The sequence below is a fragment of the Rhizocola hellebori genome (genome assembly GCF_016862955.1).
GTDB classification, from domain to species: Bacteria; Actinomycetota; Actinomycetes; order Mycobacteriales; family Micromonosporaceae; genus Rhizocola; species Rhizocola hellebori.
Map to the genome: position 1 here is coordinate 55,201 of NZ_BONY01000007.1, position 57,671 is coordinate 112,871.

The 57,671-nt window shown below is 65.2% G+C and carries 47 protein-coding genes, 1 tRNA gene and 1 pseudogene (2 of these 49 only partly in view); 22 read left to right on the forward strand and 27 right to left on the reverse strand.

The features are described from left to right. Together Rhe02_RS07175 and Rhe02_RS49685 are read left to right on the forward strand one after the other, a co-directional pair. A protein-coding gene (locus Rhe02_RS07175; RefSeq protein WP_203907292.1) for a S1C family serine protease crosses the window boundary here: on the forward strand, nt 1-100 show its end. 830 nt of this gene lie to the left of the window's left edge; only the last 100 of its 930 coding nucleotides appear in the window; its start codon lies off the left edge, out of view; the stop codon is at nt 98-100. A 106-nt stretch (nt 101-206) separates the two neighbouring features. After that, nucleotides 207-509, forward strand: a pseudogene (locus Rhe02_RS49685) (DUF6328 family protein); the annotation flags it as partial. Between the two features lie 32 nt (nt 510-541). Here Rhe02_RS49685 and Rhe02_RS07180 read toward each other — a convergent pair. From Rhe02_RS07180 to Rhe02_RS07190, 3 genes are read right to left on the reverse strand one after another with little or no spacing between them, the layout of a single operon-like run. After that, nucleotides 542-1,381 carry a hypothetical protein gene (locus Rhe02_RS07180; RefSeq protein ID WP_203907293.1) on the reverse strand — a complete coding sequence of 280 codons (840 nt, stop codon included), beginning with the start codon at nt 1,379-1,381 and terminating at the stop codon, nt 542-544. Beyond that, complete coding sequence (locus tag Rhe02_RS07185) at nt 1,378-1,884, reverse strand: DUF456 domain-containing protein (RefSeq protein WP_203907294.1); 507 nt, start codon at nt 1,882-1,884, stop codon at nt 1,378-1,380. Before Rhe02_RS07185 ends, Rhe02_RS07180 begins: the two co-directional genes overlap by 4 nt. A gap of 5 nt (nt 1,885-1,889) precedes the next feature. Continuing rightward, nucleotides 1,890-2,393: a GNAT family N-acetyltransferase gene (locus Rhe02_RS07190; RefSeq protein ID WP_203907295.1), complete on the reverse strand. Its 504-nt coding sequence runs from the start codon at nt 2,391-2,393 to the stop codon at nt 1,890-1,892. Nucleotides 2,394-2,532: 139 nt separating this feature from the next. Here Rhe02_RS07190 and Rhe02_RS07195 point away from each other — a divergent pair. After that, a tRNA-Pro gene (locus tag Rhe02_RS07195) sits at nt 2,533-2,606 on the forward strand. Nucleotides 2,607-2,700: 94 nt separating this feature from the next. Here Rhe02_RS07195 and Rhe02_RS07200 read toward each other — a convergent pair. From Rhe02_RS07200 to Rhe02_RS07260, 13 genes are all read right to left on the reverse strand, one after another. Further along, on the reverse strand, nt 2,701-4,215 hold the full coding sequence (locus Rhe02_RS07200; protein ID WP_203907296.1) for a LacI family DNA-binding transcriptional regulator: 1,515 nt from the start codon (nt 4,213-4,215) through the stop codon (nt 2,701-2,703). A gap of 24 nt (nt 4,216-4,239) precedes the next feature. Beyond that, nucleotides 4,240-4,551 (reverse strand): helix-turn-helix domain-containing protein, encoded by a 312-nt coding sequence (locus Rhe02_RS07205; protein ID WP_203907297.1) that lies wholly within the window; start codon nt 4,549-4,551, stop codon nt 4,240-4,242. A 56-nt stretch (nt 4,552-4,607) separates the two neighbouring features. After that, nucleotides 4,608-6,434: a replication initiator gene (locus Rhe02_RS07210; protein WP_203907298.1), complete on the reverse strand. Its 1,827-nt coding sequence runs from the start codon at nt 6,432-6,434 to the stop codon at nt 4,608-4,610. Beyond that, nucleotides 6,434-7,543 (reverse strand): hypothetical protein, encoded by a 1,110-nt coding sequence (locus tag Rhe02_RS07215; protein ID WP_203907299.1) that lies wholly within the window; start codon nt 7,541-7,543, stop codon nt 6,434-6,436. The genes Rhe02_RS07210 and Rhe02_RS07215 overlap by 1 nt, the downstream gene beginning before the upstream one ends. Then, complete coding sequence (locus Rhe02_RS07220; RefSeq protein WP_203907300.1) at nt 7,543-7,992, reverse strand: hypothetical protein; 450 nt, start codon at nt 7,990-7,992, stop codon at nt 7,543-7,545. Before Rhe02_RS07220 ends, Rhe02_RS07215 begins: the two co-directional genes overlap by 1 nt. 5 nt (nt 7,993-7,997) lie before the next feature. Beyond that, nucleotides 7,998-8,684: a hypothetical protein gene (locus Rhe02_RS49690; protein ID WP_239123501.1), complete on the reverse strand. Its 687-nt coding sequence runs from the start codon at nt 8,682-8,684 to the stop codon at nt 7,998-8,000. Continuing rightward, the gene (locus Rhe02_RS07230; protein ID WP_203907301.1) at nt 8,681-9,310 is read right to left on the reverse strand and encodes a SprT family zinc-dependent metalloprotease; all 630 of its coding nucleotides are present in this window, start codon (nt 9,308-9,310) and stop codon (nt 8,681-8,683) included. Before Rhe02_RS07230 ends, Rhe02_RS49690 begins: the two co-directional genes overlap by 4 nt. A gap of 68 nt (nt 9,311-9,378) precedes the next feature. Next, nucleotides 9,379-9,837, reverse strand: a complete 459-nt coding sequence (locus tag Rhe02_RS07235; RefSeq protein ID WP_203907302.1) for a DUF6197 family protein — start codon at nt 9,835-9,837, stop codon at nt 9,379-9,381. A gap of 135 nt (nt 9,838-9,972) precedes the next feature. Further along, the gene (locus Rhe02_RS07240) at nt 9,973-10,404 is read right to left on the reverse strand and encodes a hypothetical protein (RefSeq protein ID WP_203907303.1); all 432 of its coding nucleotides are present in this window, start codon (nt 10,402-10,404) and stop codon (nt 9,973-9,975) included. Then, nucleotides 10,401-11,255: an FtsK/SpoIIIE domain-containing protein gene (locus tag Rhe02_RS07245; protein ID WP_203907304.1), complete on the reverse strand. Its 855-nt coding sequence runs from the start codon at nt 11,253-11,255 to the stop codon at nt 10,401-10,403. Before Rhe02_RS07245 ends, Rhe02_RS07240 begins: the two co-directional genes overlap by 4 nt. A gap of 11 nt (nt 11,256-11,266) precedes the next feature. Then, nucleotides 11,267-11,719 (reverse strand): single-stranded DNA-binding protein, encoded by a 453-nt coding sequence (locus Rhe02_RS07250; protein ID WP_203907305.1) that lies wholly within the window; start codon nt 11,717-11,719, stop codon nt 11,267-11,269. 104 nt (nt 11,720-11,823) lie between these two features. Beyond that, complete coding sequence (locus Rhe02_RS07255; RefSeq protein ID WP_203907306.1) at nt 11,824-12,402, reverse strand: hypothetical protein; 579 nt, start codon at nt 12,400-12,402, stop codon at nt 11,824-11,826. Nucleotides 12,403-12,432: 30 nt separating this feature from the next. Beyond that, on the reverse strand, nt 12,433-13,308 hold the full coding sequence (locus Rhe02_RS07260; RefSeq protein ID WP_203907307.1) for a hypothetical protein: 876 nt from the start codon (nt 13,306-13,308) through the stop codon (nt 12,433-12,435). Between the two features lie 168 nt (nt 13,309-13,476). Between Rhe02_RS07260 and Rhe02_RS07265 the strand changes: the two genes are divergently transcribed. From Rhe02_RS07265 to Rhe02_RS07275, 3 genes are read left to right on the forward strand one after another with little or no spacing between them, the layout of a single operon-like run. Then, on the forward strand, nt 13,477-13,938 hold the full coding sequence (locus tag Rhe02_RS07265) for a GntR family transcriptional regulator (RefSeq protein ID WP_203907308.1): 462 nt from the start codon (nt 13,477-13,479) through the stop codon (nt 13,936-13,938). 28 nt (nt 13,939-13,966) lie between these two features. Next, on the forward strand, nt 13,967-14,848 hold the full coding sequence (locus tag Rhe02_RS07270) for a DUF5919 domain-containing protein (RefSeq protein ID WP_203907309.1): 882 nt from the start codon (nt 13,967-13,969) through the stop codon (nt 14,846-14,848). Between the two features lie 17 nt (nt 14,849-14,865). Beyond that, entirely contained in the window at nt 14,866-15,426 is a 561-nt protein-coding gene (locus Rhe02_RS07275; protein WP_203907310.1) for an NUDIX domain-containing protein, read from the forward strand. A 329-nt stretch (nt 15,427-15,755) separates the two neighbouring features. On the opposite strand, the gene Rhe02_RS07280 is transcribed toward Rhe02_RS07275, so the two are convergent. After that, nucleotides 15,756-16,958 (reverse strand): pentapeptide repeat-containing protein, encoded by a 1,203-nt coding sequence (locus Rhe02_RS07280; protein ID WP_203907311.1) that lies wholly within the window; start codon nt 16,956-16,958, stop codon nt 15,756-15,758. 903 nt (nt 16,959-17,861) lie between these two features. Between Rhe02_RS07280 and Rhe02_RS07285 the strand changes: the two genes are divergently transcribed. After that, nucleotides 17,862-18,821 carry a tyrosine-type recombinase/integrase gene (locus tag Rhe02_RS07285; protein ID WP_203907312.1) on the forward strand — a complete coding sequence of 320 codons (960 nt, stop codon included), beginning with the start codon at nt 17,862-17,864 and terminating at the stop codon, nt 18,819-18,821. A 45-nt stretch (nt 18,822-18,866) separates the two neighbouring features. Here the strand turns inward: Rhe02_RS07285 and Rhe02_RS07290 are convergent, their stop codons facing one another. The 6 genes from Rhe02_RS07290 to Rhe02_RS07315 all read right to left on the reverse strand — a co-directional run bounded on the left by Rhe02_RS07290 (nt 18,867) and on the right by Rhe02_RS07315 (nt 24,438). Next, nucleotides 18,867-19,136: a hypothetical protein gene (locus Rhe02_RS07290; protein ID WP_203907313.1), complete on the reverse strand. Its 270-nt coding sequence runs from the start codon at nt 19,134-19,136 to the stop codon at nt 18,867-18,869. Then, nucleotides 19,129-20,049, reverse strand: coding sequence for a tyrosine-type recombinase/integrase (locus Rhe02_RS07295; RefSeq protein ID WP_203907314.1), 921 nt, complete (start codon nt 20,047-20,049; stop codon nt 19,129-19,131). Before Rhe02_RS07295 ends, Rhe02_RS07290 begins: the two co-directional genes overlap by 8 nt. A 217-nt stretch (nt 20,050-20,266) precedes the next feature. Continuing rightward, nucleotides 20,267-20,878, reverse strand: a complete 612-nt coding sequence (locus tag Rhe02_RS07300) for a hypothetical protein (protein WP_203907315.1) — start codon at nt 20,876-20,878, stop codon at nt 20,267-20,269. A 125-nt stretch (nt 20,879-21,003) separates the two neighbouring features. Beyond that, entirely contained in the window at nt 21,004-22,197 is a 1,194-nt protein-coding gene (locus Rhe02_RS07305; protein ID WP_203907316.1) for a pyridoxal-dependent decarboxylase, read from the reverse strand. Continuing rightward, a complete protein-coding gene (locus Rhe02_RS07310; protein ID WP_203907317.1) occupies nt 22,194-23,000 on the reverse strand; it encodes a hypothetical protein in 807 nt (268 codons plus the stop codon). Before Rhe02_RS07310 ends, Rhe02_RS07305 begins: the two co-directional genes overlap by 4 nt. Nucleotide 23,001: 1 nt before the next feature. Further along, complete coding sequence (locus Rhe02_RS07315) at nt 23,002-24,438, reverse strand: APC family permease (RefSeq protein WP_203907318.1); 1,437 nt, start codon at nt 24,436-24,438, stop codon at nt 23,002-23,004. 374 nt (nt 24,439-24,812) lie between these two features. On the opposite strand from Rhe02_RS07315, the gene Rhe02_RS07320 reads away from it, so the two are divergent. The 4 genes from Rhe02_RS07320 to Rhe02_RS07335 all read left to right on the forward strand — a co-directional run bounded on the left by Rhe02_RS07320 (nt 24,813) and on the right by Rhe02_RS07335 (nt 32,578). Beyond that, the gene (locus Rhe02_RS07320) at nt 24,813-26,231 is read left to right on the forward strand and encodes a helix-turn-helix domain-containing protein (RefSeq protein ID WP_203907319.1); all 1,419 of its coding nucleotides are present in this window, start codon (nt 24,813-24,815) and stop codon (nt 26,229-26,231) included. 10 nt (nt 26,232-26,241) lie between these two features. After that, nucleotides 26,242-27,168: a phosphotransferase family protein gene (locus tag Rhe02_RS07325; protein ID WP_203907320.1), complete on the forward strand. Its 927-nt coding sequence runs from the start codon at nt 26,242-26,244 to the stop codon at nt 27,166-27,168. Nucleotides 27,169-28,586: 1,418 nt separating this feature from the next. Further along, entirely contained in the window at nt 28,587-31,610 is a 3,024-nt protein-coding gene (locus Rhe02_RS07330) for an ELWxxDGT repeat protein (RefSeq protein ID WP_203907321.1), read from the forward strand. 83 nt (nt 31,611-31,693) lie between these two features. Further along, entirely contained in the window at nt 31,694-32,578 is an 885-nt protein-coding gene (locus tag Rhe02_RS07335; RefSeq protein ID WP_203907322.1) for an aminoglycoside phosphotransferase family protein, read from the forward strand. An 8-nt stretch (nt 32,579-32,586) separates the two neighbouring features. On the opposite strand, the gene Rhe02_RS07340 is transcribed toward Rhe02_RS07335, so the two are convergent. Beyond that, the gene (locus tag Rhe02_RS07340) at nt 32,587-33,285 is read right to left on the reverse strand and encodes a hypothetical protein (RefSeq protein WP_203907323.1); all 699 of its coding nucleotides are present in this window, start codon (nt 33,283-33,285) and stop codon (nt 32,587-32,589) included. A 1,568-nt stretch (nt 33,286-34,853) separates the two neighbouring features. On the opposite strand from Rhe02_RS07340, the gene Rhe02_RS07345 reads away from it, so the two are divergent. After that, nucleotides 34,854-35,135 carry an ArsR/SmtB family transcription factor gene (locus tag Rhe02_RS07345; protein ID WP_239123504.1) on the forward strand — a complete coding sequence of 94 codons (282 nt, stop codon included), beginning with the start codon at nt 34,854-34,856 and terminating at the stop codon, nt 35,133-35,135. Between the two features lie 237 nt (nt 35,136-35,372). Beyond that, nucleotides 35,373-36,938 (forward strand): hypothetical protein, encoded by a 1,566-nt coding sequence (locus tag Rhe02_RS07350; RefSeq protein ID WP_203907324.1) that lies wholly within the window; start codon nt 35,373-35,375, stop codon nt 36,936-36,938. A 6-nt stretch (nt 36,939-36,944) separates the two neighbouring features. On the opposite strand, the gene Rhe02_RS07355 is transcribed toward Rhe02_RS07350, so the two are convergent. After that, nucleotides 36,945-37,550: an alkylmercury lyase family protein gene (locus tag Rhe02_RS07355; RefSeq protein WP_203907325.1), complete on the reverse strand. Its 606-nt coding sequence runs from the start codon at nt 37,548-37,550 to the stop codon at nt 36,945-36,947. Between the two features lie 19 nt (nt 37,551-37,569). Further along, nucleotides 37,570-39,120, reverse strand: coding sequence for a VOC family protein (locus Rhe02_RS07360; protein ID WP_203907326.1), 1,551 nt, complete (start codon nt 39,118-39,120; stop codon nt 37,570-37,572). Between the two features lie 137 nt (nt 39,121-39,257). Between Rhe02_RS07360 and Rhe02_RS07365 the strand changes: the two genes are divergently transcribed. Continuing rightward, complete coding sequence (locus Rhe02_RS07365; RefSeq protein ID WP_203907327.1) at nt 39,258-40,709, forward strand: CUAEP/CCAEP-tail radical SAM (seleno)protein; 1,452 nt, start codon at nt 39,258-39,260, stop codon at nt 40,707-40,709. Here the strand turns inward: Rhe02_RS07365 and Rhe02_RS07370 are convergent. Further along, on the reverse strand, nt 40,688-41,275 hold the full coding sequence (locus Rhe02_RS07370) for an ankyrin repeat domain-containing protein (RefSeq protein WP_203907328.1): 588 nt from the start codon (nt 41,273-41,275) through the stop codon (nt 40,688-40,690). The genes Rhe02_RS07365 and Rhe02_RS07370 overlap by 22 nt on opposite strands. A gap of 250 nt (nt 41,276-41,525) precedes the next feature. On the opposite strand from Rhe02_RS07370, the gene Rhe02_RS07375 reads away from it, so the two are divergent. From Rhe02_RS07375 to Rhe02_RS07410, 8 genes are all read left to right on the forward strand, one after another. After that, nucleotides 41,526-41,672 carry a hypothetical protein gene (locus Rhe02_RS07375; protein ID WP_203907329.1) on the forward strand — a complete coding sequence of 49 codons (147 nt, stop codon included), beginning with the start codon at nt 41,526-41,528 and terminating at the stop codon, nt 41,670-41,672. A gap of 307 nt (nt 41,673-41,979) precedes the next feature. After that, entirely contained in the window at nt 41,980-42,345 is a 366-nt protein-coding gene (locus tag Rhe02_RS07380) for an ArsR/SmtB family transcription factor (protein ID WP_203907330.1), read from the forward strand. A 75-nt stretch (nt 42,346-42,420) separates the two neighbouring features. After that, nucleotides 42,421-45,543, forward strand: a complete 3,123-nt coding sequence (locus tag Rhe02_RS07385; RefSeq protein ID WP_203907331.1) for a non-ribosomal peptide synthetase — start codon at nt 42,421-42,423, stop codon at nt 45,541-45,543. Then, entirely contained in the window at nt 45,530-49,963 is a 4,434-nt protein-coding gene (locus tag Rhe02_RS07390; protein ID WP_203907332.1) for an SDR family NAD(P)-dependent oxidoreductase, read from the forward strand. Before Rhe02_RS07385 ends, Rhe02_RS07390 begins: the two co-directional genes overlap by 14 nt. A gap of 3 nt (nt 49,964-49,966) precedes the next feature. After that, nucleotides 49,967-50,812, forward strand: coding sequence for an LLM class flavin-dependent oxidoreductase (locus tag Rhe02_RS07395; protein ID WP_203907333.1), 846 nt, complete (start codon nt 49,967-49,969; stop codon nt 50,810-50,812). Nucleotides 50,813-50,875: 63 nt separating this feature from the next. Then, nucleotides 50,876-52,135: an NAD(P)-binding domain-containing protein gene (locus Rhe02_RS07400; RefSeq protein ID WP_203907334.1), complete on the forward strand. Its 1,260-nt coding sequence runs from the start codon at nt 50,876-50,878 to the stop codon at nt 52,133-52,135. 45 nt (nt 52,136-52,180) lie between these two features. Continuing rightward, nucleotides 52,181-52,564 (forward strand): ArsR/SmtB family transcription factor, encoded by a 384-nt coding sequence (locus tag Rhe02_RS07405; protein WP_203907335.1) that lies wholly within the window; start codon nt 52,181-52,183, stop codon nt 52,562-52,564. A 57-nt stretch (nt 52,565-52,621) separates the two neighbouring features. After that, on the forward strand, nt 52,622-57,671 hold the 5' portion of the coding sequence (locus Rhe02_RS07410) for a non-ribosomal peptide synthetase (protein ID WP_203907336.1). Its footprint extends 1,115 nt past the window's final position; 5,050 of the gene's 6,165 nt are visible here — the first part of the coding sequence; it begins with the start codon at nt 52,622-52,624; its stop codon lies off the right edge, out of view.

A 57,671-nucleotide genomic window follows, 5' to 3' on the forward strand; every position in this document is an offset into this window, starting at 1 on the left:
GCTCATGCTCGGCCCCGCCATCGGCTCCCGGCTTCCGGTCACCCTGCTGCGCCGCGGCGCCCTCGTCGACGTCGTGATCACCCCCACCGAGCTGGCGTAGTTTGCGGAAAGCCCGTGGGGGTAAGGGTTTGACGGTGAACACACGCAACGAGACCGATCTGGAAAGCTGGGACCGCCGCCTCATCGAGCTGCTGCAGGAGATCCGGGTGGCGCAGACCGGCGGCCAGATCCTGTTCGCCTTCCTGCTGACGCTGCCTTTCTCGGCCCGCTTCGGCGAGGTGAACAGCCTGGAGCAGACCGTCTACGTGATGACGCTGTGCTTCGCCGCCACCTCGATGGCGCTGCTGATCGCGCCGGTGGCCTACCACCGTCAGGTGTTCCGGCAAGGGCTCAAACCCCGCCTGGTGCAGACGGCCTCGGTGCTGGCGCAGGCGGGCCTGGTGGCGCTGCTGCTGGCCATCACCGGAGCCGTGTTCCTCGCGCTCGACGTCGTCGCCGGCCTGACCTGGGCCGCCGTTCTGGCCGGGGTCCTGGCCGGAATCTATGTCCTGCTCTGGTACGTGCTGCCGGTCTTCGACGCGCTGCGCCACAGCCCGAAAAGCGCCAGCGCTGCCGCCGCCACCAGCGGGCCGCCGTCGCGGACCAGGCCATCGACGCCCAGCAGCAGCCAGCACAGCGGAAGATGAATCACTAGCACCATCGCGGTCAGCCAGACCAGACCTGTTCTGGCCCAAGGCTTCTGGCGCATCAGGAAGCCGGTCACCACCAGCATCGCGTAGCTGACCACCAAAGCCGCCAGGAACCACATCCCGATCACCGGGCCCGACGCCAGATCGCCATCGAACACCAGCCCGAACGCCACCACACAGGCCACCAGCATCAGCGGGCTGTAGCTCAGCGCCGCCACCCGGGTGGTCAGCAGCCAACCCGGGGCGGGCGGACGCTTGGACCGCACCGGACCCCAGTCGATCCCCTTGCGCGTGAACACGATTCCCTTGCGCGGCTGGGTGAGGAAACCCACGACAGCCGGGGAGTGGTACATCAGCACGAGCACCGCGCCGCACAGCGCCGCCACCGCGGTGAAACCCACCAGCCCCCACAGACTCGGCGGACCCTGACGCGGGACCACCAGCCTCGCCAGCGCGAACAGCGACGTCACCGACAGGATCACCGCCAGCGGCGGGGCGCTGGCCCGGCCCCGGCGCACCTGCCAGATCAGGACCAGGAAACCCAACGTGCGCAACAGCGCCCAGGTGGTGCGTACAAACAGCGCGTATCCGGCCTCCTCGGCCAGCCACCAGTTGAGCGCCTCCACCGCCGCCGTGGCCAGGGCGGTCAGTGCCAGCAGCACCACCAGCACCCTGATCACGCGCGGCGTCATCCCGACATCACCAGCCCGACCGCCCACGTCGCCGCCACAATCAGCGCCGCCGCCAGCTCGATCATGATCGCTATTCCGACCGCTTTGAGCGCCGCCTTCGTCGACGCCCACGCCGCCCTGGCATCCCCATGCCGGGTCTGCTCGGCCAGATAGATGCCCAACACGAACCCGGCCACCAGCCCGACTATCGGCACCACGAAGAACCCGACCAGACCCAGCAGCCCGCCGAAGATGATCGACCGTTTCGGTACCCCGGAATCCTGCAGCCTTTTGCCTGGTACCGCGTACTTGGCCAGCCAGCCCGCCAGCGCGATCGTCGTGGCCACCGCGAACACCGGCCACCTGTCCCACGCCGTGCCGTCGGCGAAAATCGCCCAAGCGAGCACACTTAGCCAACACAGCAGCAGTCCCGGCAGCACCGGCACCACCACCCCGCAGATCCCGATGAACATCACCAGGCCGCAGATCACCGTTATGGAAGTATTCGTATCGGTAAGGTCCATGACCCTCAGTTTCTGAAGCCGATTAGCCTTCGGTGCATCACGTGCAGTCCTACATACCCCTTAGTCGGATGCTGAAATGCCTCCGGCACCGTGGTCAGGATCTCGAATCCCACCGACTGCCACAACCCCACCGCGTTGGTATTCGTCTCCACCACCGCGTTGAACTGCATCGCCCTGTACCCGTCCACCCGGGCCGCCTCCAGCACCCGGTTCACCAGAGCCCGGCCGATCCCCTTCCCCTCATGCTCCGGGTCGACCATGAACCCGGCATTGGCCACATGAGCCCCCGGCCCCGCCTGATTCCGATGAATCTCGGCCGTCCCCACCACCTTCCCGGCGGCATCCACCGCCACCAGCGTCCGGCCCGGCGGCTTGTGGAACCAGGTCGCCCTGGCATCCTCCTCCGCGATATCCGGATCCCACGTAAACGTCTCGCCCGCTTTCAAAATTGGCTGCATAAACCGCCAGACAGCGGGCCAATCCTCCGGAAGCGCATTTCTGATCAGCACGGCCTTAGAATGCCACAGACGTGCCCCAGCCCACCCTCCTAGGACGCCCTACAGGATGTGCCCGGCGGGGCGGAAAACACCCTCTCGCGTCGATGCTGTACGCTTTCAAAGCCGCCGTGAGGAGTGATCCTGACGGCGACGGGATGTGGCGCAGCTTGGTAGCGCACTTGACTGGGGGTCAAGGGGTCGCAGGTTCAAATCCTGTCATCCCGACAAGTTTCCGCAGCTAGATGCCCATGAGCCTGATCAAGGTTCATGGGCATTCTGCTATTTGATCCCTTACGGGGAGAAAATTGGGAGACGATCTTCATTTCTCGGCATCCTTCATCGAGCGATCGAGTGCGGCCACCGGCGAGCAGGGGGAGAGCTGACGCCTTTCCGCTAGGGCTTGCTCCCACGCGTCGGTGAGCCCGTCGAGCAGCCGCCGCACCATTTCCGAGGTGGCGTGCGAGTAGCGCGCTTGCACCGACCCGTCAGCGTGGCCCATCTGCTCATCCATCAGCGGCTTGGGCGTGCCTAGCTCTTCCATCAGCGTTTTGTATGTGTGACGCAGGCTGTGCGGCGTTAAGCCCGGGGCGATCGGCAGCCAGCACGCATCAGCCCTTCCGCTGGCGTTCCGTCCCCGCACCGGGATCCCCGGCCACGGCTCGCCGAGCAGCGGAACCGGTCGGGCCGGCATTGGTGCCTTCGCCGGGTAGGACCCGGTCGCCGCAGGCTGGAACAGCCACGCCGCGAACCCGTTTCGCCGCCAGAGCGATGCCGGGGTGGCCATCACGCTGCCTCGCACGTAGCCGAGCGCGTCGACGGCATCTTGCACGGTCTGCCGGGTGCGTTCGTCGAGCCGGTCGAGGTGGTTGAAGAAGTTCGACACTGTCCCGACCGACACACCCGCTTGGATGGCCACGTCCTTGGCCTTCGCCGATTCCCGCGTAGGGGCACCGTTGGCCGCCTTGTTGCCGCTGAACACGTACCGCAGCCCATGGCATGCGCACGGCTGCGGTGCCTTGTCCGCGATGTGGTTGGTTACCAACGTATGCAGCCAGGTCGGGATATGCACGCTACGGCGGGACTCGTCTTTGGGCGGGCAGCGGTGCATCTCGCCCGTGTCCAGTTCGTAGAGCTGCCACTCGACCCGCACGAGGTTGGGCCGCACGAACTGTGTCTCCAAGCCGACCAGCTCACCCCAGCGCATCCCGCTGAAACCCTTGAGCACCAGAGCAACGAACTCATCATCTCGCCCCGACAGCAGCGCCGCCCGTTCCGCGATCAGCAGCGTGCCCAGCGCCGTGGTAATCGCCTTCTCCTTCCCACGATTCGCCGCCCGGCCAGTGCGCCTGCCACGGCCGCGCCGTCGCCTCGCGGCGTTCCTGACGATGAGCCCTTCCTCGGTGGCGTCCTCCAGGATCGTGTGCAACACCTTGCGCCACAGGCGAAGGCTGGCATCCGCGTAGCCGAGCCCCTTCTCCCGTTTCTCCCACAATGCGATCTCCGTCGCCGTGATGTCCGCCAACGCCAACTCACCGAACGCGGGCAGCAAGTGATCCTCGATCGCCCGTCGGTAGCCCTGCATCGTGGACAGCGCCAAATCCAGCCGCTCGAACCACTCGTTGGAATAGTCCACGAACAACACCCGACCCGCAGCCGGATTGCGGAACGTGTTGGCACGCACGGTTGCCTCGGCATCGTCGGCCGCTTGTTCTGCTTCGCGCTTGGTGCGAAATCTGACGGTGCCGCCGATGGCATCCTTAACTATGTCATATCTGCCGTCGGCGAGCTTGAAGCGAGCGCGGTAGTAGTCGCCCCGCTTTTCCGCATATCCCATGGCGTTCCTTCCCTCCTTCCCTTCCTAAGATGCTGTGTCCAAAGTGGCCAGACGTGCCCTTCTCGTGGTGCGAGCCGTCAGCCGATGCGTGGCCATGCTTTCGCGCTGCGCCGACCGCTGACGGGGGAGGGCAGCCGGCTCCTGGCTCTCGATCGGTCGTCTCTCGAATAGGCGCACGATCTCCTCCACATGACCATTGGTGAAGCGGTAGCTGCCACCGATGAAGCTGTAGGGGATACGGCGCTTGCGTGCCTGTTCCTTCACCCACCACTCGGAGCAGCCAAGCATCCGTGCCACATCGGCGGCGCAGTGAAGCATCAAGCTGGGCCGGTCCATAGGTTGCTGCTCCTTCCTGGGGACGGGTGTCAAGCTGGGGTTGACAGCGTTCTTGCTCAAATGGGTTGGGCCAGTATCAGGTGACGGGCGAGTTGTTGATGTTCTCTGGCGAGCTCTGAGGAGGTTTGCGCGAGCATCGCGTCTGCGGTGGTGTGCCAGCCGATCCCGGCGAACGCCAGGGTGGAGATGACGAGGATGCTCTCCTCGCCGACGGTGTCCATGTCGGAGGCCACCGCAGCTGGTGTGGCCGGGTTTTGGGTGCGGCGGTATTCGGCACGCTGGCGGCGTTTGTGGGTGAAGGTGTGGCTGTAGCGGCGGGAGTGGGTGTAGAAGTGCCCGCCGAAGCCGAGCATGTGCGCCGCACGCCGTAGGCCGTGGAAGAAGGCGGGATCGTCGGGGCGGACCTTGTTCGGCGGCACCGTTGGCGCGGCGGGTGGCTGGTCGTAGTCGGGGTGGCAGACCTCGCAGCGGGTCATGGTGGTGCGGGTGCCGCAGTCCTCGCAGACATACGGGTCGGTCAGGCGTGGATCGGCCGGGCAGGTGGGGGGCGGGGTCAGTGGGCGGCCCAGGTTCCAGCAGGCGATGAGCAGTCTGCCGATGTGGGAGTTGAGGTCGGCGTAGCGGCCGATGGTGTGTTCGTTGAAGCGGCCGGTGTTCAGGCCTGCCGCTTCGGCGGCTTTGGTGGCGTACTTGGCCAGGTACATGGCCACATGCCGATCGGTGACAGTGCCGGTTCCCGACAGGGCGATCGTGCGTACGTCGCCGCCTTTGTCGAACGGCCCCCACCTGATCAGCCAGCCTTCGGGCCGGTCTGGGTGCGGCGGTGTGGTGAACGAGATCTGTTGCGCCGCATGCTTTACCGCGTTGTGCAGGTCCTGGTCGTCGAACTGGGGTGGTGGCGGCACGATGGCGGTCGGGTCGAACGGTTTGACGCCGTCGAGGCGCAGCAGGGCGTGCAGGTGCACGACACCGCGGGCTTGGAACTCGGCGGCCTTTCCGCAGGACACCCGCACCGGTGCGGCCTTGACGAGTTTGCCCGTGGTGGGGTTGACGCCGAGGACGACGCGGGGAATGCCGCGTGCTTTGGCCGTTCTGGCCAGGTGGCGGTCGATGGCTTGTTTGGTACGCCGCCACAGCTCACCGGCGTACCGGTTCCACACCACTTGCCCGTCGTGGTCGTAGCAGTCCAGGCACAGTGGCTTGCCCAGGCACCGGTCGGTGGCGGCGTGACGGGCGAAACAGAACTGGGCCTTGCCGTGCGCGCAGCGAGGGACGTCGCGGCGGGCGTGGCACGGTAGCGGTAGGCAGTCGCAGCGTTCACGGCTGGCGCAGGCGTGACGGCGTACCACCCGGCTGTGCACGGCCCCGAACGAAGGTGCGGTCAGGGTGGCGAACACGGCATGGTGGGTGACCACATCGGCAGGGACACCGTCGCCCCCAGCCAACCCGACCAGGACCAGCTGATAGGCGTCGCGCTGGTACACCTTTGAACACGCCGGGCACACTGAGGCGCGGCGGTTGCCGCAGGCTTTGTAAATGGCCCCGTCGGGCATGGATTCGGTGTGCCGGACCCCGGTGATGGTGGCGCTGTCGCCGGTCTTGACGACGTTGACGATGGAGCCCTGCAGCCGGACCGGCCGTGCGCATTTGGATGCCGCTTTGACATGGTCGAGCCAGGCGGGAAAGTCTTCGCGGGCGGCGCGGGCCAGGGCCTGCCGGTCGGGGTCTAGGGATCGGGTGAGCCGGTCGAGGGTGGCCTGGTCGGGGCGGGACAGGTGGTGGCTGGTTGACACGTACGTGTCAGAGTGGGTGTTCGCGGCGTAGGGGGCCGTGCCCGAAGCTGATGCTTCGGGCGCGACTCGGTGCGTCGGAACGTTGCTCATCACGCGTTCACCGGGCGGCCGTTGACCGTCTGGGGCGTGTCTGGTGTGTCGTCGATCTGGGCCAGCAGGGTGGTGGCCTGTTCGCGGGTCAGCCTGGTGTCGCGCATGCGCACTTGCAGCTGCCCGGCGGTGATGCGGGTGCCGTACTGGGCCTGGTACTCGGCGGCGATCTGGGTGGCACGGGCCAGCACGGCCGGGTTGGCCAACGGCAAGACCAGCTGAACAGCGTCCTTCGCGACGGCCTGAGGGCCTATGGAGGAGGGTGTCAGCGGTGTTGCCGAGACCTTCGGTGGGCTGGTCGGCGACGGGATCGCAGACGGGACAAGACTTTCAGGCATTGCATCGGCCGAGCGGTGCGGTGGCTGCTGCTTCGGGGTGATCCGGTCGGCTACCTGTGCCGGAGTCGGAATCGACACCATCTCGGCTTCGGCCGGCATGGGTGCCGGGCGGGCCGGGATGAGGGTGGCAGGGACAGGGACCTTAGTCGGGGCAGGGACGGTAGCAGGGGCAGGGACGGTAGTCGGTGCAGGCAGGTCGGTTGGGGCTGGGGATGTGGTTGGTGTGGTGGTGGTGGTTTCGTTGATGGCTTGGCGGATCTGGCCGATGGTGGAGATGAGGCCAGCTACCCGTGACGGCTTAGGTGCGGCCGGTTGGTTGGTGTTGGTGTTGTGGGATTCCCGGCGGATGAGGGCACGCATGTGGATTGCGAGCCCGGCCAGGGCGGGTGGGAACGCGCCGACCAGAGCGGCAAGCCAGATCTGCCATTCCTCGGTGGCGTTGGACATGGTCATGAGCAGGTGGTACAGCGACTGTGCCGCTATGCCGATTCCTGCGGCGATGTAGGTGTTGTACTTGGCGAAGTTGGCCACCCGCGCTGGTACTGGTGACATCCACAGGGTGAGTGCCACCACGACGTAGCCGTCTACACAGATCGGCATCAGCCACGCCATAGCGAAGGTGAAATCGGGAAAGACGATGGTGCGGGTGAACCCGGCGATCTCTGCCAACGCGATCCAGGTGTCGGCGGACAGAGCAAATGAGGCACCTAGCACCGCCCAGGATCCGAACAGTGACAGCAGCGGTTCGCCGTTGCGGCGGTTACGTGTCATCACATCCACCGCCTGCCTTGCAGGTAGTGGTCGTCAGGGGTTTCCCGGGTGTACCAGCTGTAGCAGATGACACACCGGTAGCGGGTGACGACATCAGCCGTATCGTCGTGGTCGCTTTCCATCGTGTTGCCGCAGCACCACGGGCCGTTCTCCAGTAGCGAAGCCCAGTGGGAGGCGTAGGCGGTGACCAGACCTTCGATCACGTCCACGACGGTGTTGGAGGTTTCCGTCGAGCAGATCCGCAGACGGCTCATCCTGTCGTGGGAGGGGGAGGCGAAACGCACCTCGATACCGGCCGCGTCGAAGCGGGCCTGAACACAGGACACGGTGATAACGACATCGTCGTTCATGCGTAGGTCGTCGCCAACCTGGTGCGCGGCCAGAGTTTCGTAGACCGTGTCAGCTTGGGCGTACGGATACCAGTTGGGAACCTGCAGAGATGTGGTCATGGCTGTCAGTCCTTTCCGTTGAGTACGAACAGGGTTGGTGCTGTGTGGGCAGGACTGGCAGCGGGTCGGGCCGACTGCACAGCTTTGGCCACACGGGTTGTGCCGTTGGTGTGTGTGGTTTTGCCGTGCAGTTCGGCGATCAGGTCGGGGGTGAGCCGTTGCTTCACTGCTGCCGGGTCTTCCTTGTAGCGTTTGCGTAGCAGCGGGCGGACAACGGCCATCGATGGGCACGCCGATTCCTTGGCACTGAAGCGGAAGCCGCATCCCGGGCAGCTGGCAGCTGGCGGGATACCAGGGTGATGGTCGGCGAACACGGCCGCCAGAACAGGAACCGTCACACTCAGACCGGCCTTGATCAGCCTTAGGTCCAAGGTGTGGCGTTCGGCACGATCGCCGTAACGCTGCTGTGCCGCCTGACGGCTGACACCCAGCGCCTCACCGATCGCGTCCCATGAATACGGGACCTTACGAAGACCTACCACCGCCAACGTGGTGACGGCTTCGGCCTCAGCGGCTAGCGATGCCATGATGCGCAGCGCTTCCACGTCACCGGCAGCCACCCGGGCCGCATAGGCCCTGAGGATGCGGCGGGTGAACGCGTCGAACTCCTGATTGGACTTGTCGCGCTTAGGATGCTTACGCACCAGCGGACGCGCAGTCCTTGTGGCCGGGACGGCCGGGTCGATGGTCATGACTCACCACCGTCGGAGTTGTCGGCGGTGAACGGTGTGTCGCAGACGCCACAGTCGATCGGCCCCAGGTCGAAAACCTTGCGGGACAGCCGAATCTTGCGTCCGCAGTCGCACGTGCAGGAAAGGCCGTTGTTCGAGCTGGACCTTTCCTTGCCCTTGGCCGGTTCAGCGTGCCGGTAGGCGCGCAGCGCCGCGCTCAAGGCTTTGATTTGGGTGCGGTACTTACGTGCCGCTGGATCGGTCAGTGTGCACGGCGACCAGCCCAGCTTGCGATCCTTGACAGGTTCCAAACCGAGTTCACGGGCGAGCTTGGCGAACTTCTCGTTGTGGTAGCGGCCCTGCCGCGACGTGTCCTTAATGCTGCGTACATCGGCCAAAGCGTGCGCTGCCTCGTGCAACAGCGTCTTGAGCACTTCATCGGCGGGACGCGACAGGCCCTCACCGGAGATCAGAACCTCAGGCAGGAGCTGCTCGCCGTGCTGCCAGCGCAGCGAAGCGAAATGGCCCCACTTCAGATTCTGCTTCGGACCGGCCGGTGAACCCGACGCCACCACCAGCACTACCTGCGGCACCTCAAGGTGACGTTCACGAATCGCCGACCAGCAGCCCTCCAACACCGCCAACAACGCGGCAGGAGAGAACCCGTCTTGACACGTACCTGTCAACGACTTGCCGATGGCAGTCTTTGCTTTCGTCATTGGGCACCGCCGAACGCGTAGTCCCAGACGAACGCGACCATGCGCAGCAGGCAGATAACCTCGTCAGCGGTGCGGCCCTTGGCGTCGTTGTAGTCGTACGCCGAGGTCAACTCGCCCTCGGTGGCGTGCACGACACAGAAATCGAGGAACACCATGGCTGCCTCGAAATCGGGGAAACCCGGATCGTCGAACATCTGCGCCGGAGCGTCGACCGGGCCGCCGTAACACACGATCCCGATCGCGCCGACCAAACAAGCGGGCGGGGTGTACACCGCCGCTGTGTTGTCGTAGTAGCTGGCCTGGATCCAGCCATGCCGCTCTAGGTAGTCAGCTGCCGACAGCAGCGTGGCCGCGACCGTGTCAGTGCAGGCGAAGCGCTCCAGATCGACCGCCGTGCACGGCAGTGTGACGGCGGGGGTCACCGGGTCGGTGACCTGATTTTGGGTAGACTGCATCGCAACCGCTCCCTTCGGGGGGTTGTTGGGGCCGACAACACCAGAAGCTTTCTCAGGGCTTAGGTCTGGTGTTGTCGGTTTGGCCTCCTAATGGCCACCACACCCGCCGAACGAATTCGGCCGGCATGGAAGCGGTCAGGTCAGCGTTGTCTTCGCATCAGGCGGGCCGAACACTTTGCGGAGCATGAGGTGGGTGACCGCGATCAGGTGGCGGCACTGGGCCTGCGCCACCGGCTCGGCCGGGTCCAGGGTCAGCACCACCCGCAGCTCCATCCGGTTGCGCCGTCCGTCGCGGCGCCGGTGCCGGGTGGCGACCACCCGCCCCACCTCGGCGCGCCAGACTTCCGGGATCGACGTGTGCTCCCCGTCGGGCATCGTCAGCGCCGTGCACACGTGCCCACCGGCGCACCAGTCCGGGTGCCCGGCTGAGTCCTGCCCGACCGCGACGGCAGCGGCCGGTGCCTTGTCCAGCACGGGCTGCCAGCGTCGCACCGCACTGGCACTCGCAGCGGTGTTGGTCATCGGATCGTTCTTTACCTGTTGAGGGTCGTGGACAGCGGATTTCATGGCTTCTCCTCTGCCGTGGCCGCAGTGCGCCGTGCCTGCGATACGTTGGCGGCGTGTGCGGCGATGCGGGCGCAGTCGTCGTCGGTCAGGTAGGCGGTCTTCACCAGATGTGGCACCCCGCCCTCGGCGATCAGCAGCCCCGACCCTTGATTGGTGGGGCTGATCGTGTTGGCCGACCAGCCTTTAGCCGCCCACCCGTGGCCCAGCACAATGTCCGACGAGGAGTCGGTGGTGCACCGTCCGGCGAACCGCCACGCGAACAGATCCCGCAGGCTGGTAGGGATGATGTCCGAGGACGGGCGCTGAGTCGCCGCGACCACGATGATCCCCACCGCCCTACCCCTAGCCACCAAATCGCGCAGCAGCGCCGAAAACAGTTCCTGGGTCTTACGATCCCCGGCCGTGGCCGAGTAGTAGGCGATCTCGTCGATGGCCAGCAGGATCGCCAGGAACCGGTCATTGCGGCTGATCTTGCGGCGGCCGACCGCGAGCAGGTAGGTGTAGCGGTTGTCCATCACCGTTTGCAGCTTGCGCAACGTTGCTAGGGCGTGGTTGATGTCCGGGCCGACGAACACGTCCGCGCATTGAGCCCACTGGCCCAGTTCCACCTGTTTGCCGTCCATCAGGCACAGACGGCAATCCGGTGACAGGGCGGCATGCGCCACGATCAGGTTCAGCAGCGCCGACTTACCTGCCCCCGGCTCGCCGCCGATGGCCATATTGCGGAAGATCAGCGGCACCTGCACCGGCTGGCCGAACTCGTCGATACCGATGAACAGCGGATCGAAAATCGACAGCACCGGCCCGACCCGGTCAGGATCGGTTGCCGCGCACGCCGTCAATGTGGACATGACCGCCCGCCTTACGCCGCGACCAGCGGACGGGTGGAGGTGGCTGTATCCCAGGCGTCGTCTGGCACGTTGGTGGGCAGGAACCCGTCGCCCTTGCTGCGCGACATCTTGGCGACCTTCGCCGTGGCGAACCGCAGCGACGGGGCCACTTCCTCCACATCCAGCTGGTACATCGAGCGTTTCTCGCCGTCGTCGGTTTCCCACTTCGACAGCCGCAACCGGCCCACCACGACCACCCGCATCCCCTTGGCGAGTGATTCGGCCGCGTGCTCGGCCAGCTCCCGCCACGCCGTGCAGTTCATGAACAGCGACTCGCCGTCGCGGTACTCACCCGAAGCCTTGTCATACACCCGGGGTGTGGAGGCCACCGTGAACTTGCAACACGCCGCCCCGTTAGGCAGGAAACGCAGATCCGGCTCACCGGTCAGGTTCCCCACCATCGTCAACACCGTCTCGTTCGACATCGAACCTTGCTCCCTCACATCGAAAATTTCTTGTTTCACACGCCTGTCTGGCGGCTACCACACCGGCCGGACACCCAGCCAGTCTGGAAGCAGTCACACCCGGCCTACACGGCACCGAGCTTGGCCAAGAAGTCCCGTCGGAACGGCAAAGCGGTCAGCGGCCACGAGGCCAGCAGCGAGCACGGCTCCACGTCGGCCAACGCCGGTAGCCCGCACACCCGACCCGCGAACCGGCCAGCAGGATGATTCCCGGCAGGCTCACCGCCGCGGTACACCTCGAAGCAGGCCGTGTCGAGGTCCACGATGTAGCCCCAGTCGGTCCACACGCTGTCGAAAGCGGTCACCGTGCTGTCCAGGATCACCCCGGCGGCCAGGATGCCCACCGGATGGCCCTGCGTGCGGCGTAGCAGGCAATACCAATCCGTGGTGCTCGCCGAACCCACCGTCATGTCCGACCAGCGGTGAAGTTGCTGCACATCCTGCGGTGTTGGCTTGTCGTCGTCGCGGACCACTCGAAGCGCCCGCACCTGGTCAGGCAGCTGCGAGGCCTTGGCCCGCGCACGGCTGCGTAGCCAGCGCAGCACCCACGCGCCCGTGCCCTGCGGGTAGGAGTCGTCGTGTACGTAGGAGATCTTCTCTGTTCCGTCGACCGCGAAGCCGAGAAACCCTCTGCTGGCCATCACATTCCCCAATCCATCACTAGCAAGTTCGTGTCAGCGACGCCCACGCGGATCGACCGCAGGCTCAGGCACGTCGTCCAAGTCCAAACCCGACACGGGCACCCCAGCCGCGGATTCGGCCGGCCAAATCCCCACCCCCGCGAACTCGCGGGCCAGCGGCGAGGACACCAGGCGCTGCAACGGATCCCGCCGTGCGATGTCGACCCGCACCAGCGCGGCGTAGCGTGTCGACGCGCGGCACACCCGCACCTCACCGGCCCAGCACGCCACCGCCATCCGGCCCGTACCGCCATCCAGATCAGCCAGATCCAGGCCAGGGCGCAGCCACACCCACACCCGCTCACCCGCCGGTGTCGGACGAGCCAGAAGGATGAACGGCAACGTGATCGGCCGGGCCTTGCCCTTGCTCGCCGCCCGGATCACCTCAGCGAACGTCACCCGCAGCCGATGCCGCACGATGACGCACCAGCCCCATGCGGTCAGCCAGCGCCGCACCCGTCGCAGCACCACACACGCCACCGCAGTCGTAGCGAGCACCCCGGCGGCCAGCCACGCTGACACGTACGTGTCAAGCAGCCACCACGCCGTCAGCAGCAGCCCCACGGCTGCCAGCTCCAGCGACCACCACCACACCGCCCGCAGCACCGGCCACACCCGCACCACGACAGCTGTCGTTACGCCGAACACCGCAGCCACCATCGCGCCCAACACCAGCGCCAGCGCCACACGGGCCACCGTCGAGGTCGACGACACCAACTGCGACGCCACTACTGCGCCGACCACACCGGACACAGCCGCCGCCACAGACCCGACGACGCGAGCCCGATGCGCATACCAGCGCGACACCGACGGCTCCACCACCGACACCGCCGCCGGAACAGGACGATCACCAAAGAGTCTGCTTCCCATTTCGACCTCCTGCTGTCTGTGGCATCGAGGCCAAACCGCCGGCCGTGGCCTCGTCCATCGAACTATATGCACACTGTACACCTTATGCATAAGGTGCGCTAGGTGTTCTGTGTGCAGATGCGATGTGGGAGACTGACCTCCTGGTACCTGCAGCAGAGGAGCCCCAGGTTGACCGAGATCTCAGGACAACCGGCATATCAGCAGATCGCGCATGACCTTCGGCGAAAGATCGCCGAAGGTATCTACGAGGTGGGTGAAGCGATCCCCGCGACGAACCAGCTGATGACCATGTACCACGGATCGATCACAGTCGTCCGGGCGGCAATCAAAGAGCTGCAGGCCGAGGGTGTCCTTATCGGCCAACCCGGCAAGGGAGTTTACGTACAGCGCAAGCCGTCCGATGACGAGCTAGCCCGCAAGTCGGACAGCCACGCCCGCCTCGCCGAGCTGGAGGAGGAGGTCCGAAGGCTGGCACAGGCGCTCAGCAGCGACACGTCTGATCTGACCGATATCCGCAGGCAGATCGGTGTCATGCAGAGCCAAATCATGGAGCTGTACGGCCGAATGGGCATGCCGTACAGCCACGATGCACCAATCCCGGCGAGGTCGAAGAAGGCAAAATCTGCTTAACCCCTACGTATGGCGAGCAGGTGATCTGATGGACGGCCAGCCCGAAGCGGGCAAGGTTGTGAACCTCCGACGCAATCCCGCGTACAAGCCCGACCTGGCTGCCCTTGCCAGGGACCAGATCGCTGCAGGCAGGCGAAAACTTGGCTTGAGCCAGAAGGAATTCGCCGAACTGCTCGCCCCGCTCCTGGGCTGGTCACCCTCTGCGGAAATCGTGGAGGGATGGGAGACCAGCGCCGTCCCGCCCGGCGACGTGATTTTGGCAGTTGGCATGGCCACGCAAGGCACCGAGCACAACGTGCTGACCATGGCGTTGGACTCAGACGCCGAACGAGTCGTCGACATTATCGGTGGCGTTGTCGGCGATCTCCATCGCTTGCTCGGCGCGCCGGATGTTCGTCAGGTGTACGAAACAAGAGGCATGATTGCGCGCTCGCAATGGAACGGCATCCTCGAGAACGCGAACGAGCACATTTGGCTTTATGGCATGGCGGAACTTGGCTATGCCCTTGACGACTCGGTACCTGAGCTGCTGCAGAAGGCAGCCGCAAGCGGCTGCAGCATCCGAGTTCTTCTGCTCGACCCTGACTACTCGGGCGCTGCCGACATCGACGTCGACGAAGGCAACCCGGCGGGCACACTCAGCCCTCGCATTCGGGCCGCATATAGCAGGTTCCGGCAGATGGCAACCCGCTGCGGCAGGCAGATGCAGATCAGGGTCTACAACGCCCCACCAACCGTGAGCGTTGTACGCGGTGACGGCCGCATGTTCGTCACCCCCTACCTGCGATTCTTTGTAGGCGGCAATTCGCCGACCTTCGAGCTGGAAGACATTCCAGACGGCAAGATGTTCAACCGGTACACCCGGCATTTCGAAACCGTGTGGCAGATCGCGAAAGAATGGACACGATGAGTACCTGGACCGCAAAGATGAAGGACGCCACCCTCCTTAGCTCGGAGGTGCTGGTGGCCAAGCCGAAGCGGTTCGTCCGTGAGCTGTTGCGGATGCCCGACGGGCAGGAGATCGAGTGGTACTTCGCCGACACCACACCAAGCGTGATGGTGGTGCCGGTGACCGAAAACGGCGATGTGGTCATGGTCAGGCAATACCGCCACAACCTGAAGAAGGACACATTGGAGCTTCCGGCCGGCATCGTGTCCGCCGACGAGCCGGTTGCCGATGCGGCGTTGCGGGAACTGGTCGAGGAGACCGGCTACGTCCTGACAGACGGTGGAACGCTGCACGCCCTGGGAAGCTACTATGCGCTGCCCTCGGAGACGAACAAGTACGTTAACCTCTTCCTCGCGACGCCGGTGCACTTTGCGGGGCAGGCGCAGGGCGACACGGAAATTGAGAAGTACTTCGACATGAGCACCGTCCACATGCCCTTCAGTGAGGCACTCGCACAGATCGGCAAGCAGATCGACGGACTGGAAACCGCAGGCGCACTACTACTCGCTCGCAATAAGCTGAGCAGCCTCGCCGCGTAGCCCAGGTCGCAGAAACGGAATGGCTCTAGCTGTCGTGGCGCTCCCGGGCTCCGCTCCCGGAAGCATCGCCAACCTAACACTTAAGCGACTAAGTTGCAATCTCTCGGTTTCTGCTTGTGAGGAACTTCTATACAGTTTCAAGGCGGCCGCAAGCGGCCGCAAACCCGCAGGCCGTGTGCCCTGCGCCTTGCCGCTTCGCTCCCGGCGCCGGACACGGCCGAATGTGACAGCTGCGGCCGGGTACGACGGAAGCCGAGCTGCCAATAATCCGGCGAACGCTGGGCAGACTCGCCACACCGCCGAAGCCAAACACGTTGGCTGGCCTACGATTACGCGATGCTGGTTGGTGCCTCGGCATCCTCTCGCGACCCGGCAGGCGGGCGGTCTTCCCCGGTTCGTGTAACCACGAAAAGAGAATTCTTGCCAAGCTTCGACGACAGAACCCAGCCACTCGGCAACGTCGCCCGAGGCGAAGCGTGGACGCCTTCCAAAGTAATCCGCTGCACCTCGCCCAGGTCGGCGTTGCCGTGGAACTGCGCCTGGCCCAGGCTGGCCATGCCGTAGAACTCCGCCCCACGCAGGTCGGCGTTGCCGTGGAACTGCGCCTCGCCCAGGTCGGCAATGTCGTGGAACTGCGTCCCGCTCAGGTCGGCGACGCTGTGGAAGTGCGCCCTACGCAGGAAGGCTTTGTCATGGAACTGCGTCCCATGCAGGTCGGCTTTGTCGTGGAACTGCGCCTCGCTCAGGAGGACGACGCCGTGGAACTGCGCCTCGCCCAGGCCAGCGACGCCGTAGAACTGCGCCTCGCGCAGGTCGGTGATGTCGTGGAACTGCGCCTCGTCCAGGATGGTGTCGCCCAGCACGCAATGTCCGAGTGTGAAGTCGACCAATTCGGCCGCTGTCAGATCGATGGAAAGCAGCAGACCGCGCTCACTCAACCAGTAGCCGTCCAAGGGCGCTCCATCGCCGTCGATGCTCACATGTGCCGCTAGAAGACGCTGCGCCGTACGGCGAACCTCCAGCTCCTGCCGCCGCTCCGCCCCCTCCTTCGGCTCAGGGAGCGGTGCGTCCTCGGCAGGTCGGGACGGAGACGACTCCGCGTTGCGTCGGAGGACTTCTAACGGCGGCGTATAGGGCATGCGCAGATAGGCGCACCACACATTGAACACCGTTTGGCGAAGCTTCGGGTTGTCTTGCCCGAGCCGCTCCAGCGAGTACAACCCGGCTAACCTCACCGCCGCCTTCTCACTGGCCAACTGGTCGGCAGCGGCCACATAAAGCGCGGTAGTCCGCTGCTCCAGGGCGTCACTCTCGGCGAACCGCTGCGCCCGTTCACTAAGCGACTGACGCCGTAACGCCATCAGCAGCGTCGCCCCCGCTGCCAGACCCGCAGCCATCGTCAACCCGGTCTTGATCCGGTCCAGACGCATCCGATCAGCGTCCGTGACCGTCACCGACGTATCCCACACCCCGAGCAGCACCATGCCCGCCGCACCACCAGCCAACACGACCACCACGACCAGCAACGCCACCGGCCAAAACCTCATAGGCCGCAACGGCGCGTCATGCCCTGTCGGCATGCCAGTCGTCCGCCGCTTCGACCACCTAGGCCCAAATAAATGCATGCTCGTCAGTGTGACCAACCGGTCCACCAACCGCACCCGGCCATAGCCCGAGTTGGGTAGGCCAACCGGACACATCCCCCCGCCACCTTGGCGGCACACCCGGAGAAGCTGCCTCCGGCGGGCAGGGCCTCCGGCCCTCGCACCCGGGACAGGCCTCCGGCGGCCAGGGCTGTCCGCCCTGGACCCGGGCGAACCCGTCGAGCGCGGCGCAGTGCCGGGCCGGCATACGGGCTGGCTTCGCGTGGGTGGGGTCAAGTGCGAGCCTCCGGCGGGGAGGACCTCCGGCCCTGCCACCCGGGGAGAGCCTCCGGCGGCCAGGGCTGCCCGCCCTGGAACCCGGGCGCTCTGAAAGCAGGGCCGCCAGCTGGCTGCTACCTGTCGCGCACCGAAGGCCACCAGACCGCGCCTGCCTGGTCCAGGTCGTTCTTCCGTGGGGAGCTCCACCTGGACCAGGCAGGCGCGGCCTGGCAGGGCAGTGCCTGCGCGACAGGAAGCAGAGCCCGAGAGACCGTCTCTGTGACGATCATGGGGAGAAATCTGGGAGACGATCTAGCAAGAGTCGACGTTGCGGCCAAGACCAGACCAATGCAGACCAACGGTGCTACCAGGCATAATGGCTGCTGAGCAGTGGTGATGGCCGTGTTTGGACTCGGCTGGGGGTCAAGGGGTCGCAGGTTCAAATCCTGTCATCCCGACAGCGAGAGGGTTTCCGCAGGTCAGAAGACTGCGGAGGCCCTCTTTTCGTGTTTGGTGGTCTTGCCGGGGTTGAGCATGCCGTTGCTGGACTCCTTGACTCGGTGAGGTGACCCGATGCCGTTGCTGGACATCGACAAATTGACGAAAGGGCTGCCGCGGGGCTGGGCCGGTTTCCTGCGTGACTGGGACCGCCATCTACGCGCCGGTAATTACCCGGAGACGACCCGGTACAGCTATCTGCTGTCCGCGGCTCAGCTGGGCCGGTTTCTGGGCGAGCATTCGCCCGATCCGGACGCTCCTGCTGCAGCCGATGATCCGTGTCAGGTGACCCGTGCCCATGCGGAGGCGTTCCAGGCGTGGATGGTGACCACCCGGTCGGCCTCGACCGCGCTGGTGAAACATAAGGCGCTGCAGCAGTTTTTCCGCTGGCTGCGCGAAGTGGAGCAGGAGATCGGCCGTTCGCCGATGGACCGGGTGTGCCAGCCCAAGGTGGCGCAGAAGCTGATCCCGGTCATCGGTGATGAGGACACCCGCAAGCTGCTGCAGACCTGCGCCGGCAAAGGTTTCGGCTCGTTGCGCGATGAGGCGATCATCCGATTGCTGGCCAACACAGGCGCGCGGCTGTCGGAGGTGGGCAATCTGCGCCTCGACGACGTCGACCTGGCCACTGAGACGGTGCGCTATCAGGGCAAGGGTGCCAAGGACCGGCGGGTCCGGGTAGGCCCGAAGACGGCCCGTGCGCTGAGCCGCTACCTGCGGTCGCGGGCCAAACGCCACGGGGCGCAGACGGCCTGGTTGTGGCTGGCCGAACGGGGAGGCGGCGCCCTGCACCCGAACGGGATCAAACACATGCTCAAACGGCGGGGCACACTCGCGGGCATTGCTGGTGTGCACGCCCACCGCTGGCGGCACAACTATGCGCATCAGTGGAAGCGGCTCGGCGGTGATACCGGCGACTTGATGCTGGCCCTGGGCTGGACCTCCGATGACATGCCGCGCCGATACGGCGCCAGCGCCGCGGCGGAGCGGGCGATGGAAACCCAGAGCCGGCTGGGAATCGGGGAGCGGATCTAACCGGTACGCAGATAGTTCTGGCCGTGGCATGTGCTCCGGCCAGAACTACTTCTTTCGGCGTCGTGCCTGTACCGACTTTTCGGCCAGCGCCAGCATGTAGGCCTTGCGGGCGTGTGTGGCACGCTGTTGGCGTACCGCATCGGGCAGCACGCGTTGCGGATCTACTTGTTGTTCGAACCGGTCGCAGAAGGCTTTCGTCCCGGCGCTGGTGCGTTTGCGGCGGTCGGGCGTGTTTGCCCAGGACACGTGAGCGGCGATTCGTGCCCTGCGGCGCCGCTGTGAAGCGGACATGCTCTGCTTGCGTGGCTCAGACATCGTCGCCGATCCGCAGCCGGGCCTGGGTGTCCTGCGCACGTTCGGCTGCGGCGCTCGCGCCGTAGCGCCGTGGCATGTCCTCCGACGACCAGCCGAGCACGAGCATGAGATCGCCGGTGTCGCCGCCCGCCTTCTTCCATTGGTGGGCGTAGTTGTGACGCCAGCGGTGAGCATGCACTCCCGCCACGCCTGCCGCTTTACCGCGTCGGCGAAGCATCGCCTTGATGCCATTGGCCAGCAGCGGCTCCTCACCCCGTGTGGCCAGCCAGAGCCGCGATGACACGCGAGCGTGGCGGGTGGCACGTACCCGCAGGTAGCGGCTCAATGCCCGGCCGGTCTTGGGGCCGAAACGCACCATCCGGTCTTTAGCGCCTTTGCCGTGATACCGGATGGTGTCGCGGTCCATGTCGACGTCGCCGAGGTCGAGATTCGCGATCTCTGCCAGCCGTGCACCGGTATTCGACAGCAGCCTGATGATCGCCGCGTCGCGCAGATCAGCGAATCCTCTGCCGCGGCATGTCCCGAGGATGAGCGTGGTGTCAACCTCGCTGATGATGGGAATGAGTTTTGCCGGCTGGCGCGGCTGGCGAACCTTGGCCAGCGGTGATCGCTCGATCTCTTCATCGTCGACAAGCCATCGGAAAAACTGTTGCAGCGCCTTGTACTTGTTGAGCGCGGTGCTGGCCGAACGGGTCTGAATCATCCAGACCTGGAAAGATTCGATGTCCGCTTTGGACACCGCTGAAGGCCCGGTATTGTCCACGAACGCCGCCAGCTGACGTGCCGCGAGCAGATAGTTGTACCTGGTGGTGAGGGGATGGTTGGCCGCACGAAGACAGCGGTCCCAATCACGCAGGAAGCCCTTCCATGTGTCCGGCGCACCGGCCAGGAGCCGGTCCACTTCGGCGCTCATACGCCCGCTCCACGGCTGGCCGGCAGAGCTGAGGTTTCGCCGTCGGCTATGACGTAGCGGCCGAGGACCTCCCGAGGTGGCCCAACGGGCCGGACTATTGGGAGTCCCTGGGCTGCGAAAGGTGCCTTCGTTTCGTGAGGCGGCAACGTCCCGACAACTGACGCCGATAACCTCTGGAACGCCGTTCGCCCCAGCGCGGACAGTCCTTGTTCGGAGATCAGTTCAGGTCCGCCGCGGTGTCGATGCCGGGCCGGATGGTTTGCAGCTGGGAGAGCAGCGTTTGCGGGTCCGTGCCGAGTGTGGGTGGCCATTGGCTGTGGTGGGGCATCTGACCAGGGCCGTAGGTTTGCTTGGTGTCGGCGGCGAACTCAAAGGAGGTGCGCCCGACCATGGCAGGATGGAATGCGGATGCTGCGATGTCTGGCAGGGTGAGGGTGGTGACGTCGCCTGAGCCGTCTTCGCCGCGCCATGAGGTGATTCGTTGAGCGGTCATCATGTTGTCGTGGCGGGTCCAGACTTCCACCTGGCACAGGACGCTGGCGGACCGGATGCGTGCTGCTGGTCCTTTGACCACTGCACCGGCGAGCGTGGCGAGGATGGGATCGTGTGTGGCCATTGGTGTCAGCTGCTGGGGTGCCGGCGGTGTCGTGCTTCGGGTCGCTTGGGGTTCTGCCTGTGCGTACGCGGCCGCGTGCGGCGCCGCCTCGTGGTGGAAGACTGCTGCCGCACCGGCAATGGCGAGCAGGACGACGCACAGCGCGGACAGCGCCATTCGCCTCGGCCGCCGCTGTGGTGACGGATCCGGAAGGCAGTCAGGATGGAGACCCATAGGATTCCTTTCGTCGATGTGGCGTTGCTTGTTGGCGCATTCCTTTGGCAGGCATGCGGCATCGGGTGTGTCCCGGCGGTGAGCCGAGGCACTATGCGTGGGCAGGACGGTTCGGACGCTGCGGGCTAGGTAGCGACGGTCGCCTTGTCTTGCCGGCGCCGAGCCGGTAGCGGTGCGGCGTGCGGGCACGATGTGATCGCGGTGGCTGCTGCGGCGGCGAAAGCGTCGATCTGGGTGGTGGTGACCTGGGGCATGCAGATCAGGTGCCCGTGCTGGTCGTCGGTGGGCTGAACCCATTCGGCGGCCATCGTTGGTGGCAGCGGCGGGAAGTAGACGGTGAATGCGTGGGGATGCCGCATCGCGTCCACGCCAACGCCGCGAAGCTGGCTCGCCGCGTACGCGGCCATCGCCCGGCAGGCCCGCACTCGCTTGCGGTGCGCCTCGATGCCCAGCCCGGCTAGGGCGGCGTAGAGCAGCAGCGGCGTGTGCCCGGATCGGGAGCCGAGGATAGTCACGCTAGCGGTGCCGGTGTAGGACACTGGTGCGACCGTTGCGGCATGTGGTGGGTCGCGGTAGACCAGCACACCGCACGGGGTTTGGGTGGACAAGAACTTGTGGCCGGACACGACGATCGAGGTCACGCCGTGGACGGTGAAGTCGATGCGGGGCACGCCGGCGATTGGCTCCAGGACCAGCGGCAGCCCGGACAGGGCACCGTCGACGTGGATGCGCCGCCGGGTAATGGCCAGCTTCTCGCACGCCGCGGCGATGGCGGGAACGTCGTCGACTGCTTCGGTCATCGTGGTGCCAGCGGTGGCGACGATGACGGCGGGCCGGTCGCGGCGCTGCGCCAGCTCACCGAGCAGATCGGCGACGTCCATTGCTCCGCCCGCGTCGGTGTTCAGCACTACCAGCGGCATCATCAGCTTGTCCGCCAACTCGACGATCTTGTAGTGGGCGGCGGCTGATGTGTAGATCACCGCTGCCGGGAAGCGTTTACGGGCGTCGAGCAGGGCATGCTCGGTGCCTTCGGTGGATCCGCTGGTGACGTAGCCCCATCGTGACGCCGGTGCGCGGAAGAGGTCGCCGACGATGTTCACGACCTGCTGTTCCACCGTCTTGGTGTGGTTACGACCGTGTCCGTGGTCGTACGGGCTGCCGATGTTGTTGAACAGCACCTGGGTCATCAGGTGGCTTAGCTGGCTGAAGGTGATGTCGGTGGCGCCCGGGAAGGCGATGTTGGTGCGCGCATCGTGGGCTGCCTGCGCGGCCAGCTCGTCCCACAGCGGCTGAAGGTCGCGGGCCGGCAGGTCGCTCATCGCCATGCTCCCGGCTTGCGTGCCTTCGCGGCCGCAGCCTGCCGCAGCGCGTCGAGTCTGCTGTTGTCGGCTTGGCTCAACGTGTCGGACAGCTCACGTGCCCAGCGCACCACATCGCGATGCTCTTCGCGATCGCGCAACGGATTGTTCGGGTTGTCCATCATCCATTCGAATCGGGCCGGTGCCGTGCGGCAGTCGAGCAGATCGGTGGATTCGACGACGAGCTTGTTGAAGCCTTTGCGGCCCAGTTGCTGGGCGGCTATCAGCGTCCCGTCGGTCAAGACGATCCACATCCGTGATGGCACATCCATCGCGGTGCAGGCCCTGCGCTGGATGAGCTCCCACGGTCCGCTTTCGGTGTCGAGGCTGACCACTCCCAGCCCGATGAAGGTGGTGTCGGCGGGGTTGGCCGGCATGCGCTCATCGCGGTTGACCGACAGTTCCTCGCGGATGTCGAAACCGTTGCCGACCGCACGCGGGGCGAACTGGTGGTGCAGATCGAACAGCAGCTGTGGCAACACGCGGACTTCTGGCCTGTCGAGCCACAACTGCCACGCGGCGGTCAGCTTCCAAAACCCCGGCCGCTGGTCATGGTGCAGATAAAGGTAGGCCAGCGCGTGGGGACACAGTCGATCGGAAAACCTCTGCTCCCAAGCGTGAAACGCCAGGTTCACGGCCATTCTCCGGAGCCGGTCTACCGCCTGCTGCCGCACGTCGACGTACGGGGTCGGGTCGTAGCTGGCCGCCGGCTCAGCGACGTGGTGCTGCTGGTCGTGCCGGTGAGCGGTGTCTTGTTGGTTCATCTCACATCGCCAGCTTTCCCAGCCGGGTCACCGGAGAGGTGACCGGGTCGGCGACGATGCGCCCGATCGCGGCGGCCGAGGCGGGGCGCAGCCACCGCACGAGCCCGCCCCACGCCAGGCCAGTCACCGATACACCAATCACGACGATCGGCACCGTCAGCCAGCGCTGCGAACCGGTGGGAAGACCTAGCAGCGACCCCAGATTGCCCATCATCATGATCAGCAGAACGGTGCCGAGCACGCAGCCGGTCACGGGAGCGATCCGACGCACGACGATGGAGTCGTTGGTGCCCTGGCCTTTGGCGAAGAATCCATACGCGGCCCCGCCGCCGACCACGAGCAGAACCAGCAGCGCGAGCGCACCGATCGTCGACAGCCAGCTGAACATGGCCAGCGGTTCGGCCCCGGCCAGTGCGAACCCGCCGATCACCAAGCCTGTCAGCGTGGTCTGCGTCAGCGCGGCCGCCACGGGGGTGCCGCCGTCGCCGCGCTTGCTGACCCGGGTCAAGAATCGCGGTAGGACACCTTCGCGCGCCAGGGCGAACAGATATCGGGCCCCGGCGTGTAGGAAGCTGGTCATCGCCGCGAAAATGCTGCTGATCAATAGCAATGTGGCCAGGCCGCCGATTGCAGCGCCGAACACATCGTGCAGGGTCTGCAACGGCCCTTCGACTGCTACACCTGTAGTGCTGCCGTGAACGCCCATAGCCCAGGCTGTCAGGGCGTAGAACAGCGCGGCGAAACCCACCGCCGACAGGGTTGCCGCGTTCATCGTCTTCGCGCCGCCACGGGCCTCCTCCGCGTAGGCCAATACCGTCTCCACCCCCGCGGACGCGGCGACCGCGAACGCCAGCACACCGGCCATCCCGGGCACCATCAGCGAAGACGGCGCAAAGCCCGTCAGCGACAGATCCGCAGCCCGGTTCACCAGCGCGGCAACGACGTAGAAGACGATCAGGGCGATTTCCAGGCCGAGTAATCCACCCAATAGCCGAGCACTGCTCAAGCCGCCGAGCAGACCCATAACGGCCACCAACACGAGCAGCGCCAGCGCCGTGGTCCACCACGCCCCGTGGAGATGGAACAGGTCGGCCAATGTGGCGCTGGCAAGGCCGAACAGCGACGAGCCGAAAGCCAGGTACACGGCCAGTGCCAGCACTCCACCGGCCACACCGACGATCGGGGAGATCCCTCTGGCCAGAAGCGCGTAGAAGGGTGCGGCGTGGCGGATGTGCCCGCTGGCCGACGAGAACGCCGCTGCCAGCACCATCAGCACCGCACCGACCACCAGAAACGCCAGCGGAATGCCCACCACCCCCGTCGTCTCATACATGGTGGGAATACCGCCGACCGTCACCGTCAACGGCGAGGACGCCACAACGCCCATAATCCACAGCCCCACTGGGCCAAGCTTTCCTTGCGCCAGCGTCGCTCTCATGCGCACGCCAGCCGATCGTTGCCCTGCATAGCTTCGAGCCCTCCGCCGTCAGAATTCTTGGCCACCCAAAGGCCGTCTACGTCAATCGGCATGCACGCCTGACGCCAGCCGGTTTGACCCCAGTAATTACTTGACCAATTCAGCCCCAGGGGCATGCCGAGGTGAAGGACTTGGATGTTCACAGCTCATCTGTGGACATCCATGGCAAGACCCGGCCAGCGAAGTTCGCTCGGACGTGGAGGCCGGGATGACCAATGGCATCCAGTGATGGATAATTGTCAACCAACCGGCGTGGTCATGTTGGTGTGTTTCGGCTGGGTGTAACCCGATGCCTCAGCACTCCTGTCAGCCGCGGACACAAGGGAGGTGTGATTGTGGGACAACAGCCTCGGCCGCTGACCCCACACATTTCCGCGTTGCATTTCTTTGGCGCGGAGGTGCGTCACTGGCGTCGGCTGCGTGGCTTGTCGGGTCGCGGCCTTGGCCAAGCCGTGGCCTACAGCCACAGCCTGTTGAGCCAGATCGAAACCGCCACCCGCTGGCCCACACCCGAACTGGCCAAAGCCCTCGACGAGCATCTGGAGACCGGCGGTGTCCTCCAGCGGCTCATCCCCGCAGTCGCCCAGTTACGCGAGCAATCCGCACGCCTGGCCGCCGCGAGCAGTCCAGAACCAGGTGAAGTCGGGCTTAGCTGGGCGGGCGACACCGCCGCCGCGATCGGCACCCTTCGCCAGCTGTGCGGCGCCGATCTCTCCGAGCAGCCCGTCGTCGATGCCGCATGGTTGCCGCAGGCACTAGCCGAACCGCTGGGGCGCTGGATGGTGACGCACAAGGATCCCCATTTGCCGGTCAACACGGGCTCACGCCGTGTCGGGCGGGCTGACCTCGACGCGCTGTGGGCCATGAGCGCCGCCTTCGCCGACGCCGACCACCGTCTCGGCGGCGGCCACGCCCGCTCCACGCTGCTGTCCTATCTCGACCACGTCCTGGCACCCATGCTCAAGGGCCAATACACCGACGTGATCGGCCGCGAACTGTTCGCCGCTGCCGCCCGGCTGTCGGACCTGGCCGGATTCATGTGCTTCGACTCCGGCAGGCAAGGCCTGGGCCAACGGTATTTCGTGCAGGCGCTGCGACTCGCCAAGATCAGCGGTGCGGTGGGGCTGGGCGCGCACATCCTCACCGACATGGCCATGCAAGCCCACTGGCTCAGCCACGCCACCGAAGCCATCGCGTTGGCCGAAGCCGCCTGCCACACCGTACGACGCGCGGGTTCGCCCAGCTCCGTAGCGCGATGCCATGCCGTGCGGGCACGCGCCCTAGCCCTTGCCAATGACCGCACCGCCAGCGACCGAGCACTGCACCACGCCGAACAGGCGCTGGAAAAGGCGTGCCACGACAGCGAACCCGAGTGGATCCAGTTCTTCAACGCCACCCAGCTCGCCACCGAATCGATGTACGCCAGCGACAACCTCGGCCGGCGAAAGCGCGTACAAGCAACGGCAGCGATCACCGCCATCGCCGACCAAACCATGCAACGCCGCCACGTGCTGGCCGTGACCACACTGGCCGCCCCCCACCTACCCAGCCCCGCCACTGACACCGCAAAGTCCGATGTCGACCAAGCCTGCCAGCTCCTCGCCATGATCATCCCCATGGTGCCGAGCATGACCAGCGCCCGAGGCCTGGACGGCATCAACAACATCCGCCGACGTCTCACCGTGTTCCGTGACCGGCCCACCGTCCACGAAGTCGAAGCCGCGCTGCTCAACGCCATGGTGCCCACGCCGTAGACTCGCCCACGTGCACGCTGTCGGCTCCACCCCCTGGGTCCTCGACCTGGCCTGCACACACGCCACCGCGCTGGGTATGAACACCACCGCAGCGCGCGTCCTGCACCACTACAACAACGCGGTAGTGCTACTCCCCGCGGAAAACACCGTCATCAGGCTCGCCAGCACCGAGGCGGTGGATCGCATCGCCGCCAGCCAGGACGTCTGCCGATGGCTCAGCAGCCAACACGAATACCCCGCGACGATCCCCGCGCCCGGTGCGACAGTGGCACTGCTCGCCGACTCGATGACGGCAAGCTTGTGGACCTATCACCCGCCACCGCGGAGTCCGCTCACCACCACATCAGCCGACCTCGCGAAGCTGCTCCACACCCTCCACTCGCTACCGGTGCCACCGGCCGCGCTGCGTCCATGGGAACCGCTGTCGTCGCTGCACGCGATACTCGCCGGCCCGGACGCGCACGCCGTCATGACCGGGCCAGAGATCGAGGCGGTCCAGGCAATCCTCGCCGACATCCACGACCGGCTCGCCACCCACGACTGGCCCCTGGGCCACGGGCTCATCCACGGCGACGCATGGCAGGGAAACCTGTTGCACGACAACAGCAGCAGCACGCCGCAGCTGCGGTTGGGTGACTGGGACAACGTCGCCATCGGACCCAGAGAAGTCGACCTCATACCAACCTGGCACGCCTCCTATCGGTACGGCAAAGGACAGCACTGGCGCGACGAATTCCAGCGGGCCTACGGCTACGACTTGCAAGAATCCCCACGCTTTGCCGACCTTATGGCCATGCGCGACCTCGCCCAGCTCGGCGGACCCATCCGGCGCGCCGCGCACAACCCGCGATACGCCGCCGCCTTGCGCCAGCGCCTCGGCGACATCCTCGGCGGGCAGCACCACACCACCTGGACAGCCCTCACCGGATCAGCCTGAGATGCCCGAGCCTGCGTTCGCGATCGTGTCGTATTCGCTTCGGTCGGCTCGATGGTGCCACGACATCTCGATGGTTCTGCAAACCGGCGCAATCAGTTTGGAAGTTACACGGCTATTGTTCCGTACTATGCCGGTAGGGATTGGATGGTGCCGCTGGCCTGCTGATTCATTTCAGCTCTATCCCAGTCGGTTCCGGCTCCGGACCGTTCCCTCCCACAACCCTCCCACGATCGGCCCCGTGGATGCGTGGTCCAAGGGGCCGATTTCTATTTGCGGAAAAACAGAATGCGGACACGACAGACGCCGCGCGCATCTCGCGATCCCGATGCTCCGCAGGCCAGCAAGACGGTGGCGCAGCTGCGGCGATGCGTGTCCGCACTTCCCGGGAAAGCGTTACGAGGACTGGGTTCTGACCGATCCGGCAGGGCAGCCGATCGAGATCGTGCACGAGGTTAGTGACGAGATCTGCGATCGGGTCGAACGTTGATCAAAGAGATCGTTCCGGCCTAGGTCCTGTCGCGCGCGGACATGGTTTTAGGGCATCAAGCCGGTGAGCAATCTGAACAACGATGAACATCGAACTTCACCTTTGGAATGCGGCCTGGCCGCACATCCGGTGATGATGGGGAGCATGCACGCTGGAGCTTAGATCGCGGTCCGCCATGAGCGGTTACCTCCGTTCGCCTGCGTCACACAAGCTTTGCAGCAATCATCCATCCTGCAGCAATCAGTGCAAATCGCCCGTATGGCCGTCGGCTGAAAGAGGGCCGGGGCCATGACGCTGCGGCTGTCGTGGTTGATTCGATATCCGCACCGTTCGCTAGCCTCTGTCATGTGAACGGGCTAGGTCACGGAATCGACCCTGACCGAATGAAGGGCGAGCATGTCGCAACGGGCGGTTGCCACAGATAACTAGGTTTGCTTTGTTCCTGATCGACCCTAGTAGATCGCCTCGTTGGTCGAGACAACAGTTTCGCGACCAGTCTTACCCTGAATGATGTCGATCTAACCGGTCGCCCCAGCGCGAGTGAACCTCAGGGCGATATCCGACTATCGAATCCCAACATGTGTGCTGACGCGAGTGGGCGCCGCCAGCACTGTCCGCTTACGACGAAGAAATTCACCGAAGGAGAGCAATGCGAACGCGGTCAGCAGGTTTGTCTGCACCCGCTTCAGGCCGTTGCCGTCGCCATCTCGATCGCAGTGGATATGCCGACTGGGCAAGCGTAGGAAGCCGGCGCACACGGAATAGACACCGTCTCGAGCTCAGTAGGCGGAGGCCCGCGAGCCTATCCGTCAATCCGACCCACTTTAGTTGACGCCACCCTCGTTCCGCTCCGAGGCGCGCTAGCCACCGTCTACGGCGCCTATCAACCATCGGCACCGGCGCTGTCAAATGAACTGGGAGTCATTTAACAATGAGGAAGCCCGTAGCGTTTTCGTTGTCAATATTTGTTTTCGTCAGTAGTCTGACGCTAGTGACGATGGCTGCTCCCGCCAATGCGGCCAATGGATCAGCGCTCCTTGTGAAAGATATTCGGCCTGGTGCGCAAAGCTCGCACCCGTTTTCTCTGGCCAATGTCAACGGTACGCTCTTCTTCCAAGCAAGTGATGACATGCATCCTTCCGGCCTCTGGAAGAGTGACGGCACTGCCGCTGGCACGGTCCTGGTAGCAGACCTAGCGATGCAAAGCCCGGCATACCTGACTAACGTCAACGGCACGCTCTACTTCCAGGCCAGTGATGGTGTACACGGCTATGAACTATGGAAAAGCGACGGCACGACCGCGGGCACCGTCATGGTCGCAGACATTAATCCCGGCGCAGATAGTTTGTACCCTAGCGCTCTCACCAATGTAAACGGCACGCTCTACCTTCGAGGATGGGATGCAGAAGGTTCGGAGCTATGGAAGAGCGACGGCACTGCCGCTGGCACCGTGAAGGTGAAGGACATACGGCCCGGCGGTAACGGTTCATTCCCCACCCACCTTACCGACTTCAATGGCACGCTTTACTTCCAAGCCGACGATGGCTTAAACGGAGCGGAGCTATGGAAAAGCGACGGCACCGCCGATGGCACGGTGATGGCCGCAGATATCTTCACCGGAAGTAGTTCCTACCCCGAGCAATTCGCCAATGTCAACGGAACACTATTCTTTCGTGCATTAGGCAATGAAGCGGAAAGCTACGAACTATGGAAGAGCGATGGCACTGCCGCCGGCACCGTGAAGGTCAAGGACATACGGCCCGGCACGTATATGAGTTCGAACGCTAGTTATCTTACCAACTTCAACGGCATGCTCTATTTCCAAGCAAACGATGGCGTTAACGGTGCCGAGCTTTGGAAGAGCGACGGCACGGCGGCTGGCACCGTCATGGTGGCGAACATCAATGCGCTGGGAGATTCGTCCCCCAGCTGGCTGGCCACTTCCAACGGCTTGCTCTATTTCTCAGCTAATGATGGTGCGTACGGCAATGAGCTGTGGAAGAGCGATGGTACTGCTGCCGGCACTGCCCTGGTGGCAGATATTTATCCGTCCGGAGATTCGTACGCTGTGTCCCTAACCGATGTCAATGGGATGCTCTTCTTCCAAGCAAATGACGGCGTGCATGGCAATGAACTATGGAGGCGGGGGGTCAACGACTCCATCGCCCCGACCGTAAACCCGCCCACTTGGTCGAGCAATCCCCTTGCACATGGGCAAAACACGACGCTCAGTACTGTGGTGACTGATGATGACAATGACGTTGAAAGCGTGATGTACACCATCGACGGGGGCACGCCCCAGTCGATGACACAAACCGTCGCTAACGGCACATGGAAAGCTACATTCGGCTCCGAACTCTCGATCGGCACCTACAACATCACCATTACCGCCACCGACCAGGCTGGTAATTCAAGCGCCAGCGTGACCAGCACCCTCACCGTTCTCGATCAGACACCACCGACAGTGACCGGACACGCAGACCGTAGTCCCACCAGTTTCGGCTGGTTTAACGCACCGGTGGTCATTAACTGGACATCAAACGATCCAGCGCCATCCTCGGGCACCCCCACGGTACCCAGCCCGACGACAATCAGCGCCGACGGCGCCAACCAGCCAGTGACATCGGGCCTATCATGCGACCCGGCAGGAAACTGTGCTACAGGCCAATACATCGCGTCGATAGACCAGGCCGCACCGTCGGTAACCTACTCACTCGGCCCAGCACCCAATGGGGAAGGCTGGAACAACACCGACGTGACAGTAACCTTCACCTGCGCCGACGGCCTGTCCGGCATAGCCACTTGCTCCGGACCTGTCACGGTCGCCACCAACAGTGCGGCCCAGACCGTGTTCGGTACCGCCTTGGACAAAGCTGGCAATGGCACGGCCATAGAGATCACCATCAAATTGGATAAGACCGCTCCCAGCATCACCGCCACGCCGTATCCTGCAGCCAACGGCCAAGGCTGGAACAACACGGATGTTGCCATAGTCTTCGCCTGCAGCGACAACCTCTCAGGCCTCGCGAACTGCTCCAACTCCTTCGCGCTCGCCACGGAAGGAGCCAACCAAACCGTATCCGGTCAGGCCATCGACCGTGCCGGAAATACCGCGACCGCGACGCTCTCGATCAATATCGACAAGACCGCACCCACAATGGGAACCCCCGCATGGACGGTGAACCCCAAACCGGTCGACACCCCATCATCTCCCGTGCCAAGCACACTATCCGTGCCCGCCGCAGACAGCCTCGCCGGCGTCACACGAGGCGAATACTTCATAGGCCCGGACCCAGGCATAGGCATTGCCACCCCAATGCCATTTGCCAGCGGCAACCTCACCGCGGCGCTCGGCAGCCAACTGCCAGTCGGCGTATACGACATAGGCATCAGGGCACTCGACAACGCCGGCAACTGGACCGCGGTCATCACCACCATGCTGGTGGTCTACGACCCCGTCACAGCACTGGGCATCACCGGCAAGAACAAAAAGGACCTCGTCCCGCGCCTTGCCAACGGCGACCACTTGCCCGGCCTGATCTCAAACACCCAAAACGACACAGCCGACTACGGCTTCACCATCGACTACCGCAACGGCTCGCTCGACCCACGCAACGACTTCCACTTCAAATACACGACCGGAAGCCAATGCAACTCCTCCAATCCACAGAACTGCCACAGCCTCACCCTCGATGCCACAACCGTCGCATGGCTCGTCATCGACCAGACCAATAGCTCCCGAGGCCGATTCCAAGGCACCGCAACCGTCACCACCGACGGCGCAACGACATCGAATGTCTTCACCGTGGAAGGCATCGACGGCGACCGGCTCAGCTCTGCCGACGACCATTTCCTACTAAAGATCTTTGCGGCCAATACCAACCCCGATACCGCCACCCCGCTCTACCAAGCATCCGGATCACTTGCCAAGGGAAACTCCATTCGCATCCGGTAGGCCCGAGATCGATGCGAGCCTGCGCGCCGCAGGCTCCACATTGATTGATGCAGCCCTAGAGCGCGGGCTGCACAATGGCAAACGTGGCGGCCTTCGTTGTGCCGGTGAACCTGGCGGACAGTGTGCGCGCCGATCCGGTGCCTGGACGCAGGGATTGGCTGCGCCTGCTGCCCGAGATCGTAGGGGCGCAGGCTGAGCGGTGGTCGCTGCGCGTCGGTGAGCCGTACCAGCCCGGGGGCCGCTGCGCCTGGGTGGCCCCGGTACGGGACGTCGCCGGGCAGGATCTTGTGCTCAAGGTTGCCTGGCGGCATGACGAGGCGGCCCACGAGGCTGACGCTCTGCGGGCGTGGGCTGGCCAGGGGGCGGTACGGCTGCACGACAGCGAGGTGTTCGGCTCGACGAGCGTGCTGCTGCTGGAGCGCTGCCGTCCAGGGACGACGCTCGCGCAGGCTCTGCCGGAGCCCGAGCAGGATGAAGTCGTCGCCGGTCTGCTGCGGCGGTTGTGGGTCGCGCCTACCGCTGGGTTCTCGTTCCGGCCGCTGCAGGTGATGTGCGATGCGTGGGCAGCGGAGTTCGAGGAGCAGCTCGCAGTGTCTGCCAGCCGGCTGGATCCGGGGCTGGCTCGTGCCGGGATCGAACTGTTGCGGACTCTGCCCGCCACCGCTGAGCGGCAGGTGCTGCTGTGTACCGACCTGCACGCCGGGAACGTGCTGGCGGCGCGCGGGGAACCGTGGCTAGTCATCGATCCCAAGCCGTATCTGGGGGATCCGACCTACGACGCGCTGCAACACCTGCTCAACTGCGAGGAGCGGCTGGTTGCCGATCCGGCCGGGTTGGCCAGGCGGTTGGCGGACCTGCTCGGCCTCGACCCCGACCGGCTCATCTGCTGGCTGTTCGCCCGGTGTGTGCAGGAATCGATCGACCAACCCGTGCTTGGCGAGGTTGCCGCCCACCTCGCCCCCGGGTAGCCGGTCCACTAGGCAAGATGACTGGCCCGGCGATCCCACGTTCTCTTCTGCTCCATGTCCGACAGGCTCTGGTTGCGGCTGTACCGCTCTTGGTACATCTCGGCGAGGAGGACCGCGGCGCTGCGGTAGACCGGTGAGCCCGGCCGGGTCTTGGCCGCCTCCGTCAGTATTCCTATAGCAAGTTCTAGGAGCTCGCTGCTGCCAGTCACGCGGAACGTGCGAACTGTATGCAATCCAAGATTCAGTACATAGATCGGTGCGCGGAAACTATCGGTAGGTATCGCTTTAACGCTGTGGTTTATCAATTCCGTCGCCCGCTTTAGATGACGGTTCTCGCCCGTTAGGTCGAACTGATAGCCATAGGCCACACCGAGGTAGCTTGACGCGAGCGCATCCGTCGTCGACCCCTCGGTGGCGAGAGTCATCGCCTCCTCAAGCAGGGCGATGCCTTTGTTCAGCAATCGCTGGTCACCGTGCTGCTCATAGAGCCTGATCCGCACACCGGCGGCGTCGGTGCATATCTGTGCCCGGCGAGCAGCGGACGTCCCTCGCTGGAGGAGCTGTGAGAGGATCTCGTCCCACGCAGACTCGACCTGCGGGCTCGACGCATCTGTCGCCAGCAGCTGCATCGCGTCGCGGATCTCGGCGGCGACGTGCTCGGCCTCCTCTGGCTGCACCTGTCCGCTGGGCACTAGCGGGGCTGCCACGGTTGCCACCTTTCTACTTCAGCGATAGTCCAATGAGGTGCATTCTCGGGTCTAGCTGTCGTTTGGGTGGCCCAGGCAGAAAGTGCGTTCGCACGCGGCTAAGCTCCAGGCGATTACACGACCACAGCGCATTGACGCAGTTCTATGCTTGCCGTGCGGCCAAGTCCAGCACGCGCGCCGACGGCCGGGGTCGGCCGCGATCGTCCGACCAGATGACGATAGCGCAGGTCCGGCGCGCCAGCGGAAAGGCCTTGGTAGGCGAGATCTGGGCGCGGGCGATCGGCGCGGCCCCGGTACCGATCGGGGAAGCAGGCCGTGGAGACTCTGAAGCATGGCGCAGGTAAGGCCACGTACGTTGTGGGTTGGGCATCACGGCCCAGGGACTGTCCACCGAAGGTGCCGTTCAATTACTGGCCAACTCCATTGCCACCGTCTTCGGGCTCGCCGTCCTCATCGCCGTATTCGGCCCCATCTCTCGGGCGACTGCGACTGCGACCGCATTCCGCGTTGCAGAGCACGTTCGAAGTATCAGGGTCGTGACAACCTCCAAGACAACATCACCGGCTGCCTTTCGGCTGCGCCGATGTCACAGGGCGCAGCGCCAGTTGCTGCTTGTCAACCTTTAACAGCCGCGGAGGCGGGTGCGGACATAGGAGCGGAGGGAGGTGCGGAGGGCGGTGTGGAGGGAGACGTCGAAGGAGGCGTGGACGGAGATGTTGAGGGAGGCGTGGACGGAGATGTTGAGGGAGGCGTGGACGGAGAGGGGGAAGGAGGCGTGGACGGAGGGGGAGTGCGGCCCCATGTGCTTCCGAACTCGTCGGAGATGCTGCCTTGCGCTGGATCGAAGTTGAACACCGTCTGAGCCTGAAACGCGCACAATGTCGCCCGGCTAACCATACAAGTGACCTGGAAATCCACTGTCAGAGTTCGCTCATCAGAGAGGATGCCTGGTCCGCTGGCGCTGGCTTCCGTCCCGCCGCACGGTTCGAACTTAGGCGACTCCGCCCGCACGCTGAACTGCTTTTCCACCGTGCCGCGTACGATGGTCATCGTTTGCGGCACACCGTCGCGACTCACAGAAAACCAGCTGCCTGAGATGTCGGGAGCTGCCGTAGCAGTGGTGGGTACGGTCACCGAGGCCACCGAGGCGACGATGATCACCGTTGCTGCCGTGAGTACGCTGCGCCACACAACGCTGGAACGTGCCATGGCATCTCCTTCCCAGATCAATCCGCACATCCAGATATGTCGCTGTCATCATATGCGCGCCCAGGGCTTGGCAGCCAGCGATCATCTTCGATTAAATGTGGTGTTCATTGTCGGGGGGACCGATAGGCGGATGTTCGTGCATCAATGTCAACCTGCCTGTCGTGGATGCCGTTTGTCGTGGGATAGCCGGCAAGGTTGGGCTCCGATGCTGCAGCGTCGGTGGCAGACTCTGGCGCTGCGGGCCGGCCGGGTGGCAAGGCCGCAATCCTTCGGTCTCCATGGTGGATAGAGCTCATCGGTGCGGCCGCCTTCGAACTGGGGGTTCACAGGCGCGTTTCATATCCGCATAATCGGATATGATGTCGGACGTTACTCAGCGGAGGATCCTGGTGGTCGAGACTGGCGCGATCATGCTGCCGGTGGAGGCCGATGCTGTCGCTGCGGTGGCGAAGTGTTTCCGGGCGTTGGGCGATCCGACACGCTTGCGGCTGTTGGCGTTCTTACTGAATGGTGAGCACACCGTCGCCGAATGCGTCGACCACGTTGGCCTCTCGCAGGGCCGGGTCTCCATGCACCTGGGCTACCTGTCGGAGTGCGGTTACATGCAAGTGCGCCGAGCCTGGCAGGTTCGCCTTCTATAGGCTCGCCGATGCGAGGATCGCAGACCTAGTCGGCGCCGTCCACGTCCTTGCCGCAGAGAACTGCGCAGCACCGTGCGCTTGCCACGGCGTCCCATCGCGACATGACGGTTAGCTGCCGGCCGTAACGTCCCAGTTGACAGCACATTTACATGCCTCGGTTGGTTTGGCATATTGGATCGACGCTTGGATACGCAAACCGGATTGAGGCGAGAGGCCGTGCGTGGTCTGGTTGCTGGGGTGCTGGCGCTGATCTTGCTCGCGGGCTTGGCGGGTGAGAGACCAGCGATGTCCCCTACCCCGTCAAGGTGGCCTGCCGGAAGCGTGTTGGCAGACATTGATGCGGCCAGCCCCGCCATCGCCGAACGTCTGCGCCAGTACGAGGTGTTGCTCGACCTGGACAAAGCGGTGCCCGCCGAGCCCATGCCGGCTGACCCTGGCGGTGCGCTTGCCGCAGCGGTCGAGCAGCTCGCATCAGCGCTTGGATTCGCACAGAGCGTGGAACAGGCGATCCGCGACGCGGGTATCCCATCCGAGTTGGCTGGGCGTATGGCAAGGCTGCTGGACAAGATGCACGAATGTCATGTCATTACGGCCCGGCGTCATGACGAATTGATTGAGCTGCTGCCGAAACTGTTCAGCCGCACGTCGGCGGTACCCAATATAGATTTCTCGGACGTCGTTGCCTGCGCGCCAAAGATGTGGCTGGCGACCCGTGAGCTCGAGCGGGCCATCAAGGCCGAACAGAGCGGATCCGGCCAATGCGGCCAAACGGGAGCTCGAGCGGTGGATCTATGGCCGGTCCTGCGGTTTGAGCCGGGCTGCGCCAACCAGACCTACCAGCATGATTATCTGCTCATCGTGGATATGGGCGGTGATGATGTTTACGCCAACAACGCTGGATCCAATGTCATTGATGTGAACTTTTCCCCGCCGAACGCGGCGAAGCCGGGCTTGGTCGGGACCGGACCGGCGAAGGGCTGCCAGCGCGGTCTTGCCGGCCTGTATCGCAAGGATTGTTCGGTGTCCGCAGTGGTTCTGCTCGACACCCAAGGAAACGATTCCTATGGGGTGTTGGAGCAGCCCGACTCCGATCGGATCTGCACCGACGATCCGGTAGTCCGGCGCATGCTCACCGGCGGCGCGGCGTTCCTCGGAGTGGGCATCCTGCGCGATTCCGCCAACAGCGCTGATCGCTACGTGGGCAAGACGGTGTCCTTGGGCGCCGCACATATGTTCGGGGTCGGGATACTTTCCGATGCGGGTGGCAACGACACCTACATGGCCGTCCGGAACAGCATGGGCTTCTCACTCATAGGTGGGTTGGGTCTGCTCCGCGACGAGGGCGGCGACGATGTCTACGACTATTACATGCCAAGACCGCTGAATCCCTCGGCGCCCAACCAGACCGATGGCGCCGGCGGAGTGCGTGACAACGAAGGCGACGGCGTGTGCGACCGGGTGCCGCGCTACACCCTCGGCGGAGGCAATATGGCGACCGCTTCTGGCCTTTTAGTCGACGATGCGGGCGACGACACCTATCGCGCAGCGTTCTCCGACGTCTACACCACCAACCCCGCCATCGGTGGCATGTCGCTTTCAGCCGGCAGCTTGGGGTTCGGAGGTAACGGCGCCGTCGGGACCTTCCTGGATCGAGGTGGCAACGATCGATATCAGGTGGACAATCCGTTCCCCGGACTGGCCGTGCGTGCGGATGCCAAGGTGGTCAAGCCAGGCAGTCCGTCTACCGATTCCCCGGGAGCCAGGCTTTTCGAGGGCGGCAGCGGCGTGTTCATCGACCGTTGAGTCGCGTTATCCGGAAAGCCTTTCCTTCCAGCGGGCCGTAGCGACCTCGGCGGCCGGGTGCAGTGGCGCACACTCGCCGGCGACTCCGTGCGTTGTCGCCCAATCCTGGGCCGCCGCTTCTGTCTCGAAGAAGTTGATCGTGGGGCACCATTGATCGACTACAGGGGTACCTGCGCAGTAGCTGGCCAGGAAGACCACGCTGGACAGGTCGCCGCCCGCCGGTCGGCCGTCCTCGAACATGATCGCGATCGGCTGCCCGCTGTGGGGGCTGGTCGAATGGATGGCGCCGGTGGCATCGAGCGCACCGAGGATCCCCAAGGCGTCAATAGCGCACCAGGTGAACCATTGCGTGTCGCCGATCGAGATCCGGTGCCCGGTCTCGTCCAGAGACAGACCCATGGCACCGGTGACTGCGCCCGAGCTGTCGAGCCGGATCCGGCCAGCCGTAACAAGGTTCGCAAGCTCTTCGTCTAATGTGGATATATGGGCGTTTGATCGTGCTTGTATGGCGTCGGTGGGCACGGCTCGGCTGGTCTCCAGCAGCAGGAGGAAGGCCACGCGAAGAATCTCGTTTTGCGTGGTGGTCAACTCCGGCAGGGATAGCGCTCGCATTCGGGCAACCTCCAGGCGCTCACGTGACGGCCATGTCCAGTATGCGTGCCGCGGCGGCCGGCGGGAGGCCGCGGTCGTCGACCAGATGGCGATACAGCAGATCCGGTGCGCTGTCGGCGGACAGGCCGTAGTGGGCCAACTCTGCCCGCAGACGCTCGGCGCGACCTCGGTACCGGTCGGGGAGTAGACCGTCGAGTCGTTGAAGCATCGCGTATTCGGCGGCCACGTACATCGCACGAAGCTCCGGCTGGTGGAAGAAACGGCGGTAGTAGCTGACTCCGCCGACATGGACCAGTTCGGCTGACATGTCCTGCTGCCAGACCCGCGGACCTCCCGCCGACTCCAGGAGGCTTCGCTGAGTTCGGTGGGCAAGATTCCTTACGCGATTGGTGCTGTAGCCGTTGGCGTAGGCCGCGAGCTGGTAGGCCACCAGCGTGTCGAAGAACTGGCTTTCGCCCGGGGGTATGGGGCGTCCGTGATCATCTGGGGGCAGGACTCGCAGCAGCATTTGGCGCTGCCGGCTGGTGGGTATGCGGCACCAGGTTCGCGGATGCAGAAGGGCCAGATTCGACCCGATCCAGTCATAGTTGGCCGGGGTCATATAGGTCCCGCGTGCTTGCAGAGCTCGTGCCACTTGCAGGTTGATGAAGGCGAAGTGGGTACAGGCTATGGGTTTGCCATCATCTGTGTCGTAGGTCCAGATGGCGTTGACCGCGACCTCAGGATTGATCTGAGTCATCTGTTCAAAGAGTTCCGGTGCCAGCACGAAGCAGTCGATGTCGAGATAGCCGAAGTTCGAGTTGTTGGCAGCGAACAGAAACTCCCACGTCGTGTTGTCGTCCACGCCGAGCCGGATGTTGTGCAGCGGGCGTTTGACGTGTTCAGCCAGCCAGCGCACCTCCTCCTCGGACAGCTTCGAGCCAATGAGGACCAGATTGACCTCGGGTGGGACGAGCCGTGCAGCTTGGGCGACCCAATGCAGGAGGCCTTCGGTGAAAAACATATAGAAGGGGTCCGGCCGGTCGAGGCCAGCGCAGAATGTCTTGATCTCGCGCAGGTGAACCTGCTCCTCGCGGTCGCGCCGCCACTGGGCCACCTCGTGGCGCATCCGGTTGGGGACAGCCGACCGGATGAGCCGCCGCATCGACGCGCGTGTGCTGACCGGCCGCTCGGCGAACGCGATCACGTTTCCCCAGTCGTCGCGTACCTCAAGCGTGCGGTCGGACAGGAAGGTGATGCCGATGCCAACCTGGATTTGGGTGCCGCGGGCTCGCAGGTCCTTGGCTATCGGGTCCAGGTTGTCGACCTCGATGAAGGCGTCCCATGCTTGCCCCGCGTGACGCCGCCTTGACATCTCGCCGGGTGCCAGGTCGAGCCCGGGCTGCACCGCTTGAAGCAGGATTGCGCAGTCACCGCGGCGCACCATCGCCGCTATAGGTGGATCACCGACGATGTCGGCCCGGTCGAAGCCGAAGCGCTGGCCGTAGAACCGCGCCGCCTCGCTGACGTCGTTGACGAGCAGGCAGGGGACACTTCGCGTCCCGTCGGAAATGAGGTCCCTGAAGACCATCGCTGCACCTCCGTGGGAACCCGTATCATCTTCGATGTGACGTATCCGATTGTGCGGATGCATGGAAGGTACCCTGCCCAGACGCGCCTGGAGAAGACCCACGTGAGGCGCGGCTTGCGGGGTGGGAGGGAGCGCCGGTGACCACGGTACCGCTACAAAACGGGCCTCGCGCTTCCTCGCCGCGGGTGCTGCTGCTGTCGACCTACGAATTGGGACATCAACCGTTCGGCCTTGCCTCACCAGCCGCATGGCTGCGCGCGGAAGGTGCTGATGTCACGTGCGTCGATGTTGACGTCGTGACACTGGAGGACGACACCATTCGTGCGGCCGATCTGGTCGGGGTTTATCTGCCGATGCACACGGCGACCCGCCTCGCAGTGCCGTTGATCCAGCGGGTTCTCTCGATCAATCCGCAGGCGCACGTCTGCGCCTACGGGCTGTATGCGCCGGTCAACGAGGAGATGCTGCGCCAAATCGGGGTCAAGACTGTTCTCGGCGGGGAATTCGAGGAGCCGTTGACCGCCCTGGTGGCTGGGCTGTCCGCGGCCCAGGCTCCGGTGCGCCAGCTGCTGCCGGTGATCTCATTGGGCCGCCAGGAGTTCCGGGTCCCGGATCGGGCAGGCCTTCCGGCATTGGGATCCTATGCCTCGCTGCAATGGCCTGACGGATCTTCACGCGTGGTGGGCTACACAGAAGCGACACGTGGCTGCAAGCATATGTGCCGGCACTGCCCGATTGTGCCCGTATACAACGGACAGTTCCGCGTTGTCCAGCGCGACGTGGTGGACCAGGAGGTCGCCAACCTTGTCGAGGAGGGCGCGCAGCACATCACCTTCGGCGATCCAGATTTCTTCAACGGCCCCCGCCATGCGATCGATGTCGTGCAGAAGCTGCACGACCGCTTTCCCGGCCTCACCTACGATGTGACGATCAAGGTCGAGCATCTGCTCGCCCAGGCGTCGCTGCTGCCGCGGCTGCGCGACACAGGCTGCGTGCTTGTCACCACGGCGGTGGAGAGCTTCGACGAAAAGGTGCTCGACTACTTCGAGAAACGGCATACCAGCGAGGACTTCGTGACCGCCCAGCGCTTGCTCGCCGAGGCCGGCGTCGCGCTCAACCCGACGTTCGTGGCATTCACGCCATGGACGACGCGTGAGTCGTACACCCAATTCCTCATGTCCATTCACGAATTTGGACTGGTGGACTCCGTGGCGCCGGTGCAGTATGCGATCCGCCTGCTGCTGCCCGCTGGGTCGCGATTGCTTGAGTTGCCCGAGATGCGAATGCACGTCGGCGAATACGACCCGCAGGGCCTGTGCCATCGGTGGTCGCACCCGGATCCGGCGATGGACACGCTGCAGGATGAGCTTTTCTCGCTGGTGGAGGTGGCGGTCGAGGCGGCTCACCCGCGCGGTCAGGTGTTCGACGCCGTGCGGGCGCACACCGCCAAGGCGTTGGGCGGGGAGCTCGCCGACCGGCTCAACGCGTTACCGGCCTCGCCGCGCGGCCTGCCCACGGTGCCCTACTTGAGCGAGCCGTGGTTCTGCTGCGCGGAACCTACCAGGGGTCAGCTGGAGCCGATGCTTTGAGCGGGCGGCACTAGATCGAAGTCGTCGGGAACCTGGAAGCCGAGCGCCTGGCGACAATACTCGATCCATTGTGGACTCACGTCGGCGAAGACGACGTCCTCGCCGAGCCAGATGGAGCGGGACACGGTGTGATCGTCGTGCACGTAAACGATCGTGTCGTCGGTCAGATCGGTGGCGGAGTCCGACCACATGGGTGCCGCGCGTAGCTCACCTAGCGTGTATGCCTTGCAGTAGGGGCGCCAGACGTGCGCCTCTTTGGACGCCGGATCGGCGAGCTCCTCCGCGTCGCGCAGGATCCGCGCCGCGTCCAGGTGGCCCGCCGCGAGCGCGATCTGATACGGCGTGCGACCGTCAGAACCCTTCGCGGTGGGATCAGCGCCACGATGGAGCAGCATGCTCACCATCGCGACGTTGCCGCACCCTGCCGCCCAGTCCAGGGCGCTCCAGTCGTCACCGTCGCGAGCAGACAGCGTGGCGCCTTCATCGAGGGCAGCAGAGACGCCGTCGATGTCGCCCGCCTTACTGGACAAAAGCAACGCATCGGTCGCCGAGTCCGGTGCTGTCATGATCGTCTCCTCCACCCTTCAAGGTCGCGAACCCGCACCCTTTCCCGATTGAATTGCCTGGTCGTGATGCGGGTGTGGGAAAACTAGGCCAACCTATTGACATCCGGTTTTCCGCAAGGTTCCGTTGACATCGGTGCCGCTGACTATGACGCAGATCGAACCGTCGCGTCAACGTTCCGTCGGGAGGTGCATGGTGGCGAAGGAAAGAACCCGAACCCGGCGCGCGCGAGTCGAGCCATTCGGTGCAATCGTGACCGACCTGCCCCTGGAACGTCAGCGCGAGCTCTTCCCGCGCACTGCACGCAGCGGGGCCTTCGCGGTCATGTGGAGCCTGCTGCTGACTCTGTTGGTGGTGCTTGGGGCGCTCGTGGCGTACCACCTGTCGTCGTCGACATAGGAGGGAGGTGAGAACATGATCGAAACGCTCGAAATGAGCGAGAGCGAACTTGCTGCAGTCTTCGGTGGCGAACCCACAATCGGAAATGACACCATCGAAGAGCCCCCGTGCGAGGAAGCCATGGAGATGTAGCGCGTCGGTGGCCCGACGCTTGCTGGGCAGGCGCGGGACCGGCTCAGGCTCGGCGCCTGGCCACAGCGCGCCGAGCCGATCGAGGCACGGTCGCGCACCACGATGTGAAAGTTGCATCGGATAGGCTGGAGTCGTTCTTTGGGCGATGTCGAGCTTTGGAAGGATCGAAAAGTAGATGGCACGACCAGCGACCGTCACCGACGAGCCAGTTGCCCTGTCGGATCGGGAGCTCGTTGCCCGCGTCTTCCGGACCCTCGGTGAGGCCAGGCGCCTTTCGATCGTCGAAATGCTGCTGGAGCGCGGTGAAATGTCGCAGTCCGACCTTTTCCGCGAGTTGGGCATACCGCAGTCACGCGCCTCTGAGCATCTTCAATGCCTGGTCTGGTGTGGCTTCCTTGAGGTCGAGCGCCGAGGCAAACGGCTGCACTACCGGATCGCCGACCCGCGCACCAAAACCTTGCTCCACCTGGCATATCAGTTCCTCCGCGAGAACCAGGCGGCCATCGGCAGCTGTAGAACTCTCGACGCCTTGCCTGACTGACGCGAGCATCGCTAGCATCGACGAAACCGGTTTTGCGGATGGATCGCGATCGGTTCACCCGGTGGGGAGCATGTAGTGGCCGATGCGGTAGGCGGATGCGATGGCGACGAGATCGCCGAACCGTCTGCACCGCAGCGCCGGCTATGGCTGATTCACCAGATCGAACCAGCCCATCCCGCGTACCACATCTGCCTTCCTGTCGCCTTGAACGGCCTGCTTGACCTGCATTCACTGGCGCAGGGCATCCTCGCCGTGGAGCGCCGCCATCCCGCGTTGCGCGCCCGGTTCTATTTGGACGGAGCCCGGCTGCGGGTGCGATATGCGCCGCCGCTGAAGCGCCGGCCGCATCTGATCGACGTCGGATCCGAGGACCTCGACGGAATGCTCAACGATCTAGCCCGCAGGCCGTTCGACCTGGAGACAGGACCGGTTGCCCGCTGGACGCTGTTGCGTGCCGGCACGTCACGGCACATCCTCGTGCTCGCGGTGCACCACATCGCGTTTGACGGTGCCAGCCTGCCCATCCTGCGAAATGAGCTGCAGGGCTTGACCAATGCGATCCGGCGCGGCAGGCCGGTGCCGCCGGGGCCAACGCCCGGCGACGGGGAGCGGCCACGGGCCTGGGCTGAGGCAGATCTTCGATATTGGCGAGAGCAGCTGGACAGGCCGCCGCCTCCTTTGTCGATTTGGTCGAACGACGCCGAGGACACCGGTTCGGCCATTGTCCAGATCCGCCCGCTCGAAACGCGGCTGGTGGACGCCATGCGCCGGTTCGGCAAGACCAACGCCACCACCATGTTCATGCTGGTACTCGCGGCGTTGGCGGCCACGCTACGCCGCTACACCGGCCGGCAAGACCTCGTGATCGGCAGCCCAGTCAGCACCCGGGAAACCGAGCACGAGCTCACCCGCATCGGGCTCATGCTCAACCTGATCGCGCTGCGTCTGCGGACGGAACCGGAAACGACCTTCGCCGGTCTGGTGAGGTGCTGCCGCGACGTGGTTCTTGAGGCGATCGATCACCGCACAGTCCCGTTCGAAATGATCGTCGATGCTGTGCGCCCGGAGCGCTCCGAACATGTGTCTCCGTTGTTCCAGGTGCTGTTCGCCTATCAGCAGCCCCCCGAACCGCCGCGCCTGCCCGATGTGGACAGCACCCTGTTGCCTTCGCCGACTCTGGCGGCAAAGTACGCCCTGTCGGTCACGGTCACCGAGACCGCCGATCGGGTCGAGCTGGCGCTGGAGGCACCCGCCGGCCACTGTGGCGAGGCGGAGCTGGCCTGCTTCGCCGACTACCTGACCACGCTGCTGGCGGCGGGCATCGCAGATCCGGACCGGACCATCGATCGTTTGCCACTGGCCTTGAGCCCAGGTGGTGGTTCGCTCCCGGCCAGCGATTCGGCGATCGCTGATCCGTCGTGGCTTGGTTTGGCGGCGCTTCTGGACAGGGCGGCCAACCTGTGGCCCGATGCTATCGCCGTGCACGCTTGCGACGGCCAGCTGTCCTACGCGCAGCTGAACCGGCGCGCTGGGCGTCTGGCAAGTGAGCTGGTGCGCCGGGGTGCCGGTCCTGAGCAGGTGATCGGTGTGTGCCTGCCCCGCCGCCTCGACCTGATCGTCGCGCTACTCGCCGTCGCCAAGACGGGTGCCGCATTCCTGCCGCTCGACCCGCGCCAGCCGGAGCAACGACGCGACCTCATCATCGCCGATGCCCACGCGATGCTGGTCATCGGGCGTGATGAACTCGTCGAGCGCCCGAATTCTTTGCCCCCACGGGCGGTTCACCGCCAAGGGCTGGCGTACATCCTTTACACGTCCGGTTCCACAGGCGAACCGAAAGGCGTGGGGATCACGCATGGCAACGTGTCCGGCTTCCTCGGCTGGGCCGCTTCCGAGTTCTCCGACCGTGACCTGAGCGCCACAGTGGCGGTGACCTCGGTGGGGTTCGATCTGTCGATCTTCGAGATGTTTGCGCCGATGGTCGTCGGCGGCACGGTCGTCCTCGTGGACGGGCCGGAAGGACTGGCCGCACATCCAGGTATCCAAAGGGCGACGCTTCTCAACACGGTGCCGTCCGTGGCGGAGGTACTGCTGGACGCCGACTGCCTGCCAGCCGCGCTGAGTGCGGTGAACCTCGCGGGGGAGCCGCTGCCGCGCGATCTTGTCGATCGGTTGCTGGGGCGAATGCCGCGAGTGCAGGTACGTAACCTCTACGGCCCCTCGGAGGCCACCACCTATGTGACATCCTCGTCGCTGCGAGACGGCCGAAGGCAGCCCTCGATCGGGCGGGCTGTGGCCGGCGCGCAGGTGTGGCTCGTGGACGGTGAGGCAAGACCCGAGCCGATCGGGATCAGCGGGCGGCTGTTGCTTGGCGGGCCTCCGCTGGCGCGTGGTTACGTGAACCAGGCTGGCCTGACCGCCGAGGCGTTCCGGCCCGACGGGCTGAGCGGGCGGACAGGCGCACGCCTTTACGACACAGGCGACTTGGCTCGGCTTGACTTCGATGGGCAACTGCGTTTCCTCGGCAGGGCTGATCAGCAGATCAAATTGCGGGGAGTCCGCATCGAGCTGGAAGAGATCGAGGTCCGGCTGCGCGCGCATGACGATGTGCGCGATGCGGCTGTAGTGGTGGTGCGCCAAGGGGAAAGGACCGCACCGCGCCTGGTCGCGTTCGTGTGCCCCGCCGGTGCCCGGCCGGTGAGCACCGACGAGCTGGTGGCCCATCTGCGTCGGTGGCTACCGGAGGTGATGGTGCCGTCAGGGTGGGCAGTGCTCGACGACCTGCCGCGCAACGCCAACGGCAAGCTGGACCGACACTTGCTGGCCCGGACAGCGGCATCGGTGAGCCCGGTGCGGTCGTCCCAGGTACCCCCAGAAACGGTCATGGAAAAAATGGTGGCGGAAGTGTGGTCAGAGGTTCTCGGCCACACCGACATCGGCGTTCACGATCTGTTCTTTGACATCGGCGGCAACTCGCTGCAGCTGATCTACCTGCACCACCGGTTGCGCGACATCGCGGGCGAGCGGCTGCACATTGTCGATCTGTTCCGCTGGCCAACCGTGGCCACGCTGGCCGCACACATTGAGCGGCTGCGATCCGACGTGCAACTGACCGATATGGCCGCCGCGCGGGGAGCGGCTCGCGGTGCCGCACGGCGTGCGCGGGCACTGGGGGAGGTGGTCGATGCCCGGCGCTAGCGAGCCGATTGCCATCATCTCGATGGCCGGACGATTCCCCGGTGCGTCCACTGTGGACGAATACTGGGACAACCTATGCGCGGGCATCGAGTCGATCGCCCATTTCACGCGTGTGGGCGCCGGACCAGGATTTGTCGGCGCTGAGGGAGTGGTAGACGGATACGACCTTTTTGACGCCGGATTCTTCGGGTACTCTCCGCGCGAGGCCCAGATCCTCGATCCGCAGCATCGCCTTTGCCTCGAGACGGCTTGGCAAGCGTTTGACACAGCGGGCTACGACCCAGCGGCAATCGGCGCGCCGGTTGGCGTCTACCTGAGCACGAGCATGAGCTCCTATCTCATCCGCAACCTGTTGCCCGACAGAGACCTGGTCGACCTGCTCGGGGGCTTTTCCCTGCTGACCCACAACGACAAGGACTTCCTGGCCAGCACCGTGTCCTACAAGCTGGGCCTAACCGGGCCGAGCATGGCCGTCGGCACGGCGTGCTCGTCGTCATTGGTGGCGGTGCATCTGGCTGTGCAGGCATTACACGCCGGTGAGTGCGACATGGCGTTGGCCGGTGGGGTGTCGCTTCAGGTGCCCTCGCCGCAGGGTTACACGTACCGAGAAGACGGCATCTACTCTCGCGATGGGCACTGCCGGCCGTTCGGCGCTGGAGGGTTCGGCACCGTCGGCGGCAGCGGTGTCGGCGTGGTGCTGCTCAAGCGGTGGGCGGACGCCCTGCGTGACGGGGATCATGTGCACGCCTTGGTTCTCGGGTCTGCGGTCAACAACGATGGTGCAGCGAAGATGGGATACACCGCGCCGGGGGTGGACGGCCAGACCGAGGTCATCGCCGAAGCGCAGGCGGTGGCCGGGATCACGGCGGATCAGGTCGGCTACATCGAGGCACACGGCACTGGCACCCAGTTGGGCGATGCCATCGAGATCCAGGCGCTGACACGAGCGTTCCGGCGGGACACCGATCGGCGAGGGTTCTGTCTGGTCGGTGGGGTCAAAGGAAACATTGGCCATCTGGACGCCGCGGCCGGGATCGCCGGTCTCATCAAGGCGGCGTTGACAGTCGAGCGCAGCATGGTCCCCGCGAGCCTTTACTGCGATCCACCCAACGAGCACCTAGGACTGGCGGACACGCCGTTCACGCTTTCCGCGGCCACGGTTCCTTGGCCAGACGACGGCCGGCCACGCATCGCCGGGGTAAGTGCGTTCGGCATCGGCGGTTCGAACGCGCACGTCGTGCTGGGACAGGCGCCCGCGGTTTCGCGATCTGACAACGAATCCCATGTGTTGGTGCTGTCGGCCCACAACGAGTCCACGTTGGACGCTGCGGCAGCCGATTTGGCGCGCTTTCTGCGAGCGAAGTCACCCAATCTGGCCGGGGTTGCCGCCACACTCGCTGGCAGGCGGCGCTATCCACATCGGCTGGCCGTCAAGGCACGCGACGCAGCGGAAGCCGCGGACGCGTTGGAAGCCGGTGTCCACACCGACATCGATTGGAACGGCTACCGCGCGCCGCAGGGCGCCCATCGGGTTCCCGTCCCTGCGTATCCGTTCAGCCGGCGACGATTCTGGGTGGACGCACCCGAGGGCGCTTCGTTCGACGTCGCCACACCAGCCCACGAACATGAGCCGTGGGCGGCCGACCTGGACCGGCTGTGCGGCGCGCTCGCCCTGGACTACCTGCGCGCCTGTGCAGTGGACACCTCGCCCGACGCCACACACACGCTGGCGGACTTGACCTCCCGGCTTGGTGTGCTGCCGGTGTTCCACCGTTTCGTGGACTACCTCATGTCCATCTTGGTGGAAGACGGCGTCGCGACCGTCGAGGGCGACCACCTACGGTTCAACGACGTCACGGTCGGTGAATCCGGGCGGCTGGCTCAGGAGATCGTCGAGCATCATCCGGCACAGCGAGGGCTGGTCGAGCTGCTGACCTATTGTGCAGCAAGCTATCCAAAAGCATTGACGAAACCGGGAGAGGCGCTTTCGGTTCTGTATCCAGGTGGTCGCGGCGACCTGCTTTCCGATTTTCTGGGTACCGAACCGGCCGCGCCCGATGACGTCGACGTCGCGATGAACCTGCTGAGCCGCGCCGCGCTAGGCCTTGCCGACCAGCTGGGGCGTCCGCTGCGGGTGCTGGAGGTCGGGGCCGGCGGCGGGAGGCTGACCTGGAACCTGAGCCAACTGCTCGCCGACCGCGCCGACTACCTGGCTACCGACATAGGGCCGCTGTTCGTCGAGCACCTACGCGAGGAGTCCGCTCGGCGCGGGCAGGCGATACGGACAGGGCAACTGGACGTCTCCCGCGATCCTATGACACAGGGGTACCGGCCTGCGTCCTACGACCTGATCGTCGGTCTTGACGTAGTGCACGCGACATCCGATGTGCGCGCATCCCTTTCGCACCTGACCGCATTGCTCGCTCCGGGCGGGCAGCTGGGCATCTTGGAGACAACCGCGCGGCACCGATGGCTGTCAATGGTGTGGGGTTTGTCGGACGGGTGGTGGAACTTCACCGACGATCTACGGCACAAGACGCCACTGCTGGACGCCGAGGAATGGGCCAAAGCGGTGACCGGGCTGGGCGGGTGCGAATGGACTGTCACCTCGGCTCCACGCCGCGGCGCGGCACTGATTCTGGGGCGAGGCAGCACCACCCAGGACCTGATCGACAGCCTGCCCGGTAAGGAACCCGATCCAGCGCGCTGGTGCTATCTGCCCGGGTGGCGGCGCGTCGCCCTGCAGGCGACCACCTGGTTGCCACACCACTGTCTCGTGCTTGCCGCGGGCCCGATCGGCGAGGCGACCGCTGAACGGTTACGCGCCCGCGGCACGCAGGTGACAGTCCTGCGGCCGGGCGACCAAGTCGTTGTCGCGGACGCTGACGCCGTTGCGGCGCTGTGGGCCGTCGACGGTGCCGAGCCGTCAGATCAGAACCTCGGCCTTTTCGCCGCGCTCGACGTCGCCCAAGCCCTGGGCAACCGCGGCCGGCAGACGCCGACACGTCTGCTGATCGGCACTCAAGGCGCACAGGACGTGACCGGCGGCGACCTCACCCGGCCGGCGCAGGCCACTGCTCTGGCCGCTGCCAAGGTGATCCCGCGTGAATACTCATGGGTGACATGTGTGGCGGTCGACGTGGACAGCGGACCAGACACCGTGGATCGGCTGGTGGCCGAGCTGCTGGGTGACGCCTCCGAGCCAATGGTCGCCTACCGGCGTGGGCGCCGGTGGGCGCCGACCGTGGAACCGTCGCCGCTTCCAGCCATCACCGGACCTGTACCGGGACTGCGCCCCGGCGGTGTCTACTTGATCTGCGGTGGGCTGGGTGGGCTCGGGGCTGCGCTGGCCGAACACCTGGCCGCCCTGCCCGCGACCGTCGTGCTCACACGGCGCGGTGCGCTGGCCGATGCGGATTACGCTCTGGCGCAACGGCTAGGCACCGCCGGTGGCACAGTCGTGGTGGAGCAGGCGGACATCACCGACGCGACGCGGATGCGCGAGGTGGTGGAAAGCTGCGTGGCGCGCTTCGGCCCGATCACCGGAGTCATCCACGCCGCCGGTGTGCCTGACACGGCAGGGATGATCCAGCGCCGGACCCATGCGGACACCGAGGCGGCGATCGCGGCGAAGGTGGCCGGAACCCTCAACCTCGCTGCCGCATTGCGCGATCATCGCCCTGAGTTCGTGTTGCTCTGCTCGTCGATCGGCACCGTCCTGCACAAGCTGAAGTTCGGTGAGGTGGGATACGTTGCCGGGCACGAGTTCCTGCAAGCCTACGCGGCACATCGATGGCCCGATGAGACGGCGGTGCTGGCCGTCGCGTGGACTGACTGGCTCGAAGGCGGCATGTGGGCGCGTGCTCAGCAGGATCTGTCGCAGCGTTATGCGCTGGACGGCAATGGTCTGGTACGACCGGACACCGATCTGTTGCGGGGCATCACCACGGCGGAGGGGGTGGAGATCTTCCGCCGGGTGCTCACGCACCGCCCGGGCCCGGTGGTCATCGTGTCCACGCAGCGTATGGATCGACTGTTGGCCGTCCACGACGCCTACACCACCGACGCCCACGCCAAAATAGTTGAGCAGCTCACCGCGGCTGGCGACGGCCGCCGCCGGTCCGACCTGGGCACCGACTACGCACCAGCGGTCACCCCGAGCCAGCGACTGGTCGTCACGATCTGGGGCGAGCTGCTCGGCATCGAGGACATCGGGGTCGATGACGACTTCTTCTCAGCGGGCGGGGATTCGCTCATAGCCCTGCGCATGCTTGCCCGGGTCCAGGAGCAGACCGGTGTCGAGATCCCCATTTCCTCGTTGTTCGCTCATCCCACGGTCCGCACCCTGGCCGACGCCGTCGACGCGAGCGCCGGGTCGGCGGTCGTCGTCATCGGTGATCACGAGGAGGTAGTGCTGTGAGGGGTGGCTGATCCGTTGCGCAGCATCCGATTCGACGTCATCGCCGACGGCGCAAATTCACTCGACACGTTGCGCACCTTGGCAATCCGTGCCGAGCGTCACGGCTTCACGGCGTTGCACGTCGGTCATCACGCCGGGCAGCCCGACCCGCTGCGTGCCTTGGTCGCGGTGGCCGAAGCCACCACGCGGCTGAGGGTGGGCACGCGCATGCTCAACCCTGCGCTGCTGTCGGCGGCCCAATTGGCGCGCGACATTGCGGCCGTCCACCGGGTGACTGGCGGCCGGTTCGAGCTCGGCGTGGGGCTGGGCTGGGATCGGGCGGACTTCGCTGGCGCGGGTCGGCCGTTCGAGCCGCTCGCGAAACGGGCGGAGACGCTTGAGGCGGTGTTGTGCTCGCTGGCATCGGGACAGCGCGTGCCGGTCGTGGTCGGCGGGCAAAGCGATGCGGCGCTGTCGGTCGCCGCCCGGCATGCTGACGGTGTCGAGCTGACCGGAATGCGCATAGTTGCCGGTAGGCACCATCCGCACCGGATGCGCTCCGATGAGGTGGCCGAGCGGATCCAGTACCTGATGCGGGTTGTGCCGCAACGATTCGAGGACATCGAGCTGGGCGTGCGGGCGCATCTGGTGATGGTCGGGGTCCCAGCGCGAAACGCAGCGCGGATCATCGCGGCCGCGACAGGGTCGTCAATTGAGTCCATAATGGACAGCCCGTTCGCGTTGGTAGGGATGGCGGCCGAGATTGCCGAGAAGATCCATGCCTGTAGAGCTGACCTGGGGATCACTCGCTACAGCGTCTCGGTGGGTGCTATGGACGAACTCGTACCTGTAATCCAAGAATGTCACTAAATAGTTATCAGGAAAACCTGTTCGACTATTGTGCGGGTGGCGACGGCGTGGTCGAGTGGGCGCATGGCGGCAACGATCGGTGTCGTGGGGCTCGGAAAGCTGGGTTTGCCGATCGCGGTGACCCTTGCCCTGCAAGGACATGAAGTCATCGCATACGACCGGGACAGCTCGCGCATGGACCTTGCCGCGCTATCGGCATTGGAGCTCGGGCCTGACGCGACGTCATCGCTGCACGCGTGCATCGGCGAGGATCTTCCGGTGCGCTTTGCTTCGCTGGACGAGTTGCTGTCCTTGGTCGATTGCGTATTCGTGGTGGTGGACACCCCGCACGGCCCCACCTTCGAGGGCATCACCCCCCTGCCTGACAGCCGCTCCGACTTCGGCTACGTCTCCCTGATCGCGGCGGTTCGTTCCATTGTGGACGCCGCACCCCGGCCGGTGGAGATCGGGATCATGTCCACGGTGCTGCCGGGCACCATCAGGTCGCAGATCCTGCCGCTGGTGGGTGAGCATCCGCTGGTCTACTGCCCGCAGTTCGTCGCGATGGGCCGGGTCGCCGCAGACCTGCTGCGGCCGGAGTTCACCCTGCTGGGTTGCGGTGAGCAGACCGCGGTGATGGTGCCCGAAATCCTGGGCGGGCTTGGCTCGGCCAAGCGGTTCGTGGTCTCCTACGAGACCGCTGAGCTGGCCAAGGTCGCCTACAACACGTTCGTCAGCGCGAAGGTGACCGTCTCCAATCTCGTGCAGTGGATGGCCCACGAGACCGGCGCCGACGTCCTTGACGTGTTCCGGATCCTGCGTAGCGCCGACCAGCGGCTTACCAGCGACGCCTATCTCGGGCCGGGAATGGGCGACGGCGGGCCGTGCCATCCGCGCGACAACATCGCTTTGTCGTGGCTGTTCCGGCAGAAGGGCGCAGGTGCCGACCTGTTCACCGACGTGATGCGGGCGCGTCAGGCCTACGTGGAGTGGCTGGGCAATGCGTTCCGCGAGTACGCGGGGGGATTGCCGCTTGTCCTGCTCGGCACGGCGTTCAAACCCGGTTCCGACATCCAGACCGGAAGCTCGGCGGTGCTGATGGCGACGCTGTTGAACCAGGCCGGTGCGGCGGTGACCGTCGCGGCTACCAAAGCCCACCTGTCGACCTTGAGCCTGCCCGCGGGGGCCGCCGCGTTTTTCATCGGGTGCCCCGAGCCCGAGTTCGTCGAGTATCCGTTCCCGGCCGGGTCTGTCGTCGTCGACCCGTGGTGTGTTGTCCCAGATCTGGACGGCGTGCGGGTCCACCGGATCGGAGCGACTCCAGTGGCATATGCACAATCATGAGAGCGAGGTCTGTCATATCAGGTCTTCCTGTTCTACGATCGCGCCATGACATCAGCGGCGGTCCGCGGTCGGGGAGCAGGGGCCAAACCGGAGAATCCGCGAGTCGCGTCAGCTGCGGCTTTGGCACGGTTCTTCAAGGTGCTGTCCGATCCCACGCGGCTGGCGATCCTGCACCTGCTGCTTGAGCGTGAGCGCAGCGTGGGGGAGCTGGTCGAGCAGCTGGAGGTTCCGCAGAGCCGAGTCTCCAACCACTTGGCTTGCCTGCGCTGGTGCCAGTTCGTCGAGGTGGACCGGATGTCACGCCGCGGGATTTACCGCGTAGCCGACCCGGACAAGCTTCGTGCGGTCCTCGCGGTGGCAGAGGCGGCGTCGCTGGAAAACTGCGACCACCTCTCGTCCTGCTCCCGGATCGGGCCCGACTGGGTCTAGCGCGCCGCAGATATCCACCCGAGTCATGGTCGCGAATGTGCCGGAAGGAGTGCAGACGTGGATGAGACGGATTCGGCCGGGTTCCGGACCTCACCACAGCAGCGGGCGGCGTGGCGGCATCCCAATGCCAGGGCACAGCTGACGGCCCGGCTGGATGGCCCGCCTGATGCGGACCGGCTCTCGGCGGCCGTGGCGCAGATCCGGCGGCGTCACGAGATTTTGCGCACTCGCCTGGTCGCGCTACCCGGCCACACGTCACCGGTGCAGGTCATCGACGAGGAATGCCACGGGCTTGACGACATCGTGGCCGGCAGCGGGCTCGAGGCGGTACGTGCCAAGGAATGGCGGCATGGCGAAGGTGTGCGGATCGTGCTCGTCAGCCCAGAGCCCGCACGATCGGCGCTGATCCTGACCGCCCCCGCGACGTTGGTAGACCTGCCGTCACTCAGGCAGATCTTCAAGGAGATCACCGACGTTTACGCGGGCCGTGAGTTGGCGTCGGCCGACATCCAACACGCCGATTTCGCGGCGTGGCACAACGCTCTGCTCGACGAAGCGGCACGCGAGGCACGTCGGCGCTTTTGGGACCAGCACGTCGATTCAGCGCTCACCATGCCTGCGGCAGAGATCGTTTCTGAGGTGGAGTCGGCTGAGTGGCGCACCGTCGAGCGAAGGCTGGACGCCTGGCCCGCCGGACATGATGCCGTGGCGGCTGCCTGGGCCATCATGCTGTGGCGGCTGTGCGGCGAGCGTAATCTGCTCGTCACGACGACGGTTTCCGGACGCGACCGGCCAGAGCTCGAGAACGCGGTCGGGCCGTATGAGCGCGAGATTCCGATCGTGTGCCGGTTCGCTGCCACAGACTCGTTTCACATGGCTGTGTCCACCATGCGGCGCGCGCTCGACGCCGCGATCGCGAATGTTGACGACCTCGATCCGGCTCGGTTGCCGCACGGCATGACGCCTGGATTCGAAGCGATCGACGAAGCGGATGCGGCCGGAGTGCTGCACCATGATCGGCGGACGCCGGCCCCGTGCTTGCTGCGCAGTGTGTCCACTGCCGATGGTCACGTGCTGCGGCTGGCCTATGATCCGGCGCGATTGGCTGATATGGCAGCCCGACAGCTGCTCGACCGCCTCGTAGTTACGCTCGGCGGCTTGGTCGAAGCGCCTGACGCGCCGATCGAGTCTGTGTCGATGCTGCTGCCTGGCGAGGCGGAGAGCCTGCTGCGTCAAGGCGAAGGCGCACCGGCCCGCTCCGCGGACGGCAAGGATCTCCCCGAGCTGATCGCCGAGCAGGCCAGGCGCACGCCTGAAGCGATCGCCGTCCAAGATGGACGGTGGCAGTTGACCTATGCGCGATTGGATTCACTGGCCAACGGCTACGCCGCAAGGCTTACCGAGCTCGGTGTGTTGCCGGGCACACGGGTGGCGCTGCGCCTGCCGCGCAGCTGTGCCTTCGTGGTGGCGGCGCTGGCCGTGATGAAGGCCGGTGCGGCCTACATCCCCGTGGACATCCGTCATCCGGCTCGGCGGGTCGCCGTGATCGCCGACGATGCCCAGCCAGTCCTGCTTATCACCACTGAGGAAACGCGATCTGTCGAAGGCGTCGACGTCCCGGTGTTCGCCATCGACATGGAGGACCCGGTCGTGGGCGGCGATGTCGCACCATCGAATGGTGACGCCGACCGCCTCGCCTACCTCATGTACACCTCCGGCTCGACCGGGCGGCCCAACGGCGTGCCGGTCACCCACCGCTCGTTGCTGAACTATCTGCTCTGGGCCGCCGACGCCTACCGGCTGAGCGAAGGCGGCGGCGCGATCGCGCACACCTCGGTGGGATTCGACCTGACCGTCACCACCATGTGGGCGCCTCTGATGGTGGGCCAACGGGTCCGACTCGTGGAGGAGGGCGCCGGCCTCGGCGTGCTGGTCGACGTGATGCGATCGGAGCTCGACATCACCCTGGTGAAGGCGACTCCCTCGCAACTGGAGGCGCTGCTCGACGTGATCGGGCCACAGGAGCTGGCACGACGTGTGCGCACACTGGTGCTGGGCGGCGAGGCGTTGCGAACGGAAACGATCGCGGCCCTGCGTGGCGTGTCCCATTTGCGCATCGTCAACGAATATGGGCCGACCGAAACCGTCGTGGGCAGCTGCGCCCACGTGCTCGGCGAATCGGACGCGGACACGGGGGCTGTCCCGATCGGCCGGCCTGTGGCCGGTACCCACATATATGTCTTGAACGGTTTGGGCCAACCGGTCCCGGACGGTGTTCCGGGAGAGATATATATCGGCGGCGCAGGTGTGGCGTCTGGATATGTCGGCCGACCCGAGCTGACCGCCGCGAGATTCGTCAGCGACCCGGTCCTTGCGGGGGCGATCGCTTACCGCACAGGCGATCGCGCCCGCCGTGTGGGCGGCGAACTGGTCTATGAGGGACGCCTGGACGAACAGCTCAAGGTGCTCGGTGTCCGCGTCGAGCCGGGCGAGATCGAGGCGGTGCTGTGCGAGCACCCGGCAGTGGCTCACGCCGCGGCGATCGGCTGGCGGCCGGACGGAGCCGATAGCGCCATCGGGATAGCCGCACTTATCGTTGCCACAGAAGGACATCCGGCGCCCAAGCCGGGGGAGCTGGCACCGTTCTGCCGAGAGCGGCTGGCGGACTACCTGGTGCCCATGGTGTTCGCTACCGCCGAGGCGCTGCCGTTGACCGACAACGGCAAGCTAGACCGATCGGCGGTCGCCGCGGCCATCGCCGAACACGCGAAAGCGCAGACGCCGTTCGCGGCACCGCGCACCGAGACCGAGGAGATCCTCGCCGGCGCCATCGGTGCCGTGCTGGGCCGGGATCGCGTGGGCATCGATGACAACTACTTCGCCATCGGCGGCGACTCCATCCGCAGCGTCATGGTGGCCAGCCGGGCCCAGGCCCGCGGTGTGGCGCTGTCGGTGGCCGACATACATCAACGGCCAACCGTGCGCCAGCTGGCACAGGCCGTCAGCAGTGACACGACGGCATTCGCCGAGCCGCAAACGGAGCCGTTCAGCCTCATCTCCGCACAGGACCGGGCCCTCATGCCGCCCGAGGTCGAGGATGCCTTCCCGCTCAACCTGTTGCAGGAAGGCATGATTTTCCACCGCGACTTCGCCGCCAAGTCGGCCGTGTACCACGCGATCGCCTCGGTACGGCTACGCGCCCCCTTCGACATCGACGCCATGCGCCACGTGATCCACGAGCTGGTGCGCCGCCATCCGATGCTACGCACCTCCTTCGACCAGACCACGTTCAGCCGGCCGCTGCAGCTGGTCCACAGCACGTTCCACGATCCGCTGGGGTTCGAGGATCTACGTGGGCGCGGTGAAGCCGAGCAGCAGGAGCGTATAGAAGCATTCGTGCTAAGCGAAAAGTCACGCGGATTCGAGCTTGACGAGTACCCGTTGATCCGGTTCCGGGTGCACCGTCTCGATGACGAGACCTTCCAGTTCACCTACGGCTTCCACCACGAGATCGTCGACGGGTGGAGCGAGGCGCTCATGGTGACCGAGCTGTTCGGGCACTACCTGTCGATAGTGTTCGGTGAGCCCGAGGTGCCGTCAGCGCCGAGATCCACGATGCGGGACGCGGTGGCGCTTGAGCTGGAAGCGCTGCAACGTAACGAAAACTACGAATTCTGGGCCGACTACCTGGCCGACGCCACGCTGATGCGGCTGCCACGCAAGGATTCAGGGCCAAAGGCCGACAAGGGCGCACGTGAGATCGTGCGGATCGCGGTGCCCGTTTCTCCGCAGCTGTCCGACGGGCTCAAGCGGCTGGCGCTGTCGCGCACCGTGCCGTTGAAGAGCGTTCTGCTCGCCGCTCACATGGCGGTGATGAACCGTTACCACGGGCAGAACGACACCCTGACCTACACCGTGACCAACGGGCGGCCGGAAAATGCCGACGGAAGCACGGCCATCGGCCTGTTCGTCAACAGCCTCGCGCTGCGGGTGCGCATGGACGGCGGCACCTGGGGTCAGCTCATCCTGCAAACCTTGGACAGCGAGCGAAAGTCGCTGCCGTACCGACGCCTGCCCATGGCCGAGCTCAAGCGGCATCAAGGCAACGAGCCGCTTGCGGAAACGCTGTTCTTCTTCACCGACTACCACGTCTTCCGCGAGCTCGACCGATGGCGTGAACGCGGGGTCGAGCACATGGCGAGCGAACTCTACGGCGAGTCGACGTTCCCGTTCTGCGCCATCTTCCGGCTCAACCGCGACACCGGCCAGCTCGAAGTCCGCATCGAATACGACAGCCTGCAGTTCTCAGCCGACCTGATGGACCGCATCGGTGCGACATACGAACGGGTCTTGGCGGCGATCGTCGCCGACCCGGAGCAGTCCTACCATCCGCTGGAGTTGCTGTCCGAGGCGGAAACGCTTGAGATCGAACAGCTCGGCCAGGGCGAACCCGCGCACTGGGATGTAGCGACCATCCACGAGGTGTTCGCACGGCAGGCCGCGACGACCCCCGACGCTGTCGCCCTGGTCTGGGCACAGGGGACTCTCACCTATGCGGCGCTGGCGAGCTGGGCAGGGACGATCGCGGCGAATCTGCAGACGGCGGGGGCCGGTCCGGAAACGACTGTGGGCCTGCTGGCGGAGCGTAGCCCGGAAGCGGTCGCGGCGATTCTTGGCATCCTCCAATCCGGAGCGGCCTATCTGCCGCTGGATCCCGGGCAGCCCGACGACCGGCTGGACTCGATAGTGGCCGACGCGCGCCCGGTGGTGGTTCTGGCACAACCGGAGCACGCCCACCGAACATCCGCGCCGATCGAAGTCTTGGACGCCGCACCGCCGGCGAAAGCCATGAAAGCCAAGCCCGTCAAGCTCGTCGCCGACAACCTTGCCTACGTCATCTACACCTCCGGGTCGACGGGCACGCCCAAAGGGGTTGGCGTCACCCATCGCAGTCTCGTCAGCTCGACGCTGGCGCGCACGGTCGCCTATCCCGAACCTCCGCACCGCTACATGCTGCTGTCACCGCTGGTTTTCGACAGCTCCGTGGCCGGTTTGTTCTGGTCCCTGTGTACCGGCGCCGCGCTGTACCTGCCCCGCGAGGGCGCTC

Bases quoted from the DNA above. Each gene is read 5' to 3' on its own strand.
- Rhe02_RS07180 (WP_203907293.1), bottom strand. From the start codon at position 1,381: ATGACGCCGCGCGTGATCAGGGTGCTGGTGGTGCTGCTGGCACTGACC.
- Rhe02_RS07185 (WP_203907294.1), bottom strand. From the start codon at position 1,884: ATGGACCTTACCGATACGAATACTTCCATAACGGTGATCTGCGGCCTG.
- Rhe02_RS07200 (WP_203907296.1), bottom strand. From the start codon at position 4,215: ATGGGATATGCGGAAAAGCGGGGCGACTACTACCGCGCTCGCTTCAAG.
- Rhe02_RS07205 (WP_203907297.1), bottom strand. From the start codon at position 4,551: ATGGACCGGCCCAGCTTGATGCTTCACTGCGCCGCCGATGTGGCACGG.
- Rhe02_RS07210 (WP_203907298.1), bottom strand. From the start codon at position 6,434: ATGAGCAACGTTCCGACGCACCGAGTCGCGCCCGAAGCATCAGCTTCG.
- Rhe02_RS07215 (WP_203907299.1), bottom strand. From the start codon at position 7,543: ATGACACGTAACCGCCGCAACGGCGAACCGCTGCTGTCACTGTTCGGA.
- Rhe02_RS07220 (WP_203907300.1), bottom strand. From the start codon at position 7,992: ATGACCACATCTCTGCAGGTTCCCAACTGGTATCCGTACGCCCAAGCT.
- Rhe02_RS49690 (WP_239123501.1), bottom strand. From the start codon at position 8,684: ATGACCATCGACCCGGCCGTCCCGGCCACAAGGACTGCGCGTCCGCTG.
- Rhe02_RS07235 (WP_203907302.1), bottom strand. From the start codon at position 9,837: ATGCAGTCTACCCAAAATCAGGTCACCGACCCGGTGACCCCCGCCGTC.
- Rhe02_RS07240 (WP_203907303.1), bottom strand. From the start codon at position 10,404: ATGAAATCCGCTGTCCACGACCCTCAACAGGTAAAGAACGATCCGATG.
- Rhe02_RS07245 (WP_203907304.1), bottom strand. From the start codon at position 11,255: ATGTCCACATTGACGGCGTGCGCGGCAACCGATCCTGACCGGGTCGGG.
- Rhe02_RS07250 (WP_203907305.1), bottom strand. From the start codon at position 11,719: ATGTCGAACGAGACGGTGTTGACGATGGTGGGGAACCTGACCGGTGAG.
- Rhe02_RS07260 (WP_203907307.1), bottom strand. From the start codon at position 13,308: ATGGGAAGCAGACTCTTTGGTGATCGTCCTGTTCCGGCGGCGGTGTCG.
- Rhe02_RS07270 (WP_203907309.1), top strand. From the start codon at position 13,967: ATGGACGGCCAGCCCGAAGCGGGCAAGGTTGTGAACCTCCGACGCAAT.
- Rhe02_RS07275 (WP_203907310.1), top strand. From the start codon at position 14,866: ATGAAGGACGCCACCCTCCTTAGCTCGGAGGTGCTGGTGGCCAAGCCG.
- Rhe02_RS07285 (WP_203907312.1), top strand. From the start codon at position 17,862: ATGCCGTTGCTGGACATCGACAAATTGACGAAAGGGCTGCCGCGGGGC.
- Rhe02_RS07290 (WP_203907313.1), bottom strand. From the start codon at position 19,136: ATGTCTGAGCCACGCAAGCAGAGCATGTCCGCTTCACAGCGGCGCCGC.
- Rhe02_RS07295 (WP_203907314.1), bottom strand. From the start codon at position 20,049: ATGAGCGCCGAAGTGGACCGGCTCCTGGCCGGTGCGCCGGACACATGG.
- Rhe02_RS07300 (WP_203907315.1), bottom strand. From the start codon at position 20,878: ATGGGTCTCCATCCTGACTGCCTTCCGGATCCGTCACCACAGCGGCGG.
- Rhe02_RS07305 (WP_203907316.1), bottom strand. From the start codon at position 22,197: ATGAGCGACCTGCCGGCCCGCGACCTTCAGCCGCTGTGGGACGAGCTG.
- Rhe02_RS07310 (WP_203907317.1), bottom strand. From the start codon at position 23,000: ATGAACCAACAAGACACCGCTCACCGGCACGACCAGCAGCACCACGTC.
- Rhe02_RS07315 (WP_203907318.1), bottom strand. From the start codon at position 24,438: ATGAGAGCGACGCTGGCGCAAGGAAAGCTTGGCCCAGTGGGGCTGTGG.
- Rhe02_RS07330 (WP_203907321.1), top strand. From the start codon at position 28,587: ATGAGGAAGCCCGTAGCGTTTTCGTTGTCAATATTTGTTTTCGTCAGT.
- Rhe02_RS07345 (WP_239123504.1), top strand. From the start codon at position 34,854: ATGTCGGACGTTACTCAGCGGAGGATCCTGGTGGTCGAGACTGGCGCG.
- Rhe02_RS07355 (WP_203907325.1), bottom strand. From the start codon at position 37,550: ATGCGAGCGCTATCCCTGCCGGAGTTGACCACCACGCAAAACGAGATT.
- Rhe02_RS07360 (WP_203907326.1), bottom strand. From the start codon at position 39,120: ATGGTCTTCAGGGACCTCATTTCCGACGGGACGCGAAGTGTCCCCTGC.
- Rhe02_RS07370 (WP_203907328.1), bottom strand. From the start codon at position 41,275: ATGACAGCACCGGACTCGGCGACCGATGCGTTGCTTTTGTCCAGTAAG.
- Rhe02_RS07380 (WP_203907330.1), top strand. From the start codon at position 41,980: ATGGCACGACCAGCGACCGTCACCGACGAGCCAGTTGCCCTGTCGGAT.
- Rhe02_RS07390 (WP_203907332.1), top strand. From the start codon at position 45,530: ATGCCCGGCGCTAGCGAGCCGATTGCCATCATCTCGATGGCCGGACGA.
- Rhe02_RS07400 (WP_203907334.1), top strand. From the start codon at position 50,876: ATGGCGGCAACGATCGGTGTCGTGGGGCTCGGAAAGCTGGGTTTGCCG.
- Rhe02_RS07405 (WP_203907335.1), top strand. From the start codon at position 52,181: ATGACATCAGCGGCGGTCCGCGGTCGGGGAGCAGGGGCCAAACCGGAG.